The organism is Acinetobacter higginsii (assembly GCF_000369525.1).
GTDB lineage: Bacteria > Pseudomonadota > Gammaproteobacteria > Pseudomonadales > Moraxellaceae > Acinetobacter > Acinetobacter higginsii.
Genome location: NZ_KB850072.1, coordinates 556,760 through 614,430, shown reverse-complemented (window position 1 = coordinate 614,430; position 57,671 = coordinate 556,760). Strand labels below are relative to the sequence as shown.

The window sequence follows — 57,671 nt, the reverse complement described above, 5'->3', positions numbered from 1 at the left end:
CCAATTATGCAACGACAGCAGAGGCGGCAAAATTACACCAACTGCTCGATTGCTCAGCCACAGCCAGTGACCGTGAAGGCATCGCCTTTCTGATCTTAACAGGTAAGTTTCTCGGTTTTTTACCCGATCATTATGCGAGGAAATGGGTGGAGGATGGTTTTATGCAACCGATTTTACAGGAGGTGATGCATTACAGTACCCCGATCTGTCTGATCACCCATAAAGGCAAAAACTACCATATGATTTTAAAAACCTTTATGGAGATCCTAAAAACTAGAATCATGCCGTTGAGTTAACTCAGAGTAGAATACAAAAGTCGATGCGTTGAGCGCATCGACTTTGTTTTATAAGTAATATTATATTGCTATGCTTCGCCTGTTTCAGCGATGTTTGTCGTAGGGCTCACTGCACTTTTACTCCCACTGTCTGACTCATGCCGTTTCAGCACCAACACCGCAAAGATCGCAATAATCGCAGGGATGGCAATCATCACAAAGTTCATCTTATGCGGTAGACCTAAGGTCAGCAGCATCCCTGTTAAAATTGGCCCAACAATAGCACCAATTCGGCCAACTGCAGATGCACAGCCAATCCCTGTCGAGCGCACACTCAATGGATAAAATTGCGCCACATAACTATATAAAAGGATTGAAGTACCAATAGTTGCAGCACCCGCAATCGTCACCAAACCATATAGTATATAGGCTGGCGAGTTATAACCGAGTCCGACCAAGGCAAAGACTCCTGCCACAAACATGGTTAAAATCACAGGCTTTAAGTGGAATTTATCTGACAGTATCCCACCAAAAATTGCCCCAAGCATGGCCCCAACGTTTAGCGCTAGCAGGAATAGGATACTTTTACCCAATGAATAACCTGCTGCCAGCATCAGTTTTGGTAACCAGCTACTCAATGCATAAACCATCAGCAAACACATAAAGAATAACAGCCAGAACATCAGCGTACTTAAAGCACGACCATGTTGAAATAAAGCTTTTGCCGAACTGCCTGTATCCAGATGATCGTCATTCAAGCATAAGCGTGTCTCACGGCTTAATGCCTGCTCTGGTGCAATTTTTTGAATGATGGCATGGGCTTGCTCAGTCTTGCCGCTTTTCACTAAAAAGGTCAGTGACTCAGGTAAGAACTTCCATAAAATCGGTAACAACAACAATGGAATACCTGCGATCAAGAACATGATTTGCCAACCTTGGCTTTCGACTAAATAACTGCCCAACAATGCCGAAATAATTCCACCGATGGCATAGCCACTAAACATGCTCCCAACCAAGGTACTGCGTATCCGTTTCGGTGCGTATTCAGAGGTTAACGCCACCAAATTCGGCATCACGCCGCCAATGCCTAAACCGGCTAAAAATCTTAAAATACCAAACTCAAAAGGTGTCGATGCAAATGCACCCCAAAAGGTAAAACCACTAAAAAACGTCACACAGATCAAGATCACATTTTTGCGACCGATTTTATCTGCCAAAGCCCCGAACAGCATGGCACCAAACATCATGCCGCATAAGGCGGTACTGGCCAACATACCCGCCTGTACCGCGGTGAGTGACCATTCCTGCATCAAGACAGGCAAAACCACACCATAAATAACCAGGTCATAACCGTCAAAAATAATAATCAGTAAGCACCAAAGCAAAATGCTCCAGTGAAAAGGGGTAAATTTTGCTTGGTCAATAATTGCATTGACATTCAACGTCGATGTTGCCATTTAATCATCTCCTCTATGAGATAAATTCTTGTTCATTTTTAAAAAGACATACTGCACCCTAAAGAAAAAACAGATTATTCAAGGTCTTGATTAAAAATCGTAACTCGCCATCATATTGAAGCGGTTATCAATCCCGTTACGGCCGTCAAAGGTTTCACGCTCGCCATAGACATATTCCACCCCCAAGGTGATGGGTTTATACGGGTTGTACATGGCATTGATCCAGCCCTGCCAAAGCTGCTTGTTTTGAGTTGCATTATTTTTTTGAATTTCGGCGAAAGTATTGTCATCCTTGGCTTTCATATAGCCATAACCCAAGGTTGAGCGAAGCTTCGAATTAAATTGATGGGTCAAGCCTGCTGAAATGGTGTCGAATTCATTGCTCTGAATATGATTTTTATCATCAATTACATAGCTGTTATTGGTCCAAAGCAGAAAACGGCCGTCACCTTTAACATGGTAATAATCGGCTTTTAAGAAAGTTTGTGGTGTCAGCTGATATTTACCGCCGAGCCCTACACCCCATGCCCATTCCTCATCATTACTGGTCTTTTTCTCCGCCATAAAAGTACGACCTGACAACAGTGAACCATTGGCAAATTTATGGTTCAACCGCCCAACTAAAGCAGGCAATCGCATTTCATTATCAGGGTCAGAGGTTGCAGTATATTTAGGGTCTTCAATCGCGACAGCAAAACTGGTATTGGCTGATAAATTATCGCTATAACGTACCAACGGAGAGCGTTGTAATGCGCCACCGACATAGGTTCCCGCATCAATGGTCTCTGGATAATATTCAGGTGCAATAAAGGTTGACCAGGTCTGACCAATCAACCATTTATCAAAGGTTAAATAGGCATGCCGAATACGGAATTGATCACGTGTACTGCCGCCAAAAAAATCCATTTCCAGCTTGCCACCAACATCACCTACTGTTGTAGGCGTTTTAAAATTTAAACCTAAACGGGTGACATTGACGGTTGAATGCAAGCGGTCTTTTTGTTGAGCTTCCTCAACAGTATGTTCCAGTGGCACACCACTGATATTGTTATACATAGTCGATGCGCCTTTGACCTGATAAGAAGCATCGGCACGGAGATAACCATATAAATTGACTTCAGCCCCACCTTTGCTGATATTCAGTTTTGGAGCTTGTGTTTCGGTCAGCTGTGGCGCAGCAGCTACGGCAACTGGAGCTGTCGATTGTGTCTGAACAGGTTGCTTCACATATTGTTGCAGCATGGCGCGCAACTCTTGAACTTCTTGTCTGAGTTGTGCAATTTCAGCACTTTCAGTTCCCGAATAAGCAGAGGACATAGCCGTTAAAACTGCCGTTGCCAATATGCTTTTTTGTACCGTTAAAATAAACTTTTTCATTAAAATCAATTTCCTTTTCGGCTGATCTTAAAACCCGTTTTAAGATCATTCTTTGTTTGTGTTTTTCCTTTGTCGCACAGATGTACCACATCACATTTTTTATTCTAAAAATTCAAACCATTGATTTATTTAGTTTTCACCTCCTATTTAAATAAATAGCCACTTTTTTCAAGACAGCAGAACCGAGCAGCGGCTATTGCAGCCACTGTTAAAAACTTCAGTTAAAAGCTAAAAATTAAGTTGCTGTTCTAATGTTGAATTCCTTGTTGAGTGAAAACAGCCTTGCCAGAAAGTTCCGAGGTCAAGATATCCTCCTGTTTTTTCTGGGCAATCAGTCCTTGATAAGTTAAAACTTGGCTAAAGCAATGCACCTGTTCAAAACCTGTGTGCTGAAGCAGTTGCCGATAAGCACCAAAAGAGATCCTAAAAAAGTCCTGCCCTAAACGTTCCATCATGGCTTGACTCTGCTCGACACTCAGACCATTGCTCTGACATAACAGTGGTAACGCTTGAAATTGTTGAGAATCTTCACAAGCCATTAAATCGTAGGTGATGAGCAATCCATCCGCTTTTAATCGCTTTGATATTTCAGTAAAGAAACTCGGTTTAAGTTCATGCGGCACAAAATGCGCAACTAAAATAGACAGGGCTGCATCAAATTTTGGCTGCGTAGGCAATGCTGCTGTTTCACCATGAACAAATTGCACACGCTCTGACTGACCAAGCCGCTGAATGAGTGCTTGTGCTTTATGCAACATACTTAAAGAAGGATCAACCGCTGTAAAACGCCAAGTCGGATGCCTATTCAATAAATACTCAAGCTCATAACCTGTACCACAACCAACAATTAAAATCTGCGCGTCTGAACTCAAAGATGACTGTAAAATCGCATCCACTTGTTGATGCATCAGCTCATAACCTGGAATCAGACGACGGATATGATCGTCATAGCGTTCCACTACTTGCTGATTGTTAAAATCTTTCGCCATTTGATCCTCTACTTTTAAATGCTTTAAACGGTCAGCATCGCATCAACAGATAACTGCTTTATAGAAGGTTTAGTCGCTTCGGTACTTAAGCCCAATTTTTGAAATAAGGCTTGGTCACGATTTTCACCTGCATTGGCGGTGGTCAACAGTTTTTCACCCGAAAAGATCGAATTAGCACCTGCCATAAATGCCAGAGCTTGATCTGAATCGGTTAATGCTTCACGGCCTGCCGAGAGTCGAATGTAACTTTGCGGCATGATTAATCGCGCCACCGCAATGGTCCGAATCCATTCAACCACATCCAGTTTTTCTACTTGAGCCAAAGGAGTCCCTTCTATCGGTACCAGCATATTGATCGGTACAGACTCAGGATGTAGCGGCAAAGTTGCAAGTTCATACAATAGACCAATTCGATCCTCTCGACTTTCACCTAAACCGACAATCCCACCACTACAGACTTTCAAGCCTGCCTGTCGAACATGGTCTAGTGTATCCAGTCGATCATCAAAAGTTCGGGTGCTGATAATGTGGGAATAATATTCACGCGAGGTATCCAGATTATGGTTGTAATAATCCAGACCTGCATCTTTTAAACGCTCCGCCTGAGAGGCATTCAACATGCCCAAAGTCATACAGGTTTCCAGTCCTAAAGCTTTGACCTCGCGCACCATGTCCAGTACATAAGGCATATCGCGCTCGTGAGGATTGCGCCATGCAGCACCCATACAAAAACGAGATGCACCTGAGGCTTTGGATTTTTGTGCCTCTTGAATGACTTTCTCGACGGCAATGCGTTTTTCTGCTTCCAGTTTTGAATCATAACGCGCCGATTGCGAACAGTACTTACAATCTTCAGGGCATTTCCCTGTCTTAATAGACAGCAAAGTACTGACCTGAATCGTATTCGCAGCAAAATATTGTCGGTGTAACTGTTGTGCCTGAAACAGCAAATCTAATAAAGGCTGCTCATACACAGCCTGTATTTCTGCACGTGACCAATCATTTCTAATCTTCATTTCTTGATCCTGATACCCTATGTTTAGAGAACAACCACGACATCAAAGCTCCTCCTCAGTCGCAATACACAGAGGAGGAATACGGTTTTAATCAAAAATTTCAGCAGTCAAATTCAGCTCTACCCGCATGATTTCCTGCAATTTAAATTTCTGTGCTTTGCCTGAAGCCGTCATTGGGAACTCATCAAAAAACTTAACGTAACGTGGCACTTTATTATGTGAAATATGCTCTTTGCAGAAACTACGGATACTGTCTTCATTGCTTTGATGGTGCTCGTGTAAAATGATGCAGGCACAGAGCTCTTCACCATAACGCATGTCGGGCAAACCGATCACTTGCACATCACAGACATCGGGATGGGTATATAAAAAGTCTTCGATTTCTTTGGGAAACAGGTTTTCTCCCCCGCGAATGACCACATCTTTAATCCGGCCTTTGATTTTGACAAAGCCCTCACTGTCCATTTCAGCGATATCACCCGTATGCATCCAGCCCGCTGTGTCGATCACTTCTTTGGTTTTTTCAGGCTCATCCCAATATCCCGCCATTACGGAATAACCACGTACGCAAAGTTCACCCAGTGTGCCTTGCGGCACAATTTCGCCTTCTAAATCGACAATTTTGACTTCCAAATGTGGATGAACATGCCCAACCGTACTGACTCGTTTATCAATTGAATCATCGATATAACTCTGCACACTGACTGGAGAGGTTTCGGTCATGCCATAACAGATGGTGATTTCTGACATATGCATACGGTCAATCACACGCTGCATGATTTCTCTCGGACATGGACTGCCTGCCATAATGCCCGTTCTTAAACTGCTCAAATCAAATTCGGCAAATTGCTCATGTTCCAAAATGGCAATAAACATGGTCGGCACACCATAAGCTGCCGTACATTTTTCCTGCTCAATGGTTTTTAAGCTTTCCAGTGGATTAAAGACTGAAGCAGGATAAACCATGGTTGCACCATGCGTAATGCAGGCCAGATTGCCCATCACCATGCCAAAACAATGGAATAAAGGCACCGAGATACAGACTCGATCTTGGGGGGTTAAGCCAATCCCTTCACCAACAAAATAACCATTATTCAGGATGTTATGATGCGTCAACATGGTTCCTTTTGGATTGCCTGTTGTACCAGAGGTAAATTGGATATTAATGGTTTCATCAAACTGCAATTGCTTAGCTAAGCGCTGTAACTCATCGAGCTGAGATTGATTTGGGGTTTCGAGCAAATCGCTAAAACGATGGATACCTATATGCTGTTGCTCATCAATTTTAATCACATATTTTAAATGCGGTAACCGAGCTGCATTCAATACCTTATCAGTACTGGATGCCAATTCTGGGGCAATCTTACTCAGCAATTCTTGATAATCTGCGGTCTTGAATTGTGAGGCAATAATCAAGCCTTTGCAGGAGACTTTATTGAGTACATATTCCAGTTCATGACTCTTATAGGCAGTATTCAGATTCACCAAAATAATGCCTGCTTTAAATGCGGCAAATTGGGTCACGGTCCATTCCACACAGTTGGGTGACCAGATTGCCAGTCGATCGCCTTTTTTCAAACCCAGCTTGAGCAGACTACAGGCAAATGCATTCACTTCATGCTGTAGTTCTTTGTAGCTTAAGCGTCGGTTCTGATGTGAACTGACAATCGCCTCTTGCTCAGCATATTGCTGGCAGGCTTGATCAAATTTATCTCCAATCGTCATCCCCAACAAGGGCTGCGAGCTGGTTCCAGAGGCATAGCTTAACCGTACATGTTGCATTGAATCATTCTCCTTGATTCTTTTTTAATTCTGTTCTTACCTGATCTAATTGTTGTAACTGCAACTACTCTTCAAACTGCCTATTGTTGTGATGTTAAACCGTTTTGTCTGCCCTACTTTTTCTGTACTGCATCCACACAAAAGTCAGCAATCTGTTTGGAAAAATAGTCTTTGTGCGCATGATCAAACTTGGTATTTTGTGCTGGATCCAACGGTTCAACCACCACATAGGTCATTGCCCCGACCACACACATGGCTGTTGTGTTTAAGTCATCCAGAACAAACTCACCACTTGCATTTCCATCTGCAAGGATTTTTTTAATACTTTGTTTAATCAACTGCTTTACCCGAAAACGCTCATGTTCAACGCTTGAATCCACAGGTTCAAACATGAGTGAATATGCCAGCTGCGGACTGTTCAAGGCCCGTTTTACAAAGGTCGCGACTGCCTTGTGCAATTTTTGTTGTGCGGTCAGATCACTTTCTGTGATGGCATCAATCACCAACAGTTCGGTATTGATGGCTTCTGACAAGACCTCAATTAGCACCTGACTTTTATTGTCAAAGTAGCGATACACCAGACCACTTGAGACCCCTGCTTGCTCAGCAATGGTTTGTATCTGTGCGTCTTTGAACCCTCCTTCTGAAATTAATTTTCTGGCTGAACTCAAAATCGATTTACGATTTTGCTCCATCCGCTCCTGCATTAAAGTTGATCGTTTATAGCTCATAAATTTTATTCTCTAACAAATAAAGTGAATTGTAAATCATTTTATGAATCACTATTCACTTTTTTAAAAATTCATTGTAAGGTAGTTCCTAAGCACACACAACAACGCTTAATGGAACAACAAATATAATCACTGGGATGACAACACAATGAACCTACGTAGCTTGAACTTTGGTCTGGATGAAACATTAATTGCTCTACAAGATTCGGTTGCTGCATTTTGTGCAAAGGAAATTGCACCTATTGCACAACAAGTCGATCAGGACAATGTATTCCCTGCCCATCTCTGGAAAAAATTTGGAGATATGGGATTGATGGGCTTAACCGTTTCTGAAGAATATGGCGGCACCAATCTAGGCTATCTGGCACATATCATCGTGTTGCAAGAAATTTCGCGTGCATCCGCCTCTATTGGTCTTTCTTATGGTGCGCATTCTAACTTGTGTATTAACCAGATCAACCGTAACGGCAGTGAGCAACAAAAGCAGAAATATTTACCCAAGCTGATTTCAGGTGACTTTGTCGGTGCTTTGGCGATGTCTGAACCCAACGCAGGTTCGGATGTGGTCAGTATGAAACTCCGTGCCGAACAAAAAGGCGATCACTTTGTTCTCAATGGTTCAAAAATGTGGATCACCAATGGCGGGGATGCTGATGTATTGGTGGTGTATGCCAAAACCGATCCACATGCAGGTGCCAAAGGCATGACCGCCTTCCTGATTGAAAAAGATATGCCCGGCTTTAGCCATGGTAAGCACCTAGATAAGTTGGGTATGCGTGGCTCTAATACCTATCCACTATTTTTTGACAATGTTGAAGTGCCTACCGAAAACGTACTTGGTGGCGTTGGCAATGGTGCCAAAGTACTGATGAGTGGTTTGGACTATGAACGAGCGGTTTTAAGTGCTGGGCCTTTAGGCATTATGGATGCCTGTCTGGATGTGGTGATTCCCTACCTGCATGAACGTGAACAATTCGGTCAGGCCTTGGGTGAATTTCAATTGATGCAAGGCAAACTGGCGGATATGTATTCCACTTGGCTGGCTTGTAAAGCCTTGGTCTATGCGGTTGGTGCGGCCTGTGACAAAGCCGACCATGACCGTAGCTTACGCAAAGATGCAGCCAGTGCAATTTTATATGCAGCAGAAAAAGCCACGTGGATGGCAGGCGAAACCATTCAAACGCTCGGTGGTAATGGTTATATCAATGAATTTTCAGCTGGTCGTTTATGGCGTGATGCCAAACTTTATGAAATCGGTGCAGGCACCTCTGAAATTCGCCGTATGCTGATTGGCCGCGAATTGTTCAATGAAACCAAATAATAATAAATAATAAGGACGCAGCATATGAACCAATTACACAGCAAAATTAATGTTCGAAGTGAAGACTTCAAAACCAATCAACATGCCATGCAAACATTGGTCAGCGATCTGAAACAAGTGGCTCAAAAAGTGGCACTTGGTGGTGGCGAAAATGCCCGCCAAAAACATTTGGCCAGAGGCAAACTATTACCACGCGATCGTATTGATCAACTGATTGACGTCGGTACTGCTTTTTTAGAAATTGGTCAATTGGCTGCTTACAAGGTATATGAAGATGACATCCCTGCTGCGGGTGTGATTGCAGGTATTGGTCAAGTTAATGGTGTGACCTGCATGATCGTCGCCAATGATGCAACCGTCAAAGGTGGCACCTATTATCCATTGACGGTGAAAAAGCATTTACGTGCGCAGGAAATTGCAGAGCAAAATCACTTGACATGTATTTATCTCGTCGATTCAGGCGGTGCATTCTTACCGATGCAAGATGAGGTCTTCCCTGATCGAGATCATTTCGGGCGTATTTTCTATAATCAAGCGCGTATGTCGAGCCAAGGTATCGCCCAAATTGCGGTAGTGATGGGCAGCTGTACCGCTGGTGGTGCTTATGTCCCTGCCATGTCGGATGAAACGATTATTGTCCGTAATCAAGGTACGATTTTTCTTGGCGGCCCACCATTAGTCAAAGCCGCAACGGGTGAAGTGGTCAGCAGTGAAGATTTGGGTGGTGGTGATGTACATACCCGCCTATCAGGGGTTGCCGATCATTTGGCTGAAAATGATGAACACGCACTTGCGATTGCCCGTAACATTGTTGCCAATTTGAATAAAAAGCCAAATGAATTAAACAAGCAGATTGATGAACCGCTATTTGATGCCAACGAACTTTATGGCGTTGTACCAAGTGATGCACGTAAACCTTTCGATGTACGTGAAGTCATTGCCCGCATCGTAGACGGCTCGCGCTTTGATGAATTTAAAGCACGTTTTGGCTCAACTCTGATCACAGGTTTTGCCTCTTTGTATGGGATGCCTGTTGGCATCATTGCCAATAACGGGATTCTATTTTCTGAATCTGCACAGAAAGGCGCACACTTTATCGAGCTATGTACTCAACGTAATATCCCATTGCTATTTATCCAAAACATCACTGGCTTTATGGTCGGTCGCCAATATGAAAATGAAGGCATTGCCAAAAATGGTGCCAAACTGGTGATGGCGGTAGCGACAGCCAATGTACCAAAACTCACCCTGATTATTGGCGGTTCTTTCGGTGCGGGTAACTATGGCATGTGCGGACGTGCTTACTCACCACGCTTTTTATGGACTTGGCCAAACTCGCGCATTTCAGTGATGGGTGGTGAACAAGCTGCCAGCGTACTGTCGACCTTGAAACGTGATCAGATTGAGCAAAAAGGCGCGCAATGGTCAGCACAGGAAGAAGATCAATTTAAACAACCGATTCGTGAACAATATGAGCATCAAGGGCACCCGTATTATGCCTCTGCCCGCCTCTGGGATGACGGCGTGATTGACCCTGCTCAAACCCGTCATGTGCTGGGTCTGAGCCTTGCTGCTGCGCTGAATGCGCCGATTCAACCGACCAAGTTCGGCGTGTTCCGCATGTAAGAGGTGTCTATGAGCTATCAATTTTTACAATTGGAACAACACGGTCAAGTGGCCTATGTGTGGCTAAACCGACCAGAACTGCACAATGCCTTTAATACTACGGTGATTGAAGAATTACATGCCTGCTTTACCAGCCTCAACACACGAGATGATGTGCGTGTGGTGGTCTTAGCAGGACGTGGCAAAAGCTTTTCAGCAGGTGCCGATCTGAATTGGATGAAACAGGCAGGTCAAGCCTCTTCCGCAGAAAATGAAGCCGATGCACTCAAACTTGCACAGATGCTAAATGCTCTCGCGACCTTAAAGCAACCGACACTTGCGCGTGTGCATGGCATTGCCTTTGGCGGTGGTATGGGCTTGGCATCGGCCTGTGATATTTGTATTGCCAGTACTGACGCCAAATTTGCGACTTCTGAAGTTCGGCTCGGTCTTGCGCCATCTACCATCAGTCCCTATGTGATTCGTGCCATTGGTGCTCGGCAGGCTTCTCGTTACTTCTTAACAGCTGAACGTATTTCAGCACGCGAGGCCAAGCAGATTGGCTTGGCCCATGAAGTCGCCGATGCAGAAGACTTGGACCAAAAAGTTCAAGAAATTATTAATGCATTGCTGCTCGGTGGACCTCAGGCGCAGGCTGCATCGAAACAGTTAATTCAGATGGTCAGCCACCAAACGATGAGTGATGATTTGCTTAAGCAAACTGCACAGCATATTGCTCAAGTTCGTCAAGGCAGTGAAGCCAAAGAAGGTTTGAATGCCTTTTTAAATAAACAACAACCTGCGTGGACTTCCACTCCCCAATAACAACAATTCAGGACGATCACAATGTTTGAAAAGATTTTAATTGCGAACCGTGGCGAGATTGCCTGCCGTGTGATTCGTACTGCAAAAAAACTCGGTATTGCAACGGTTGCAGTGTATTCAGATGCAGATGCCCATGCACAGCATGTTAAATTGGCGGATGAAGCGATTTATATTGGGCAATCCCCTGCCACACAAAGTTATTTACAAGTAGATCGTATTATTCAGGCGGCGATTGATACGGGCAGCCAAGCAATTCACCCGGGTTACGGCTTCTTGTCCGAAAATGACCAATTTGCCCTCGCTTGTCAGCAACACAATATTTGCTTCATTGGCCCACCTGTCGATGCGATTTTAGCTATGGGTCTCAAAGCGACCTCTAAAGCCTTGATGGAAAAAGCAGGTGTGCCTTTAACACCGGGTTATCACGGCACCAATCAAGAGGCTGAGTTTTTAAAACAGCAAGCCGATGCAATTGGTTATCCAGTACTGATCAAAGCCAGTGCTGGCGGTGGTGGTAAAGGCATGAGCTTGGTCGAGCGTAGTGAAGATTTCTTGCAATCCTTAGCCTCATGTAAACGTGAAGCTAAATCAAGCTTTGGTAATGATGATGTCCTAATTGAACGCTATGTGATTCAACCGCGTCATATTGAAGTACAAGTCTTTGGCGATACGCATGGCAATTATGTACATCTATTTGAACGTGATTGTTCGGTACAACGTCGTCATCAAAAAGTACTTGAAGAAGCCCCTGCACCACAAATGCCTACTGAAAAATTGGATGCCATGCGTCAAGCTGCGATTGATGCTGCCCGTGCAGTGGATTACGTCGGTGCGGGTACAGTTGAGTTTATTGTGGAACAGGACGGCACCGCCTATTTCATGGAAATGAACACCCGTCTACAAGTTGAACATCCTGTCACCGAAATGATTACTGGTGAAGATCTGGTCGAATGGCAATTGCGTGTCGCCGATGGTGAACCACTACCAAAACTGCAACATCAATTACAGATTCATGGCCATGCCCTTGAAGCCCGTATCTATGCAGAAGAACCCGAAAAAGGCTTCTTACCTGCCATCGGCAAAATTGACTATCTACACTACCCAACGCAAAACCAATCTGTCCGTGTTGACAGCGGTATCGTAGAAGGTGATGAAATCACCACCTATTACGACCCAATGATTGCCAAATTGATTGTATGGGGCAAAAACCGTGAAGCGGCTTTGATCCAAATGCAGCATGCACTCAGTCAATTCCATGTCGATGGTTTGGGAAATAACATTGCCTTTTTGGAAAAAATTGTACGCTGTGATTCATTTAAACAGGCCAAACTGGATACCAATCTGATTCAGCGTGAACATGATTTCTTGTTCCAGCCTGAACAGATTAAACCTGAATTGGTGGTTGCGACGGCCTTTATCGAATTTTTAAGTAAACTCAATCACAACCACTCTAGCCAAAAACAGTTATGGCAAGCACAACCGCTATGGCGTTTAAATATTGCCTTTAAGCAAACCATCAAACTGAACTATCTAGATCAGAATATTCAAATCAAGCTAAGTGCGGCAGAACACGGTTTTAATACAGAATATAACGGCGAAAGTTATCAGATTTCTGGACAATTATTGGATGCACACACAGCGGTGATTCATCTCAATGGTACCCAACAGAAACTGTCATTTAACCAGAGTTTGCAAGGCATTACCCTGTTCCATACGGGACAAAGCTATAAGTTTGGCTATATTCGTCAAGATTATCATCAGGACGATAGCCAAGCAGATCAAGGCCATCTCAAAGCACCCATGCCGGGTGTGGTGACTCAGGTTCTGGTCGGCGCTAATCATAATGTCAAAAAAGACGATATTTTAATGACGCTTGAAGCAATGAAAATGGAATACACCATTCGCGCACCGCAAGATGGCGTGATTGTTGATGCCTATTTTCAGGTGGGTGATCAGGTCAAAGCTGGCGATGAACTGGTGGAATTTCAGCCTTTACAGGAGGAAGTTGCATGAGTGAGTTTGTCAAAATCGTGGAAGTTGGACCCCGAGATGGTCTGCAAAATGAAAAACAGGCGTTGACCGTCGAACAACGCCTAGACTTTATTCATGATCTGATAAGTGCTGGACTAAAATCAATTGAGGTCGGTTCCTGTGTATCTGCCAAATGGGTGCCGCAAATGGCGCAAAGCGATGAGCTGTTTAAGCAGCTCCCACAAGGTACCGATCTGAATTTAAGCCTACTTACCCCCAATATCAAAGGTTTTGAGGCTGCTCAGGCTGTGAGATGCAAAGAGGTTGCGGTATTTACCGCAGCTTCTGAAAGCTTTACCCGTAAAAATATCAACTGCTCAATCGACGAGAGCTTTGAAAAATTCGCTGATGTGCTACGTGCAGCCAAAGCACAGCATATTCGTGTCCGTGGTTATGTCTCTTGTATCGTCGATTGTCCTTATGAAGGTGCGATTGCACCTAAGCAAGTGGTCAACGTGGTTAAACGACTGTATGACATGGGTTGTTATGAAGTGTCTTTAGGTGAGACCATCGGTACCGCCACACCAGATCGAGTCAAAAAAGTTTGGCAAGCTTGTCTAGCTGAACTCGACAGCAAAGTTTTGGCAGGACATTTTCACAATACTTACGGCATGGCGATTGCCAATATCTATCAGTCCTTACAACAAGGCATTCGTGTGTTTGATTCATCCCTTGCTGGACTGGGTGGTTGCCCCTATGCCAAAGGCGCTTCTGGCAATGTCGCCACTGAAGACCTATTCTATTTACTCTCCCATATGGGCTTTGAAACGGGGATTGATTTAGAAAAACTGATGCAAGCCAGCCAAAATATTAGCCATGTCTTAAACCGAAAAAGCTTATCTAACTATGCGACAGCATATTGGCAAAGCCGTTGTGTTTAAGCAACTCAAATATTACTCTTAACTGTAATCTGGTGAATCAAAGTTCATTTTTAAACTCACAAAACTGATCACCAGACATTTTACTCTTGTTTCATAATTTCTTTAAACAACACAGGTTTGCTGTAGTTATATGATACTCGGAGACGTCATCTACAACCTGCGTGATATCTGTAAGATTCTGTTTTTGCAATCCATCTATTTAATTGAAAGAAGTGAACAGGTTTTGTAGATGACAATGCTTTTGCTTACTTTGGGCGAAACCAAAGTAAGGCGAACCGCAGGTTATTGCTAAAAACAGGATGAGAGCACTATATGACTCTGGCATGATTATTTATTTTCAATAGTTTAAAAATAAATTTCATTAAACTCAGATAAATAATATATTCAATAACCAATTTATAAAAAATAATCCGTATCCATTTGGATTTTCGGAGAAATATGCTGCTCGACCCATTCCAGCCATGCCCGTGTTTTTGCATCCACAAAATGACGCGATGGCAATAAGGTATACACCCCGATATCAGGTGATCGCCAAGCAGGTAAAATACGGCGCAGTCGCCCTGCTCGAATCGCATCAATCGATGAGAAGGTCGGTAATAATGCAATGCCCATATCCTGTTGTACAACATCCAGCAACAACTCAGGTGTATCAGCAATCAAGGGTCCATTGATATCAATCTGATAAGAACAGCTATTTTCACTGACTAGATGCCATTGCGGGGTAATCGAAGGGTTAACCAAGCGCAAGCAGGCATGCTTTTGCAAATCATCCAAGGATTGAGGTTCGCCATACTTTTCTAAATATGCAGGTGATGCACATAACACCGAGAAGATGGTACCAATTCGACGTGCCACAAACCGTGAATCTGCCAATGACTCAGTGAGATATAGGCTAACATCAATGCCCTTACCTAATAAATCAGGCACATTTTGTGAAGTCCGATATTCAACCGTCAGGTCGGGATAGGTTTGACAGAAATCCGCCATCATCGGCGCCAGATAATGATGACCAAAACTGGCCATACTCAACACGCGCAATCGCCCTTGTGGTCTGGCTGCCATGCCCATGGCTTGTGCTTCGGACTCCTCCACCATCGCCAGTACTTGGCGACACTGCTCGGCATAGTTTGCACCAATTTCGGTCAAGGCATGCTGGCGGGTTGATCGTTGTAGTAGTTTTGTACCTAAACGCCCTTCTAACTCGCTAATTAATCGCGAAACTTGCGCAGTTGTCAGTTCCATCTGTTCAGCGGCAGCCGTGAAACTCCCGCTATCAATCACTTTCAGGAAGGCATGCATTGCATGTAAAAGTCCACCATCAAGATTTTTGCGCATAACGTAAATATCTTTTTCTAAATTACGCATTGTTGCACCAGTCTGGATCAACCACAATGACAAATATGTACATTGATTGAGCAGTTTTTTTTAGCAAACGCCGCTGATCAGTCTTTTTCAAACATGTACTTACTCCAAATATTCAACTGGATGTTGAAAAAAGAAAGTAGCCAAAACTACACACAATTCTAAGGAGACATAAATGAATATAGCGACAAAAGTTACTCCAAAAATGATCGCTACTAAAGATGTATCACTGGACGATAAATATATCAGTGATCACGGTTCGGCCTATATGACAGGCATTCAGGCACTGGTTCGGTTACCTCTAGCACAGACTCGCCGTGATGAATTGAACGGGTTGCATACTGCCGGCTTCATTTCAGGTTATCGCGGTTCCCCTGTCGGGAATTATGATAATTTCCTTTGGCAAATTGGAGGCCTGCTTAAAGATCACCATGTCGTCTTTCAACCTGGTATCAATGAAGACCTTGCAGCGACTGCCATTTGGGGCACGCAACAAGCCAACCTTGCAGGTCAGGGTAAATATGATGGTGTGAGCGCATGGTGGTATGGTAAAGGCCCAGGTGTAGACCGCTCAGGCGATGTGCTCCGCCATGCCAACCTTGCAGGAACGGCCAAACACAGTGGCGTGGTTGCCCTGTTTGGTGATGACCATTCCTGTAAATCATCCACCGTTCCACACCAATCTGAACATGTGATGATGGGTTGTGGCATTCCAATTTTCTATCCAACTTCGGTGCAACATATTCTCGATTTGGGCGTCCATGCGATTGCCATGTCACGTTTTGCTGGGGTTTGGACCTCAATGAAACTGGTCAGTGAAATTGTTGAAACCTCGGCTTCGGTCATTGTCGATCTGGATCGTGTCACACCTGTTTTACCTGAAATCGAGCTGCCTGCCGACGGCATCCATATTCGCTGGCCAGATCATGGCATCCAACAAGAACAACGACTCTATCAATATCGCTTACCCGCAGTATTGGCCTATGCACGTGCCAATCAACTGAATCAAATCACATGGCCGTGTGAGCATGCCCGTATTGGTATTGCCGCCAGTGGTAAAGGTTATCTCGATACCATCGAAGCCTTGCGCATTCTCGGCATTGAAAATGAAACAGCGCAACAACTTGGGCTACGGGTCTATCAAGTCGGTTTAATCTGGCCTTTGGAACCACAGGGTCTGCGTGAATTTGCTGTGGGTTTACAAGAACTGATTGTGGTCGAAGAAAAACGACCGATTCTGGAAGCACAAATTAAAGATGAATTATATTCCCTGCCTGATGAGCAACGTCCACATGTAATCGGCAAAGCGATCCATGGTAAAGGTGAATGGAGTACCTCATTTGAAGAAGCGCCGCTGATTGGGTATTACGAGTTCCAACCTGAACCGATTGCCAAAATGTTGGCAGCACGGTTTTTACAGTTAGATTTGCCTGAAAGTTTAAGACAGCAAATCCAGAGTCGTGTCGATTTACTGCATAAAGCTGAGCAAGAATCACGCCGTGTACTGGATTTGGCCGAGCGTAAACCGTATTTCTGTAGCGGCTGCCCGCATAACACCTCAACCGTCGTGCCAGAAGGCAGTCGTGCACTGGGTGGCATCGGTTGCCACTATATCGCAGTATCACTGGATCGCGGCACCGAAACCTTCTCGCAAATGGGAGGTGAAGGTGTGAGTTGGGCGGGTGCATCACATTTCACCAATGAAAAGCATATTTTTGCCAATCTCGGTGATGGCACCTACTTCCATTCAGGCTATCTGGCGATTCGACAAGCCATCGCAGCCAATATCAATATCACCTATAAAATCCTCTATAACGATGCGGTTGCCATGACCGGTGGTCAGCATGTTGATGGGCATTTGAGTGTCGCGCAACTGACTCGCCAGCTAGATGCAGAAGGCATTAAAAAACAGGTTATCGTGACCGATGAACCTGAGCTGATCCATGCTGAAGAACACCTTGCACCGCATGTCGAAATCCGCCATCGCAATGATCTTGATGCAGTACAACGTGAGTTACGTGATATTTCGGGTGTCACTGCTTTAATCTATGTGCAAACTTGTGCTAGTGAAAAACGCCGTCGCCGTAAACGTGATGCTTACCCTGACCCTGCTGAACGTCTTTATATCAATAGCGATATCTGTGAAGGTTGTGGCGATTGCTCCAAAAAATCAAATTGTCTTTCAATTGAACCCGTAGAAACCGCTTTGGGCACCAAACGTCAAATTAACCAAAGCAGCTGTAATAAAGACTTCACCTGTGTGGAAGGCTTCTGCCCAAGCTTTGTCACCGTGCATACCCGTGATATGAAACGCCCCGCCAAGTTTGAAGGTTTTGCGACAGGTTGGCCTGAACGCCCCGTCATTCCTCAACTGACTGATACACCAAATCGTATTATGGTCGGTGGTGTCGGCGGTACAGGTGTGGTCACCGTTGGGGCTTTACTGGGTATGGCAGCACACTTGGAAGGTAAAGCCACCCGTGTCATGGACATGGCTGGGCTGGCGCAAAAAGGTGGTACGGTGTATTCCTATATTCAAATTGCCGCAGATGATGCACAAATTTCATCGACCAAAATTCCTGAACATCAATGTGACTTATTAATTGGTGCTGATGCCATTGTGGCGGGCAGTAATGCCGCATTATCCCGTCTAAAACAAGATGCGATGGTGATCGTCAATGAAGATGGCTCACCTACCTCTGACTTTATTAACAAACGTGACTGGTATGCACCGATTCATGATTTGATTGATCGTCTGCGTGGTCGTGTCCACAAAGAAAATCTGCTCTCCTTACCTGCCGCACGAATCGCAACACAGGTTTTAGGTGATGCGATCTATGCTAATCAACTGCTCTTAGGAATGGCATGGCAATCAGGGCAAATTCCACTGTTACGTGAAAGTATTGAAAAAGCCATTCAACTGAATGGCACGGCGATTGATAAAAACCTTGAAGCCTTCCGTATTGGATGCCACCTTGCCAGTGACCCAAGCCTAATCATCCGTTTAATCGACAGCCTACCAAAAAGTAATGCACCACAAACACTGGCTGAACTGATCCATGATCGCACGATACGTTTGCAAGACTATTGGAATGAAGCCTATGCCAATCAATATCGTATGTTATTGGAACAGGTTGCTAAATTACTGCCTGAAGCACTGGCAATTACCATCGCAACTCAACTGTATCGTGTCATGGCCTATAAAGATGAATATGAAGTGGCACGTTTACTGACAGGTGCAAACTTTAAGAAATCCATTGAGTCACAATTTGGTCGTGGGGTACGTTTATCCTATCATCTTGCTCCACCGACACTAGGAACCAATGTGCGTAAACGTATCTTTGGTTACTGGATGCGCTTTCCAATGATGTTACTGGCGCGTTTACAATGGCTGCGCGAAAGTTTCTTTGATCCATTTGCACGTCAACAAGAACGTCAATATGAACATGCATGGCGTGATCGCTACATCGCCTTTGTTGAAACCCTGATCTCATCACCAAACAGCTATAATCTGGCTGTTGCAGAACAGATTGCCGAACTACCGGCTGAAGTCCGTGGTTTTGGACATATCAAAATGCAGGCGATGCAAAGCGCAAATCAACGCTGGGATGAGTTATCAGCCGATCTCACCAACAAAGTCTAAGCCCTATAGGTCACTGACTAAGCAGATCCAATTTCTGAGGAGATGCTTGGTCAGTTGATTAAAATTTAATTGCAGCACATCCCAAATAAGTTAAAGTATTTCGACTTAAGCTGAGCTCACCAAACAGCTCAGCCGAGAAAAATGATAAGAACTTGCTAGAACAATGATGAAGGAATAAAGAATGAGCCGTGTTGAATTTCGCTGGGATGATCCATTTTTAATTGAGCAACAACTAAGCGAAGAAGAGCGCATGATTCGTGATACAGCCCATGCATTCTGCCAAGACCAGTTAATGCCACGGGTGCTTGATCAATTCCGCCATGAAACAACCGATCCGCATATCTTTAGAGAAATGGGTGAATTAGGGCTGCTCGGACCCACCATCCCAGAACAATATGGTGGTGCAGGATTAAATTATGTGAGTTATGGACTGATAGCCCGTGAAATTGAACGCGTGGACTCTGGCTATCGCTCAATGGCCAGTGTGCAAAGTTCTTTGGTGATGGTTCCCATTCATGAATTCGGGACTGAACAGCAAAAGCAAAAATATTTACCCAAACTTGCGTCAGGTGAATGGATTGGCTGTTTTGGTCTAACCGAACCCGATCACGGTTCAGATCCAGGCAGTATGGCCTGTCGCGCCAAAAAAGTAGCAGGTGGCTACCGTTTAACAGGCGCCAAGATGTGGATTACCAACAGTCCGATTGCGGATGTATTTGTGGTGTGGGCTAAAGAGCTTTCACCTGAAGGAAATGTCGGCCCGATTCGTGGCTTTATTTTAGAAAAAGGTTGGCAAGGGCTTTCTGCACCTGCAATTCACGGTAAAGTCGGCTTAAGAGCGTCTATTACGGGTGAAATTGTGATGGATCAAGTCTTTGTGCCTGAAGAAAATGCATTTCCAGAGGTTCGTGGCTTAAAAGGCCCTTTCACCTGTTTAAACAGTGCCCGTTATGGTATTGCTTGGGGCGCCATGGGAGCAGCTGAATTTTGTTGGCACACCGCCCGTCAATACACACTGGATCGAAAGCAGTTTGGCAAGCCACTGGCTGCCAACCAACTGATTCAAAAAAAGTTGGCAGATATGCAAACCGAAATTGCGCTCGGTTTACAACTCGCACTTCGTTTTGGTCGAATGAAAGATGATGGCATTGCCTCAGTGGAAGCAACCTCTCTAATTAAACGCAATAATTGTGGTAAGGCCTTGGAGATTGCCCGTTTGGCGCGAGATATGTTGGGTGGAAATGGAATTAGTGATGAATTTGGTGTCGCCCGCCATCTGGTCAATCTTGAAGTTGTGAATACCTATGAAGGCACCCATGATGTGCATGCTTTGATCTTAGGTCGTGCCCAAACAGGAATAGCAGCGTTCTAAGGATAAGTCACTACTGAGAAAACGGCGGGCATCAAAGTTTGATGACTCGCCCTATCCTAACTTAATCTTATCTAGGTCAATACTCGTACATTGATTAAACTGGGCGAAACGTTGTAACTCTCGTTTGAGTGCAAGCAAAAATGAATCTCGATCCTGTAGTTTAGCCTCTTGCACATGCAAACTAATTACTTCTAATCGCTTTTCACGACGATGCACTTTACAATCAATTTGCCCTACAAAATCATCCACATAAAGCAGCGGTAAGCAGAAATAACCATATTGTCTTTTGGCTGCAGGCACATAACATTCAATGCGATAATCAAATCCAAACAAGCTGCTTAAACGTTCACGATGAATCACCAGATTATCGAAAGGAGACAATATTTTGACCTCCGCTTGGATGTTCGGTTCATGGGCTAACACGGCGCTGGCCACATAAATCGTTTGTCCATTTTCAAGCCTAATCAGCTTGATCACGCCTGCATCAATCTGTTCATCAAGTAATTTACGCATGATTTCACGTAAATCCTTATTGGTTTTCAAATGCAGTAATTGCTTCCATGTAAATACGCCATGAGCACGTATGGCTGTATCCAATAAATAATGTGCATATTCCTGTAAAGTCGGTGTGCTTAGATCAATGCCCTGTGGTATGCAACGTTCAGTCAGATCATAGACTTTTTCCATGCCATTGCGTTCGCAGATCATTAAATCGCCTTGCATGAATAACTGCTCAATCGCCTTGCGGCTCGGCCCTGCATTCCACCAACCTGCAGCACCTTCCCGTTTGCCTTTTTCCATATTTCTAAGTCGGATTCTGCCTTCAGCTTTCACCTGCGCCAGAATCTCCTGCATCAGTTGCTGATCGCCTCTTGAGAAGTAACGACTTTCCCCATTACGCACTGAATTCATCAACGGCATGGCATAGCGATAATCTCGCATCGGTAAATAGGACGCTGCATGCGCCCAATGCTCAAAAACAAGCTGATCTTGTACCAGTTGATTTAAATGACCCAATTGATAATTCGGCACCCGACTCCACAGCACATGATGATGGGCACGTTCCACCACGGAAATGGTATCTATTTGCACATAACCCAGATGTTCAATCGCTTGTTGTGTTCCAGATAAGCCCTCACCAAATTTATTATTTTGTTCTAAACCTTGATGAGATAAAGCTAAGCGTTTTAATAATGAAATCATAATATTATCGTATAAATAGTGTTCATCAACCATGATAAGCGAAAGCGAAATAATGGCCGTTATTCAAACTAAATTAACACAATTCTGCCAATTCCTTGCTTATTTTCCTTGTAAATAAAAACGTGGCGCCACGCCCAAAGAACGTTTGAAGGCTGCGGTAAAAGCACTACTGCTGCTATAACCCAACTCCATTGCCACACTGGTAATGGATTGGCCCAATTCCATTCGGGTCAACGCATTGAGTAAACAGGCTTGCTGCCGCCAATTACTAAAACTCATCCCGGTTTGTTGCCGAAAAATTCGGGTGAAATTACGGCGACTCATCCCCACCTGCGCTGCAATATGATCAAGATCATCTTCCAGACTCGGTGTCTTCAACAATTGCAGACACAAGGCAGCTAAACGCGGCTCTTGTGGTAAGGGCGCATTTAAAGGCAGTTCAGGCATCAGCGCAATTTCTTCAATAATTAAACGCATCAAATAATCATCCCTCCCCCCAAAGTCATATTCCGCAGGGAGATCAACTGCGGTAGACAGTAGCTCATGCAATAACGGCGATACGTTGATCACTGCACAATGGCTGGGTAAATCTGCCTGTATTGCAGCTTGTGGAAGAATATAGGCACTGCGTGTTTTGGTGATCCCGCCCATATGCACTTCATGGTCAATCCCTGCAGGAATCCAAAGCGCGCGTTTCGGTGGCACTACCCAACTGCCTGTATGGGTGATCACCGTAAGTACCCCTGTAATGGCATATAGACATTGACCTCTGCGATGTCGATGGCTCGGCAGAAGATGACCATCTGGATAGTCATTGCCCGTTGCCATCACATTCCGCGGCACATCCTGAAAATCATTGACCTGAATATTGCGCATTGCCCTCATCCCTGAAAATGGCCTGAACTCGATACTATCTGTCCCAAATATGATTGTGGGCCGATTTCTGTTCAGTTTAGGATAAATGCACTGAAAAACAAACCTCTTTCAGCATCACCACTTAAGCTGATACAACGTGTTGGAGCAATCATGGCAAGCAATACAGGCACTCTTGAGAATGCATTTCCACAAGCGCAATTTCCACCGAATGATCAACCCCAGAAGTTCGTAATACGCGTTGTCGGCGCAGTGGCGTTTGCCCATCTGCTAAATGATTCGATTCAAGCCGTGGTCACTGCAAGTTATCCGATGTTAAAGGCCGAATTTTCTTTAAGTTTTGCTGAAATTGGCTGGATTGCCTTGGTTTATCAAATCACCGCCTCTTTATTACAACCTTGGATTGGCCTATATACCGATAAGCATCCAAAACCCTATTTATTACCTTTAGGCATGGCAGCCACACTGCTTGGTATTGGTTTGATGGCAATTGCAGCAAGCTTTCAAGGCTTATTGTTTGCTGCTGCACTCATTGGGGTGGGCTCATCGACCTTCCACCCAGAAGCCTCTCGCATCGCCCGTACCGCATCGGGTGGGCGTTTTGGTACCGCCCAATCCATGTTTCAGGTTGGCGGCAATACTGGTTCTGCGATTGGGCCATTAATGGCTGCGGCTGTGATTATCCCGAATGGACAAGGGGCGATTGGTTTATTTGTTTTGGTTGCTGCTTTGGCCATATTTGTTTTATTACGCGTCACCAAATGGGTCATCAAGCAGGCACCTGTGCAGCGTGTTGCCAGTCAACCTGCCATTTCGACCTTGACCCGTAAACAAGTGATTCAGGCCATGGCCGTGATTTGTGTGTTGATGTTTGCCAAGTTTATCTATATCGCGGCCATTACCAATTATTTCACTTTCTACCTGATTGAACGCTTTAATGTTTCGATTCAGACCTCTCAGCTGTATCTATTTATATTTTTAGGCGCAGTAGCACTCGGTACTTTTGCGGGTGGACCTGTGGGCGATCGGATTGGCCGTAACGTTGTGATTTGGGTGTCATTCTTAGGCATTGCTCCATTTGCGCTGATGTTGCCTTATGTCGGCTTAACTGGCACGGCAATTCTGGTCATTATTATTGGTTTAGTCATGTCCTCGGCTTTCTCTGCCTTAGTGGTCTATGCACAAGAAGCGGTACCTGGTCGTGTCGGTATGGTTGCTGGTTTGATGTTTGGTCTTATGTTCGGTATTGGTGGAATTGGCGCAGCAGGTCTTGGTCATTTAGCCGATACCCATGGCATTGTATGGGTGTATAAGCTCTGCTCGTTCCTACCACTGTTAGGTTTTATCACAGCGTTATTGCCGAATACCAAAAAATAATTATTTCCTCAGCAAATGCAGCATGCCAACAAGCCTGCTGCATTTGCTCCCATAAATAAGCATGATCTTGTTTCTCTTCACCGTTAGGTGCTAAAATTTTCAACAGGTGTGTGGATCGTTATATTCATTCATCTTCATTGTTACGATAAAAAACCGCGAAAAATTGATACAGATAGTTTTTCATTAAAAAATATCTTATCGACACATATCCCAATCTTTAAGATTCGGTCAGCGTTCATCAGGGCTTGAGTTGTTATCAGGCATCGTTAACAGGTTTTCGCAGCATTGCTGTACCTGCTTTTTCGATAGGACGCTTTATGAATCGCTCTCTATTTATTATTTTTTCGACCATTGCTTTAGATGCTGTTGGTATCGGGCTTATTTTTCCAATTTTACCCACATTACTTCAAAATATTAGCCATACTCACCAAACTGCGCTGCACATCGGTCTGCTCGGTAGTCTCTATGCCGCCATGCAATTTATCTTTTCGCCCATGCTCGGTACATTAAGTGACAAGTTTGGACGGCGCCCAATTTTGCTGCTGTCACTGGCAGGATCGGCCATCAACTATATATTGCTCACCTTTTCTCATAGCCTCGTACTGTTATTCATGGGGCGAATCATTGCAGGCATGAGCAGTGCCAATATGTCTGTTGCATCTGCTTATCTGGTGGATATCTCAAAACCAGAACAGCGTGCCAAATACTTTGGTCTTATGAGCGCGATGTTTGGCGCAGGTTTTATTATTGGGCCAATTCTTGGGGGGTTGCTCGGTGAATATTGGCTCAGGCTTCCCTTTTTGATTGCAGCCATACTGACAGGTCTCAACTTTTTATTGGCCTATTGGGCGCTACCTGAATCAAAAACAGCAGATCTTTCAAAAAAATCTGTAGCAACACTTAATCCATTTAAAGCTTTTGCATCACTTCGGTCGATCCCGAATGTAGTTCCCTTAATTGCCACTTTTTTTATCTTTAGTGCCACAGGTGAAGCCTATGCAGTTTGCTGGACTTTATGGGGGCATGCCGCCTTTCAATGGAATACTTTCTGGATCGGTCTTTCTTTAGGCATGTTTGGTTTATGCCAAATGCTGGTTCAGGCTTTTATTCCTCAGCATGCCTCAAGATACTTCGGTAATCGAAATACAATCTTCATCGGGATGAGCTGTAGCTGTATCGCATTAGTAGTGATGGCCTTTGCTCAGCAAGGCTGGATGATTTTTGCCATCATGCCAATTTTCGCCCTAGGCAGTATTGGTACCCCCTCTTTACAAGCCCTAGCTTCACAAAAAGTCTCACTTGAACAACAAGGACAGTTTCAAGGCATTATTGCATCGACAATCAGTTTGGCCTCAATGTTTGCCCCCCTATTGTTCTCTACACTGTATTTTCAATTGCAAGCTAAATGGCCAGGTGCAATCTGGTTAAGCGTGGCCGTGATTTATCTGCTTGTGCTGCCGATTGTGATTCGTAGCCTTAAGCCAAGCATGCAACCATCAAAATGACAAAAAGGTAATTTTCCTGTCGCGTAGAAGTACTGATGCTGCTTGGATAATCAAACATGAAAGCAAATGGCGCTGATTGTGCCATTTCCCATACATCATGCTTTAAAGAGGATAAGAAATGAGTCTTGTACAAAACAGTAAAACCATGTTGCGCAACCTGATCATCGGTACAACCCTAACCATCGCCACATCCACGGCCTTTGCTCATGTCAGCTTGATCAGTGCTAGCCCTGCTGCAAATACCGTTGTTTCAACCCAACCTAAAAACCTAAGCCTTAATTTTGGTGATGAGGTGATGTTAATGAAGATCCAAGTGTTAGATGAACAACGCCGAGAATTGCCGCTGAATTATAAAGTCAGCCATGACTTGAAAAAAACCTTTGATATTGCCATCCCTACACTGAAAAAAGGCAAATATACCGTGCTTTGGAGCACCATGGGCAAAGACGGCCATAACATGAATGGTGAATATAGTTTCAGCTTTAAATAAGACATCGCTAATAACGAGATATGAACAATTTACCAACTCGATCAATGAGTAAGTTGTTCATCCCAAGGAATAAAAATAATGTCTGAATATTGGATATTTGCCGCTTGGTTTAACAAAATAAGCCTTTATCTCGGCATGATTATGGTCATTGGCGGTTCATTCTGCTACTTCCTATTAGGCCGTTATAGTGCAATAAAAAGTACCATTGTCCAATATATGACATTGGGTGCAGTGTTAGGATTGATCTCTAGCGCGTTAGCTTTCTTGCTTTTGATCGGTAGCTTTGCAAACAGCGGCCTCTTCGGCATGTTTGATTTGACCTATATCAATATTGTGCTGAATACCTCCACGGGGCATATTCATCTGATTCGTATTGTCAGCTTTGCACTAATCCTTGTACTGCTTTTAGTTAGACTTCATCAAAAAAGTACCCGTATCAGAAGCTTTGAGAGAATCTTCTTCGCTATACCCTTAGTGCTTATTGTATATAGTTTTTCTCAACTGGGTCATGTGACCAATTTATCCATTTTTGCCCAGCTGCTATTGACCATCCATGTACTTTTAATGGCTGTCTGGATGGGATCACTGTATCCTTTATGGAAAATCAGCCACAGCATCAGTGGACTGCCATTAAAACAGGCTATGCATTTATTTGGGCGGATTGCGGCATTTATTGTGGTGATTTTAATTGCATGTGGCGCCAGCATTGCCCTGCTGTTGTTTAAGGATGCTGATACCCTCCTCACAACGCCTTATGGACAAGGTTTTATCATTAAACTGTTATTTGTTTTTAGCATTTTATTATTAGCTGCATTTAATAAATGGTATTTCACCCCACGTTTGCAACAACCCCAATTTGCCAAACAATTGGGTTATGCCATTTTGTTTGAAATGTCTCTAGGCTTTGTGATTCTCATGGTAACAGCGTATATTACGACTGTGGTCGGGATTGAGTGATTTACGATAATGTTGATGCTGATTTTAATATCTCTCAATTCACCTGATGTTTCTACATAGTGTCTAATGACTATTTAGCATGCCGCGTTAAGTACCAAAATAATAATGGCATTAGACTTCCGCAGGCACCCAGTAGACAAACGCCATACCATCCCGCTTTTGCATAGGTGATGGTTGTAGTGATTGCTCCTAATCCACTGCCTGCGGCATAGAACAACATATACAGTCCAATTAAGCGGCTTTGATTGTCCTGTCCAGTTTGCAAGATCATACTTTGATTGGTGACATGTAAAGCTTGCCCGCCCAGATCCAGTAATAAAATACCGATGATTAATGCCACAATTGAATATTCCATTTGAGCGAATGCCAACCAAGACAATAAGATGATGAGCAAGGCAAATGCACTGGTTCTTTGTGCAAAGCCTTGATCTGCCCATTGTCCAGCTTTTGTAGCCATTAATGCCCCCAGTGCCCCAACCAAACCAAATGCACCAATAGCGGTATGGGAATACTGATAAGGAGGGGAACTCAACAATAAAGCCAGTGCACTCCAAAAAATATTAAACACTGCAAACATCAGCAATGCCAATATGCCTCGTATTTGTAATAGTTTATTGTGATAAAGCAAACTTAACATCGACAAAATCAAACGAGGATAAGCCAACATATTCTGTGTATTGGATCGTACTGGCAAGGATTTCCAAAGCGGGAATGCAATCATCAACATCAGTGTGGCTGCACAAAAATATACGCTCCTCCATCCAGCTAAATCGCTCACACCTCCAGCAAAAACACGTGCTAATAACAATCCGATAAACACGCCACTTTGTGCTGTACCTACGACATATCCACGCTCATTGGATTCGGCAACACTTGCAGCATAGGCAATCAGTCCCTGCGTCATGGCAGTCCCTAACATGCCAACAGCAAACATACTTGCAAATATGCCTACAGCCGTTTTAGTGATACTTACAGCAGTCAATGCAAGCACCAATCCGAATAGCTGTAATAGCATTAATCGTCTACGATCGACTCGATCTCCCAATGGAACTAACAACAATAAAGCGATCGCACAACCCAGTTGAGTCACGAGAATGACACTGCCAACAGCGGCATAACTGATTGCCAAATCCGTTGCAATTGCATCAAGCAATGGTTGCGCATAATAAACATTGGCAACACTCAGACCACTTGCAATGGCAAATAGCCACACCAAACGGGTCGGCAATTTTTTGGACTGGATTAAACAATGCTTTTCATTTTGTGATAAAGCCGATGTACAGGGACTATTCATCGCAGCACCAAACCAGTTTCAAATTAAAACTACTTGAACCATAAGCGATCTAGTTTTAAAATGCAACTAGTCTGATTCAACTGTTCCGAGAATGCGATGTCACTCGATAAAACTTCCGTAGATGAACCTTGCCCTGTTGCACGTTGTGTTGATGTGATTGGAGATCGTTGGTCATTGCTGATTATTCGAGATGTGATGGATGGGATACATCGCTTTGGTGACCTACAACGTAGTCTGAGTGTTGCGCGTAATATTTTGTCCAACAGACTGCATAAATTAATTGATGCTGAAATTCTAGAAATGCGAGCCGCGTCTGATGGCACAGCCTATCAAGAATATATTTTGACGGATAAAGGAAAACAACTGTTCCCGATCGTGGTTGCATTACGTCAATGGGGTGAACAATATCTATTTGGGAAAAATGAAGCGCATTCTGTCCTGATTGAAAAATCCACCCAAAAACCTGTGCCTTTAATGACACTCAGCTCAAGTAAAGGACATATCTTAGACGCGGATACAACAGAAGTATTAAAAGTGAATCTATAGCCTATAAAATATACGTTAAAAATTTATGCTTTCTTTACGCAGAATTTACGATCATTTTATTATTTATCAATCAATTAAAACCTAATATACATCACATCAAATTTAACTCATATGCTGAGGATGTTATGAAAGGTTTTCATTGTGTGCTGGTTTTAACAACTGTTTTAGCTTCAAACGATGCGTTAGCATCAGATCAGCCCGCAACATCGAATTTCGTGCTGAGTGGGAATGTCGCTTTAGCCAGTGAATATCGCTGGCGTGGTCAAACTCAAACCCAAAATGATGCAGCCTTGCAAGGTAATTTTCTTTTAAGCCATTCCTCTGGATTCTATGCCGCGGCTTTTGCTTCAAATGTCGATTTTGGTAATGAAGCACACTTAGAACTCGATCCTTTTATTGGCTATACCACTCCAATCAGCTTAGGGAAATTCCAACCTACTCTTGATCTCGGTATGCTGCGTTATCATTATGTCGGTAAAAGTGATTTAAATTATAATGAGTATTATCTCAAACTAATCATCAATAATGCTTTGAAAGATAATGATAGCTTTAGCCCAAGTGTGAGCTATACCCCGCAATATGGAGGCAAAGCCACTCGCCAAAGCGTCGGTGAAAATGTCGAAAATTGGTATTTTAATCTTTTATATACCACTCCCATTGCCGAAACCAGCTTTGGTGCAGTTGCAAGCTTAGGCTATTCCAAAGCCAACCAAGCCATTTATGGTGGAGAAGCAAAAGATCATTTCTTCGATTGGAAAATTGGCGCAAATTATAACTATAAACCGATGAACTTAAGTGCGGAACTGGCTGCGATTGGAACCGACCTAGATCACACAGGTTATCTCGATAGCAATAAAAAAGGTGTTAAAACCGCCGCCGTGTTTAGCCTGACCAAGTCCTTTTAGAATAAAATTAAGCGAAGTACAGCAAGCATCAACCAATATGCAGACTTGCTGTATGACATCGCATTTTTATCGACTGATTTATTAACTAGATTTACGCTGAAAACCTTGTTGCTCCAATAATTGAGCCCGAGTTTCATAATCTACCACTTCAAGTATCTGATGTAATAACCACATATAGCCAAAAGGATCTTTAAACATCGCATTTTTGATGCCCATTTTAGGCATATCTTGTACCGCCTGAATCACCGCGGCACCCGCATCAACTGCTTGCTGCAATGTTTTCTCGATATCAGTGACGGTAATATTAAACCAAATCGGGATATAGCTTTCTTGGGTAGGTGCCAGCAATTGGAAATCTGGGTTTTCATCCAGCAAATGAAAATGAACCCCATGAATACTCATAATCATACTATTTTGTCCAACGACAAAATCACCAACTTCAATTCTTTCAACCTCAAAAACCTGCTCATAAAATGCCAATGCAGTTATGCTATCTTTCACGATAAAATCTATTTCTGTTCTTTGCATTTGATGTGTTCCCTATGTTTTATTCATTCTAAGGTGCGGATTTTCTGAGCACTGTCTATACTTTGTAATACACATCAATTTGTAGTCATAAAAAAACCAAGCGAAACTCAACCTCGCTTGGCTTTCAGATTCATTGAAAATGATTATTCAATAATTAAATCTTTGGCAGGAATACCATCGCCATAGACAGGTTTTAAAGTCTTTTCATAAGCTTGATGGATCACGCCTTGTTTGGCTAATTTCTCTAGATCTTGATTTAACCAATCCAATAACTCTTTATTGCCCTTCTGTACCGCTGGTGCAATCAAATCCTGCTCCCCTAGATTGGTGATACCCACGGTATAATTTGGATTTTCTTTTGCCCAAGCTAAGACTAAAAGATTGTCATGCGCCAACGCTGCACCACGACCATCTTTTAAGGCATCAAACGTTTCAGTATTTTGCTCATATTTTTGCAACTTAATTTCTGGATGTTGCTTGCTAAAGAATGAATCCGCTGTCGTACCCTTATTCACCAATAAGGTTTGGTCCTTTAATTGGGCAATATCAGTAATTGGTTTATTTTTTGGAGACACCACACCTAAGGCGACTTTTAAATAGGGTTTCGCAAAATCCACCACTTGTTCACGTTCAGGCGTCACTGTGAAATTAGCAAAAATAATATCGACTTTATTGGCTTTCAGATATTCCACTCGATTGGCCGCTTCTGTCAGTACAAACTGGACTTTATTTTCATCACCCAATAAATCTTTGGCCACATGTTTGGCAATTTCCACATCAAAGCCCTGATTTTTACCTTGCGCATCCAGATAACCAAACGGCGGCTTATCACTAAACACACCAATACGTACCACCCCATTTTTCTTGATCTGCTCGATACTGGAGACTTGCGTTGAGGACTCCGCCGATTTCTCTGCTGACTGTGGATTTTTATTACACGCCGTCAGTCCTAAACTGAATATAGAAGCCAGCAGTAATTTTTGAATATTTGACAATGTTATTGTTTGCATACGTTCACCTTTTTTAGTGTTTTAAAAATCTGTTATTGCTTGGTGCTATCAACATCTAAAAAGATATTGGGGTTCACTTTTTCGCCATAAATCGGCTTCAAGGTTTGGTCATAAATCTTTTGAATTTCACCTGTCGCCCTGAGCTGTTTGATTTCATCATTGAGCCAGTGCAGTAATTGGGTATTGCCCTTCTTCACGCCTGCTGCAATAAAATCCTCATTACCAATTTGTGGAATACCCGCCACATAATTCGGATTCTTGGCTGCCCATGCCAGTGCATAAGTACTGTCTTGGGAAATGGCATCACCCCGACCATCAATCAGTGCATTAAACGCATCGGTATTTTGTCCAAATTTCAATAAATTAATTTTGGGATAGTTTTTACTGAAATAGATCTCCGAGCTTGAACCCTTATTCACAATTAAAGTTTTGCCTTCGAGACTTTTAACATCGGTAATGGCTTTGGCTTTGGGTGAAACAATCCCTAAGGAGGCTTTTAAATAAGGCTCGGAAAAATCAACCACCTGTTGCCGTTCTGGCGTCACTGAAAAGCTGGCAAAAACCACATCGACTTTTCCTGATTTTAAAAACTCAACCCGATTGGCAGCTTCTGCCACAACAAACTGAATTTTGTTTTCATCACCCAGTAAATCTTGGGTGACACGCTTTGCTAAGGCGACATCAAAGCCTTGATTTTTTCCTGCACTATCGACATATCCAAAAGGTGGATTGTCGACAAATGCACCAACTCGCAAGACACCATTTTTCCGAACCTGTTCCAGTGAAGTATCTTGTGCCGTAGCTTTGGGCTCTGAGGAAGCGGGTTGATTACAGCCCGTCAACACAGCTGTCATCAATACGCAAGTGATGCCCAGACCAAACATTTTTGTTTTTGAAGAATGGGTATATTGCCCAATTGCTAAATTCAATCTCATAAAGTCCTCATTTTAATAATTCAAAATATTTAAAAAGGTTCTCGCACGTTCCGTCTGCGGATGCTGAAAAAATGCTTCTGGCGAGCTTTGCTCAATGATCTTGCCCTGATCCATGAAAATAATGCGATCCGCTACTTTACGCGCAAAACCCATTTCATGAGTCACAATCAACATGGTCATGCCTTCCTGTGCCAGTTTCAGCACCACATCTAGGACTTCCCGCACCATTTCAGGATCTAAAGCTGCTGTAATTTCATCCAGTAAAATCACTTTCGGTTTCATCACCAAAGCTCGGACGATGGCAATCCGCTGCTTCTGACCACCCGATAAATTGGAGGGGTAATCATATTTACGATCCAGTAAACCTACCCGCTGCAACAATTGATCTGCCAGTTGTTCTACTTCTGCACGTTGGCGTTTTTGTGCTTTTAGCGGACCCAGCAGAATATTGTCGATCACATTCATATGCTTGAATAATTCATAGTTCTGGAACACCATCCCGACCTGTTGGCGTACGTTATCCCACGGCAAGTCCTGCCCCAATACACCCACATCTTTCAGGTGAATTTCACCTTCTTGAATGGGTTCCAATCCGTTGATACAGCGCAACAAGGTACTTTTTCCACAGCCCGATGGTCCCAAAATCACCACCACTTCGCCTTGTTGTACGTCTAAATCAATGCCATGCAAAATATGACTTTGTTTATAAAACTTATGTAAATGCTGTATTGATAACAAAGTCATGCGTTCTCCCACACTTTTTCTAAATGCGCTGCTAAAAGCGATAATGGATAACAAATCAGGAAATAAAGAATAAAGATGAAACCGTAAATCCACAGCGATGCACTGGGTACCGTCAATAATGAGTTCTCAATAATCTGCTGCCCCACTTTCAGAACTTCCACCATCCCGATCAGTACAGCTAATGAACTGGTTTTAATCATGCGGGTAAACAGATTTAATGCACCAGGTGTTACCCGTTTTAAACTTTGTGGGAAAATCACATAAGTTAAAGCTTGGATATGATTCAAGCCCATGGCATAGGCAGAATCCCGTTGATGCTGATCAATCGAGGTGATCGAGGCGCGAACCAGATCACCCATTTCCGCAGTTCCCCATAAGGTAAATACAAAAATACAAACCCAAAACGATGACAACTGCCAGTTAAACCATGTCGCAAAACCAAAATAGAAAACAAACAATAAGACGAGGATTGGCACAATTCGTATAGTCTCGAGATAGAAACGGCACAGGATTTTGACCAACACATTTTTTGAGGTCATGATCACCCCAAAAATTGTCCCGAAAATGGCAGATAAAAATACGGACAGAAATGCAATTTCGATGGTTTGCAATAAGCCATACAGTAAACGTTCGATATGGCTCGGTTGAAATAAATACTCAAGTCCCATGGCTCACCTTCCGACTACGGTATTCCAAGTAACTCGTTAAAGCTGATACAGGTAACAAGATAATCAGATAGGCCATGATTAATAGGAATAAAGCCTCTGTGGTTTTGTAATCCATCCCAATCAAGTCTTTAGTCACAAACAGGAGTTCCACCACTGCAATTGCACTCAAGATGGAACTTTCTTTAATCAGAAATAAGCAGTTCGCACCAATCGCTGGAATAGACAGCGACAATGCCTGTGGAAACACCACATATTGAAAGACTTGAACGGCGTTTAAACCCACACTTCGAGCAGAATCAATTTGTCCTTGTGCAACTGACTGTAAGCCTGCACGAAAGGCTTCTGCCATGTAGCTGCCCCCGAGAAAAGTCAGACCAATCACACCACATGTAAAACCATCCAGTTTGATGCCAATCTTGGGTAAACCGTAGTAAAGGAAAAATAGCTGAATGAGCAAGGGTGTATTGCGGGAAACCTCGATATAGACTTTGACAATTTTATTCAGTACTCGAACTTGATAAGTGCTAATCACACTACAGATCAGCCCTAATAAAATGGATAACACGATACCGATAGAGGAGATTTTTAAGGTCATGAATGTGGCCGCATAGAACTGCGGCAGCACACTCTGTATATACTGCCAATCCAAAGAAAACATCCGAATGTAAAATTGATTCTTTTGATAAATACATTGTTGTTATTTATCTTTGGATGAGTCTATGCTGATTGAAATTTCACATGAAATATTATTATTTGCTAAGCTTTGCTGAAATTTGGATGATAAATGTCTACTTTATTTTATCGAAACAGAAACTCAAGTAATTAAGCTCTTATTTTATCAAGAGCTTAATACTTAAAATCATATAAAATATAAGTAATTATTTAACCTGAAACGAACTAAAAATTGGATCAGAGATTTGTCTAGATCCACTCAAATCGTTACACCAATAATCCATAAAAGTTAGTTTAACAAAGTAACTATCGAAGATAATTAATTTAATTGCTATACGAAATAAATTGGAATCCTGTTGGTCTGTTTGATCTAAATAGATCTCTGAATACTCATCAAAATGTACAATCTTACTTTCTACTGTCACCCATTTTGATACCGCTTGCGGATAGCTTTCAATCAACTCTTGAATACTAGATTCAGCATACTCTTGACGAGTTTCTTTACCTTGGTCAGGCCTATCCCATGCACCAATAAACAACTCTTTTTCAATAGGTGAGTCATAATACTCTGGCTGATAAAAAAATCTAATTTCTTCAACTGTTCCAGTTGATAAGTCGGCTTTTTCTTCAGGATAAGCTTGTACAAACCATTCCGGTGATAAAGCAACCTTCCACATATCTGTGTCAATGAGTCTAGATTGATTTAATTTTTTAGGTTCATTTTGAATATCATCACTTTCAACATGTTGCACTGAATTTTCAAGTGTAAAATGCGGTATATTAAAGACTTTAGTTCTGTATTCTACTTTTGGAATACGAATTAGATCATTTTCAGATCTCCCTGAAAAAAACCATAACGTATTACCAGATCTGTATCCTTTATCTGGCGTATAAAATACATAGTTATTTAAAAAACTCTTAACTTCTTCACGCTTAATTCTAACTTCTTCAGTTTTTTCTACAACATCACTAATACTTTCTGTTAATTGTATGAAAATTAATTCATCTGATAATTTTTCAACTTTAAAGGCAGGTACATCTAATAATAGATTCTCCCCCCACAAATCAATATATGGCTTGCCAAAGACAACTCCCCAGTACATATCAGGTAACCAATTACATAATTGATCCGTCGTTGGCTCTACTCCACCAATATGTGGATTAGCAAGATTCCAACTATCATTAACCTCTATATCAATAATAGCTAAGTCAGCATTAAACTCTAGGCAAACTTTTTTTACATATTCAATTAGCTTGTTTTGATCAGTTTGCTGTAACTCACTGTGAATTACTTCATTAGCATGCATATTACTATGCATAGGAACACTAAAAGCCCCCCAAGCTTTGGTTCTCTTAGTTCTAGACCAATACAGGCTACCAGCCTGCCCACCACGATCATCAGGAATTAATGTCTCAATGATGTCTGGAGAGAATTTAATTTTAAACGGTTCCCAAAAACCACATTTTTCAGGAATTAATTCGGGATAATTTTCACATCTAAACTTTATACGCCGAAAGAAATTCTGAGGATCGGCTAAGTTCTGATGAGCATAAATATTTGTACGTATTGGAGCGCTAATTTTCATATCAGTAGAGTTCCTAAATTTAGCTAAAATCTTTTAATATTTTCAGAGCTTTCGTATTCTGATCAAATGTATAAATAGTTCCTTTAGACTCTCTAATCGTTTGCTCAATAGTACTAGAATATTTTGTATCTGGATTAATCACTAATTTCACAGGCTTTTTAGTCGCAGCATAGCCTCTAAATTGTTTTGTATCAGTAATATACTTTAAATTTTTGAACTCAACTAATGTACCGCCATCCCCAAAAGCATCTGGAATAATATTGATCTGTCCATCTCTTTCTGTTTTAACAGTAATCATTTGTCGATCAGTATTACGTTGTATTCCTAACTTACTAGCAGCGCTCGTTTCAAACTCCTTACCATTCAATCTATTGCGTGTAATAACATCAACTTTATTTTGGTAAACTGTTTGAACAAAGGAACGATCTGTTTTTAATTTATCTAGTTCAGTCTTTGCAAGTTTCAGTGAATCTCCCTTACCAGGTTTTAAGTCGGTTCCAACGATTAAGTCTATTGCCGCTAAAGCACGATCAAATGATGAGGTACCTCTACCAAATACTGCTAATAAATCATCTGCAATGCCTATAAGCTCATCTGCACTCTGTTTCTTTAGAGATGCCACAATATCATCTTTTGTAACTTGTTTTCCTGCTTTTCTTAATGCATTAAACTCATCCAAAGTCTTAACTAAAACTTTACCAGTCGTGGTCGCTAATTTAACTAAAGAGTTATTCTGAATTGCAGTATCAGCACTATTAGCAGCAGTATTTACATCATAACCAGCATATGCTGCCACAGTGCCTGAAACCAATTTACCTATATTTCGGATTTTTAGTTTTTCTGCATCTGTATATTCTATGCCATTAGCTGGATCAGGCATTAATCCTGCAACGATTTCTCCTACACCAGCCCCAATAGCCCCTGCTTCACAGCTCGCTTTCGTTGCAGCTGCGGCTGCACAGCCAGCAGCAGCATGAGCAACTTTATGAAGAACATATTCAAATGTATTAGGATCAACTTTATCTAAACTATTACCAATTTGACTCGCTAATTCACCTTGTAATGCACCTGCCAATCCAGCTAATAAAGCTTTTTCGAGATTATCCTGTAGATTTCCACCATTAATCGCGGTCTGTACTAAAGTTGAACCGACTGAATTCGCAAAGTTGTTCATTAAACGATCAGGAAAATAAGTACTATCAGGCTTGAGATTTAAAGCTGTACTTACTTGGCTCAGCAAACCTGCTGTTACAATGCTTGTCGCTAAACCTCTTACTGATTCTTTACTACCAAGCTCATTTAAAGTCTTAGTAATATCCCCACCATTATTAATCAGGCTTACACTCGCTTGTGTCGCTAAAGTCGTAATTGCTGCCTGACTCATTGCAACTGCAGATCCACCCAAGGTTGATGCTGTACCGCCTAAAGCACCTACTGCTGTAGCACCAGCACCAGCGGTTACTGCTACCACAATAATAGCAATAATAGCAGCCCCAGCACCTGTTAAACCTTGCTGTTTATAATTCCAACTCTCTTGTGCGAGTTTTACTGCTTCCCAATTCACATCTTTTCGGGCAATGAGATCTTTCAGATATTCATTACCAGGCTGGTTAGAAAGTTTGATCACTTCTGCATGAACATCATTATTCTGACCAGAAACCATTGGCACTTGTACAGTTAATCCACCATTTGCGATAAATGTAGGTGCAACTGGACCATTAAAACTTGGTAATTTTGCTGTTTCAGTGATTGATCCCTTGTCTTGCATTGATTGCCAAACAACTGAGTTACTCTCATTTTTAGTTAACTCAGAGATTGTTTTTTTTGCTACCAACAAAGAAAGAGTTCCACCAGCTTCAATCTTTGCCCAGCGTAAATATTCAAACTCTGTACCTTCTAACCGAGTATCAAAGCCTGATTTTGTACCAATATAATCTGCCTTTAGTACGGCAGGAATTTCACTTATTTGAGTTCGGGATGTATTTGTCTTAGAACTATTATATTTGATACCTGCAAAAGAGGATTTTTTTGTCACATCAGTATTACTTTTGGATAATTCCTCTGTTGTATAAAAGTTTAAATTTCCTCCAGATCGTATAGAAACGAAACCACCTTCAGCAATAAACTTACCTGAATAAATATCAATATTATTCAGAGGATTTTTCTCTTTACTCTCGATAGAAATATTTTTTGCTTGTATCTCTACGGAAGCTACATTAGTAGATTCATTTTCTCGTTTTGTTGTAATATATTTTTTCTTAAGGCCTCCCCATGACTTTCTCTTTTCAGTCTGCGTGGAGCGATCATAACTTTGCTCTATAGCTGCATCAAATAAAATATTTTTATTTGATTCTATTTTCACATCACCTTGTGCTGAAATCACTCCTACTGCTTGCAATACTAAATTATCCTTTACAGTATTACCTAGTGTTCGAATATTAATGCCCTTTGTTCCATTAACAATAGTAGGATTTAAAATTGTCCGCATACTATAATTTGTATCGTTCACTCCACCTTTGTCATAAAAATCAACTGTCCCATCCATGATGATACTGGCATTCATGGTTTGAGGCTGGCCTCCTTTTTTAACAGTATTTGACGTATATGATTCAGCTAAACTCTCTCTAGCTTCAACATCAATCATTCCATTCGAAGCTAAAATATTTGATCCGCTAACAGAAATACCTTTAGATGAAATCAAACCAATATTGCCATTTACACTTGATATTTTTGAACCAACATGTTCATAACCATTGATATTCGTTTTATAAAAATTTATATCTGATTGTAAGGTCTCTAAATATTCTTGATCATATTTAGGAAAAAAAACATATGAAGCAGCAAACCTTGTACTTGGTTTTGCTTCATATAAAATATTATGAAAAATTGGTTGGGTTAATCCAAATATAAGTAGGCTAGGATTAGGTTTGACTGGGTATTTATTAATAAAACCATCATATGCCTTATTATATGCAGTATAAAGATTTGTATCATAACCACCCTTCACATAATCCTCATAAAGTTTAACCATATTACTATAGTCATCTAAGAACTGTTGACCTTTTAAAAGTTCCAATTCTGTTAGTACCCTTTTTTGTGTATTTGTGAGATCTATATTTTTCTCTGTTTTAGTTTTATTTACGAGATTATTTTTTATTCCATCAACAATCAAATCTCCATTAGTCGCCAAAATAGATATATCTTTATACGCAGTTAATTGAGAGCCTTGTAGCTCTACTTTCTTCCCTTCAAGACTTATCCCACCAGTAGCTGTATTGAGCTTAACAACCTGTTCTGAACCATTACCTTGTGTGCCACCTATCCCAACTAAGGTTAGATCTCCACCTTTAGCACGAAGATCAATATCACCATAAGCATTTAAGGTAATATTGGTTGGCGTAATGGTAAGATTTCCAGTTCCTGTCTGTATCCCAATATCACCATTAAACTGCGCTAGATCTGCATTGTTCTTTAATATCGCACTATCAACCGCCGTCAGCGTATATTTATCTCTCCAATCCAAACTTGTGCCCGCTTCAATGTTGACGGCACCACCCTTTAAATTGGTCCGTTGATGCGCTTGTAAACCTTTACTCTTTAAAGACAGTAAACCACCAGCAGTCATATTGACTGTGCTTGCTGCTGCCCAACTGGTTTGACCATTGGCATCAATATCACTATTTAAATAAATATTCTTATCTGAACTCACCGCAGTATGCGCGCCTGAATTGCTATTCACAGCCCAGAGTCTGACGTTGTCTCCACCATGCAACTCAATATTCCGACCACTTTTTAATTCACCGCCATAGATACGACTCAGGCCTTTTGCATCAACCACAAGATCATTAGTGGCATTGGCATTCAACCATTGTAGTTCTACATTGCCAGTCGCTGACTTAAACGAAATATCTTTTGCCTTTAAGTCCGACCATAAATAGGTAGTTTTAGGGATAAAAGTCCCATCAGCATTCTTAACCTGCTTCACATCTCCAGCACGGTATAAGTTAAGATTCTTATCGGCAATCAAATTAATATTTCCGGCCGTAGACTGAATATCTCCTGCATAGAGATAAAGTGCCCCTTGGTTGGTTGAGCCAATATTAATATCTTGGCCTGCTGTGATTTTTGATTTCTGATTGGTCTGATCCAGTGCAGTGGTTCCCTCTACCGCACTATTAATTTTAGTGATATTTAAACGTACATCTTTATCTGCAAGTAATGACACTTTGCCTTTATTTGCCAATGCAGTCAGGCTGGTTGTGGTGAGGTTGCCCCCTAAAGAAGATACATTAATATTGCCTGATGATGCCCATAGACTGGTATTGTCTTGTAAATTAACGTCCTTTTGCGCTGTAATATTTAAGTTTCCAGCCGTAGATAGCTTAATATTCTTGGTTTTAACATTGGTCCCCTCAATATCAATCCCACGTAAACCTTTTACCTCAACATTGGCACCCGTCAATCCCGTTGCCAAAGAAATATCTCCACCTGCTGCAATGCCCAATTTGCCTTTAATCGGCTGTAACATTTGCTTGTTCTGGTTAAGGTTTAGATTCTGTTGTGCAGTGAACACCACATCTTGCACACGGGTACTGCTTTGTCCTGATGCAATTGGCAAGCTTAAATCTGTGAGGTTTAATAAACCTGACGATTGAATCGCTAATTTTGTTTTTGCATCAAGTACGGCATTAGTGACATTGATTGCAGCATTGGCAATATCGGTTCCAACACTATTGATATAAATCCCAGTATCTCTACTGTATAAATTTGAATCTTTCAGATCTAATTGATTTGTTGAACTGATTGCAAGATCATTACGACTAGTAATCAATCCATCAGTTACTTTAATCTTTCGACCAGCACTCAGATAGACACCACCATTACTGCCAATATTGTTCTGAATCCCACTTGCTTGTTTACCCGTTAGACTAATATCGCCGCCTGCATTGATGTAAACATCTTGACCATCACCATGTTGTTTGATGACAGCACCTGTTCCTACGACCGTACCTTTGGCATTTAAAGACACAATGTTCTTTGAAGTCGTATTAGTGACACCTGTATAACTATCTTGTTGTAAATATAAGTGACGTCCAGCATCCACAAATAAGGCATTTGAACTTTGGATTTTACCCTGATTGACAATGTCACCATGTCCATCCGCTCGATTGCTCTGAACAGACATCAAGCCGTTAGTGGCATCTGTGGTTTGAATTAATCCTGTTGCAGTATTGGTGATTTTACCATTGCTGTTAAGAACTAAATTATTTTTGGCTTTAATCATGCCTGCATTATTGACCCCTATACCAGCTTCATTGGCATACAAATAAATACTATTGGCATAAAGCCCGCCTAACTGCGCAACATCAATCGCAACGGTTGGTACAGTTCCTGTGCCTGTAGTCGCAGCAAATTCTCCTGTATCAGCCGCAATGGTATTTGCCCCAGTAACAGCAGTAATGGTCGTAGCATTCACTGGTGCATTAATCGCAATTGAACGGCCTAACAGTTCTAATGCAACGGGATTATTGGCATTGCCACCGAGTCCACGATTATTGGCATCAGGATTAATCGTGATTGCACCTTGTTTTACCGTATGCTGTTTGATCGAACCATCACTGTTATACCCAAGCACACCGGTTGATAGCGTGACTTGATTGGCATTGATAAATCCACCACCATTTACAGTAATGCCTGTTGGGTTAGCAATCACTACATTTGCTCGTGATCCTAAGACTTCAAGATTACCCTGCAATAAACTTGGGTTGCTTGAAACCACTTCATTGACAATCGTGGTCGCAGCCCCTTTGGCTAAATTCGGGTTCGCTGCAATTGATGTTTTGGTAATTTGGCTGGTTGCTGCGCCGCGTGAGTTATTTAGGATCACACCATTTTGATTCACATCAAACTGGGTATAGCTATTACGTGATACCCCTGATGCAGAGGGTGCTGTAATCCAGACATTGGCTGCATTACCTTCCTTGAGCACGGTCACTTTATGCGCAGCAGCTGCATTATTATTGACGACGACATTGGCATAAATCGGACTAATCGCCATCAAGGCTGAAAGCGCCAGTACCAATTGTTTTAAGGTTCGTTGTCCAACTGCCGCAATGCCTGAGTCTGTCACATTATTATTGTGGATTGAAGCTTTAATGCGTGGAGAGGTATCGCCCTGATGGGATTTTGCCAATTCAGATACTGCGACATACGTCCCAAGTTTGGCATTAAATTTAGTGCGGTAAAATTGCTTATTCATCTTTATACCTATATTTCTATGAATAGATTTGCTTAATAGTTAAATGAGAGATTAAAACCAGTGATGAGGTCTTTCTGGATATGTTGTGGTGCAACCAGTCCCCGACCCACGAAAAGCTCACCATTGATATGTTTGAATTGAGTTCTTAAACCCACCACACTGCCTAATAAATAACGATCGGAGTAATATTGAGTGCCTTCTCCTGTCACCAGCCCTTGATCCAGCCCTGCGTAGAGTGAGAAATTAGAAATGGGATTGAGCCAATGCACGGTCTGTTGTAAATAATGCCCATTACTGCCCACGATGCTTTGCTCAGGCCGATAGCCGCGAATGCTGTAGCGTCCACCAATATTGAAAGTTTCCTGACTGACCACTTTCTGCGGACTCCACTGTCCTTGCCAGTTCAGCTGATACATAAAGTTATTGTTAGCGGTCTGCCATGGCACTGCATATTGAAAAGCAGCATTCCAAATTCCAGCGCGAGAATCACCCTCACCCGTAATATCTTCAGCAGTTTGGCTGCCCCCCAAGATGCCTGTACCCTTGCGGTAGCTGAATTGAGCATTGATGGTTTGCTGCCCGAGCCGTAACTGGTATTTGCTGCCAAGCTCCCAACCTGCTGTGCGTTTACGCTGCACTTCAATTTCGACATCTTCAATAAAACTAGATGCCGATTTTCGGTACAGTTGCGCATAGCCTGAAAGGCGGTAGGATTTACTGCGGCTAAGTTCGCGCTGTGCTTGTAGGTTAAAATCTTTGTTAATGGTTTTATAATCGAACCACTGATCAAAGCCTTCCAACTCTTGGGTATTGGTATATTGACTGGCATTGATATTAAACAGCCAGTTTTGATACGGGACTTCATAGGAAATAAAGACGTTATTAAAATCAGTATGGTCTGCGTTCCAGTCATTGAGTGACTGGGTATAGTAAACAAATAGGCTATCCGCAAAATTAAGCGGGTTTTCTAGAGCATAGCTGGCATAGCCTTGGTATTTTCCAGAGCTTTTACTGCCTGCATCATTCAATCCAGCAGTGATAAAGTTTTGTTCCCGAATCTCCCATACAATCTCGACATCGCTATAACCTGCATTTTCAGCACTTTTTTGGCTGGGTAAGATATCGAAACTGGTCTGCATCCCTTGTAAACGGGCAAAGGTTTCTAGAATTTGTTCCAGTTGACGAATATTGAGGATATCGCCTGCGTGCATAGGCAAACGGTAATTCAAAGTTTGGTTTTTACTATTTTTAAGTCGGATTTCCCCAATCAATCCAGGGATTAAAGTTAAACGTAAATGTCCTGTCGCAAGATCCTGTTCAGGTACAATCACTTGAGTAGACACATAACCCAATTGAACCAGTCGCTCATTGATGTAATTCACGAGGCCCGAAAGCCCTTTTTCACCAATACAGCGGCCTAAAACCTTATTGTCTGAATACTTGAGCTCTTTAAAGATGCGATTAAAGTCTGCGGTTTTTATACTGGGATGTGTGCTTGGAACATCAACCTCTAAAGATGTAATGCCAAAACAAATCGGTTCTTTTTGTAACCAAGGATAGCTTGAATCAACCTTTGTTTGCTGTAACTGAATAAATGGCGCAACAGATTGAGTGAGTTGGTCAATCTGTTGTTTCTGAGAAAGATAATCTCGGGTCTGTTGTTGACTCACCTGATCTTCGGCATAGCTAAAGCCTGAATATATGATCAGCGGAATCATGAAATATTTTCTATACATTTCCTACATTTTTCATACACAATACAGACAAGACTGTATTGTACGAAATTCAACTTAGTTTTCAATAGAAATAACAAATGATTTAAGTTTTTTTTATTAATAGATAACCAAGTCACTATATTTATTAGTGAAATAATTAACCTTGCCTATGATTTTCAATACGAGAAGATAAGTATTCTAATAAAACTGATCAAAATTTAATGTTGAAATATCCACATCTAAATAGGGATATAAAATTACAGCTGCATTCTCCTATCTAAACTAGTCGATCTCCTTGCGATCCATTACAATCACTTCTTTTTTGTTCAGCGCAGCGTATTTTGAGTAATTCCTCTCCCCAATTAAAACGTGGACTAAAAAACCGCCATATCCAATTGATTGCGATGGGTGGTGCTGTGGGTACAGGTCTGTTTTTAGGCTCAGCTCAGGCAATCCAGTCCGCAGGTCCTTCGATTATCTTAGGCTATGCCATTGTCGGTTTGATCGCATTTCTAATCATGCGACAAATGGGTGAAATGATTGTAGAAGAACCTGTAGCGGGTTCTTTTAGTTATTTCTCACAAAAATATTGGGGAAATTTTGCTGGATTCTTATCAGGTTGGAATTACTGGGTGGTTTATATTTTAGTGGCAATGACTGAGCTGACAGCGATTGCCAAATATATCCATTATTGGTGGCCACATATCCCTGCGTGGATCTCGACTTTGTTCTTCTTCATTGTCGTCACCTGCTTAAATCTGGGCAATGTGAAATTTTATGGCGAATCCGAATTCTGGTTGGCCATTATCAAGGTTGTTGCCGTCATTTCAATGATCTTGTTTGGTTTGTACCTATTACTGACTGCGGGAGCTGATTCGACTGCAAGCTTTACTAATTTATGGCAACACGGCGGATTTTTTCCGCATGGCTTCTCAGGCTTGTTTTACATGTTGGCCTTTTTAATGTTTGCCTTTGGCGGCATTGAATTGATCGGTATGACTGCAGCTGAAGCAGAAAATCCAGAAAAAAGTATTCCTCAAGCCATTAATCAGGTGATTTTCCGAATCTTGATTTTTTATGTAGCGTCGCTGGCGATCATTATGTCATTGATTCCTTGGAATCAACTTGATCTGGGTGGTTTGGATAAAAGCCCTTTCGTGATGATTTTCAGTCAACTGGGCATTGATTGGGCCGCACATTTACTCAATTTTATTATTCTGACCGCAGCACTCTCGGTTTATAACAGCGGCATGTATGCCAATAGTCGTATGCTGTTCGGGCTTGCAGTACAAGGTAATGCCCCTAAGATTTTTGCCAAAGTCAGCAAGCAAGGCGTACCAATGCCAGCGGTGATCTTTTCTTCTATCTTGATTTTTGGCTGTGTCTTACTGAACTATTTTGTGCCAGAACAAGCGCTAAGCCACCTGATGTATATGGCTGTCGCTGCCTTGGTTCTAAACTGGGCGATTATTAGCTTTACCCATTTAAAATTTAAACAGGCTATTCGATTAGAAGGCAAGACTGTAAAATTTCCAGCCTTGTTCTCGCCACTTAGCAACTATCTGGTTCTCGCCTTTATTGTCATGATTCTGTACATCATGTGGACCCAAGGCTTTAAAGAGTCTGTGATTCTAATTCCGGTCTGGATCATGTTTATGTTCGGATTATTTAAAGTCTTGAAATGGAATAAATCACTTTAAAACATGGCCACTCATTCGCATCTACAGGGTTCAACACGAATACGTTGTAGATGCGTTATCTGCCGATCTAAAGCATAAGTTTCGACATCTTAGGCCTGATTTGTTATCAGCTGACTCAATTTGCTACTATAGTGCTGTCCCCTTTATCACTCAATCCAATGTCCGAACCTCAATTCTCTCTTAGCGATTATCTCACAGCGGTACAGGAAGTCATTCGCCTGTCTTTTGATGAGCCTGTCTGGGTCAAAGCCGAGATTCGGAATTTAAATATTAAAGGTGGGCATTACTATCTTGAACTGGCAGAAAAAGAACAAGATACCGATAAAGTCATCGCAAGCTGTAAAGCCACGATTTGGAAATTCACTGCGGCTAAAATGGTGCTCAAGTTTGAGCGCGAAAGTGGTATTGAACTATCAAAAGATTTAAATGTGCTAATTAAAATCAAGGCTCGTTTTGATCCTCAATATGGCTTTTCGGTCAATATTGAAGATATCGACTCAAGCTTTACCTTGGGCGATATTGCAAAGCGTTATCAACAGATTCTTGCGCGATTAAGCAGTGAAGGATTGGTTCATCTTAATAAGGAACTACCCGCCCCATTTGATATTGAAAATGTTCTGGTGATTGCTCCGGAAAATGCAGCAGGTTTAGGTGACTTCAAGAAAGATGCCGATGCATTACATCAAGCCGGTGTCTGTCAATTTGTTTATCACACCGCGACTTTTCAAGGTAATACCGCCGCACACAGTATTATGGAGTCTTTAGGCTCAGGGCTACGCCAGTGGGCAAAAGATTATACCCTACCGCCAGATCTGATCGTGATCATTCGTGGTGGTGGTGCAGTCAACGATTTAGCTTATTTAAATGACTATGATCTGGCTGCCCTGCTGTGTAAACGTAAAGTCCCGATCTGGGTGGGTATTGGACATGAAAAAGACCGAACCATTTTAGATGAGATTGCACATCGTTCCTTTGATACACCCAGTAAAGTCATTGCAGGAATTCGGAATCTGATTGCAGAACGCTCACAAGATGTCGTCAATCATCTACAAACCATCAAACTACTGTCTCAACATCAGATTACCGCCTATCAAAGCCAAAATGATCGATTGATGAGTGTCATCAAATCACAGGCTGAGAATCAAATCAGCGCCAGTAATTTACACCTTCAAGTTGCTAAATCAACCCTACAATATTTTGCGAAACAGCAACTTAAAACAGCCTCGACCCAAATCGAAGCCTTGATGCGGGAAACATTACTGCAAAATCCCAAACATGTTTTAGCCAAAGGCTATGCCATTGTGCGTAGTGAAAACAAAGCAATTCGCTCTGTGCAACAAGTCGGCTCAAGCATCGCGGTTGAAATGCATGATGGTTACATCCATGCCAATGTAAGTCATATCAAAGAGGTCATTGATCATGAGTAAAAAAGAATTAAGCTTTAAAGACGGTTATAGCCTGCTCAAAAAAAATGCGGCGCTGCTCGAAGCTCAGGAAGAGCCTGATATTGATAACTTAATGAAGATTGTTGAGGAGTCAATGAATGCATACAAAGCCTGTAAATCACGTGTAGATGCAGTGCAACAAGCATTGAATGAAACCTTTAAAGAGAGTTAATTTTTAGTATAAAGAAGTCAGTTTGATCATCAATTGTATAAAACCATGACAAGGCCGAAAAACGATGCAGCGCTGGCTCGGCCTCTTTATTTTAAATCGTGAACAATTTTATAAACAAAGAAGTGTTGTAGCAATCTTACTGACAACACCTTCATAAGCGCTTGATTTACGACACAGACTTTAAAGGTCTGCCATCGGTTCAAACAGCAAAATTACTGAGTCTTACGCTCTTTATTCACAAGATATTCAACCACTTGAACTACTTTATTATCCCCGCCTTGGACGATATATTTACCATTGACCACAACAGCTGGAACGCCCGTAAGTTGATATTTTTGCGCCAATTGGTTTGATTCTGCAATTTTTGCTGTAATCGGGAAAGAATCATAGCTGCTATTAAATTTAGCCTCAGAAATGCCATATTGAGTAAAAAACTTAGCAAAAGCCTCTTTTTGTAAAACCTTTTCCTTACCTGAAAAATTGGTATGGAATAACGGTAGATGGGTACGTTTACGTACACCTAAAGCCTCACTCACATAATATGCACGCGCACCTTGTTCCCACATCGGGTTCATTGCTGCTGGCGTACGCAGAAAGTAAACATCCTTCGGAATGGTCTTTAACCAAGATTGCATATGTGGTTCTAATTTAAAGCAATAAGAACATCCATACCAAAAAAACTCTCGCACTTCGATTGTATTAGCAGGCGCTGATGTTTTTACTGGATTTTGAACCACGGTATAATCTTTACCGGCAATAAAATCTGCGGCCATGCTCTGTGTTGAACATACTGCAACAATTGCAGCCGCGCTGGTTAAAATAAAATGTTTCATTAAATTTATAGCTCTTACAGTCACTTCTAAACGAGGTAATATCTGCATTAAAATAAATATTTTAATCAGACATCAACCTCGATTTAATGATTACTCATTTAAAAAATCCCAAACATTTCGAAAAATGAATGGGATAACGATATAAATATTTCACTGGAGGAATGTATATCGTGAAGCTGTCATTTTTACCACACACTTACGATTAAAATAAATATCACATCACAAAAATAAACAAATTCGTCTACTTAATTAACCTTACTCGATATGGATGAACAAGTCGCTAGCATATCCGTTTCAGCATCAATAACTTTCGTTTTTATATCCAATAAACTTAACATTGTTGGAAATAAATTATCCTGACTCAATACTTCATTTTTTTGATTCGACAAACATTTTATCTGCTCAGGATTAGACTGTTTCCAAAGTGCAGAAAACCACATGATCATCGGAATATGTGTTTGCTGTTGAGGTGCAATCATATAAGGGGCTCCGTGTAAATACATACCACTTTCACCTGTAGATTCCCCATGATCAGACAAATACCATAAGCCTGTTTCATATTGTGTATTCTGTTTTAAAGTTTCAACTAGTTGGCTCAAGATATAATCGGTATATAACAAAGTATTGTCATAGGTATTTTGCAAAGCTTCACGACTACACCCCTGAATGGCATTGGTATCACATGTAGGCCTAAAAACTTTAAATTGGGGCGGGACGCGCTTGTAATACGCTGGACCATGACTGCCTAATTGATGCAATACAAGCAAACGAGGTTGTGTATCCCCTTGAGGAATCGATTTTAGATAGGATTGCAAACTATCAATTAAAATCTCATCAAAACATTCTCCCCCCTTGCACCATTTTTTCTGAATCGGTTCTGCAATCTTATACATCTCAACCCGGTCACAAACGCCCTTACAACCAGAATTATTTTCAATCCAAGTGACCTGATAACCAGCACGTTGCGCGATATCAAGCAAGCCCTCTCTACGAATGGCTAAGCGCTCATCATAGGATTTACGTGGCATCCCCGAAAACATACAGGGAACAGAAACAGCCGTTGCTGTACCACACGAACTCACTTTAGAAAAATTCAAGATGTCCTGTTGAGCCATTTCAGGATTGGTGAGTTTGCTGTACCCATTTAAAGAGAAATTTTCAGCTCTGGCTGTTTCACCCACTACAAGCACCATCAGTTTGGGTAATGCATTTTCACGTTGTAAAAGCTTGGCATCTTCACCATAACTGATGAAGGGTTGATTCTTTTTTGGTGCCTTCTTTTTGTAATATGAAACAAAAGAGCTAATCATATTTTGTGGCGAAATCATTCCTTTTAAACTGCGATTTTCACGGAAAATAGCTGCAAAATCGACATAGAAAATAAACAGCATAACGATGACAATAGATAAAGAAACAACAGCAGTTATAATTTTTTGAGTAAATTGAAACATAAAGGGTTTAGCTTCATGTCTAATTTTAACCCTAGCAAAAACAAAAATAGGCAGAATGATCAGTCCCAAGACCCAAGCCAAAAGATACCAAGACCAAAGATCTCGTGCTTCTGTAAAGTTGGTTTGCATCATATTCTGGATTTGATCAGAAGTAATCCATACACCAAGTGAAGTTACGGTATAGGATGCAAATCCGCCAATTAAGATCAGAAAAATCGCAATGGGTTTTGCAGTCCAACGCCAGTTAAAAATCTGAAATATAAAATTATATGTAAAGATCACGACCAATATAGAAGCAATCAAAAATAGAAAACTTTGGATACCTGAATAAGGGGTTAGATCTTGAATTTTCACAAAGAATGAAAAGTTCAAAAATAGACCCAGCCAGATTGCCAATATAAAATTAAACCATAATAATGAAATATCTCTTCCAAATATATTTTTAAGCCAAAGCATTTTAAAATCCCGAAAACCAGACACCCCAGCTTTTTTAGAAATAAATAAAAATTAAAAACAAAACCCGAAAAAGTAAACAACTTTACTTTAAAAAGTATATCTCAAATTTAATCTATTTTTTTAATATGACAAAAATGTAATTTACGTGTCATCCTAAATTAAATTCACCATTAAGTTTAAGAGTAAAGAAAATATTTTATATTACTATCAATTTAACCATAATTATTTAATGTACTACGAGCTGTATAAACAAAGTCAAAACAGAAAAAACTGGCATAAAAAAACCACATCTGAGGATATGGCAAAAGGTGTAACAATGCTTGTTCGGCTTTACTAGGGTTTTAGAATAGAACGGTTTGCTTAAATGAAGCTGAAATGAAAGCATCATGCTTGAACATTCTCATATTGAATATCATACTGTTCCCTCAGGTCTGTGTTAACGCTCATGATGATCGGAAAGTACAAGCAACAAAAAGCCCTTGTTATCACAAAGGCTTTTTGAGCTTGGTTAAAGCAATCACAGCTAAATTAAGATGCTTAGCACACATTCTTAAATTTCGATCTGGCTACCCAGTTCTACTACACGGTTGGTCGGGATTTGATAAAAATCACTGACTGGACTGGTATTACGTTGCATTGAAATAAATAAATGCTCCCGCCAAGGTGCCATGCCATCCCCGACACTATGCATGATACGTTCACGTGAGATAAAGAAGCTAATCTGCATCAAATCGTATTCAAACTCTAGCTGCTCATAGGCTTGAGCCAATGCACGTGGTACATTCGGCTCGTCTTTAAATCCATAGAAAATTTTAATCCGATAGAAATGATTATCTAAAGTTTCAACATGAATACGCTCTTCTTGCGGGACATAAGGGACATCTTCAATTACCACAGTCGCCAGAATATTCCGTTCATGTAACACTTTATTGTGCTTAATATTATGCAACATGGCATGTGGAACCACATTCGGCGTACCTGTCAGGAATACCGCATCTCCTGGCACACGATGTACATTATCGCCAATACTTCTTATGAATAAGTCGAGTGACAATGTGTCATGTTCAAGCTTTGCAAAAGTGAGCTCTCGACCTCGCTTCCAAGTCATTAGAATGATCATTGCTACAGCACCAATTAATAATGGCACCCAACCACCTGAGAATATTTTTAAAGATGCTGCGGCAACCAAAACTGACTCTAGAATGAAAAATGGAATAATAAGTAAAAATACCTTTGGTAGACTCCATTTCCAAGCATAATAAATAAAGACTGCAACCAAAATCGTATCGCAGAGCATGGTTAATGTAACCGCTAGACCATAGGCACTGGCAAGGTTTGAACTGGTCTGGAAGATTAAAATTAGAATTAAAATTGCAATCAGTAATAGCCAGTTTAGAAAAGGCACATAAATCTGCCCTTCTTCTGAATCAGAAGTATGTTTAATCCCTAATCTTGGTAAATAACCCAATTGAATTGCTTGGCGTGCCAAGGAAAACACCCCAGAAATAACCGCTTGTGAGGCAATCACTGCCGCCATAGTCGCCAAGATAATCATCGGGTATAACGCCCAACTTGGCACCAATAAATAGAATGGGTTTTCAATCGCTGCGGGATGTCGCAGTAATAGTGCACCTTGGCCTGCATAGTTTAAAACCAAGCAAGGCAACACGACACTGAACCAGCCAAAACGAATCGGACGGGGGCCAAAGTGCCCCATATCGGCATATAACGCTTCTCCTCCAGTGACGGTTAACACCACGGCCCCCATAATAAAGAAAGACTGAACTGGATGAGTGAAAATGAACTGTATTGCCCAGTGTGGACTCACCATCCCCAGTACAACTGGTGTCTGTATCACACTGGCAATACCTAAAATGCCAAGTGACAAAAACCAGACTAAGGTGATTGGTCCAAAAAACTTACCGACAAAGGCTGTGCCATGTTTCTGCATCAAAAACAGCGTGGTCACAATCACAATCGCAATGGGCACAATGAAAGGATCAAGCACATTGGTGGCAATGGATAAACCTTCAACTGCAGAAAGAACGGAGATGGCTGGGGTAATAATCCCATCTCCAAAGAATAAAGATGCTCCGATAAAACCAATCGCAATCAGATAGATTTTTTTTGTTTCTGATAATTTCGCTTTACGTAGGTTCAAGGCCAATAAAGCCATGATCCCACCTTCACCATTATTGTCTGCACGCATGACAATCGCGATGTATTTAATACTGATGATCAGCATTAAGCACCAGAAGATAATCGACAAAATACCTAATACATTTTCAGGTTGAATCCCCAAACCATGAGCCGCATGGAAGGATTCCTTTAATGCATAGAGAGGACTTGTTCCGATATCTCCAAAGACCACCCCGAGCGCTGCCAACGCTGTGGCAGGTAATGCTGCTTTTTTTGTAGTATTTTGCATAATGAGCTTTCTTTAACTGTTATAGGGCACGACTTTGGTCATTTATTTTCTTTAAGCATATGCTCTATTTCTCGTGAAGAATACCCTCTCTCTTTAAGAATCTGAACAATAATCTGCTGTATTTCTTTCGATGCACCGATATATTTTTCGACCAGCACATCTACGCGATACTCCATCAGTATCTCTTTTTTATTAAGAAGCAAGTTATGAACATGATTGTCTTGATCAGATGTATTAAAGAAACCCATTAACCTATCCATAAGAATGATTGCAAAGTGTATTTTAATAAACTTAAAAAAATGGCCGCGTAAAATTTGCGTAAATTTTTAGGTGACGTCATCTAAGCACAACATGTCCAAGCTCTCCTAAAACCACATTCGAAGATCTAACTTTAAGAAATAAATTTAAGTTTGGGTTACTTTGGCCAGATAGTACTGAAGCCAGCATTCTAGGTGCTTGCTTTTTAATAGTTGAACTTGTTCGATATCACACAGAGTAAAGGGGGATGGCCTTGGTTCATATTCCCAATTTAAATGGCATTAGCACAGATAAGAAAAAAGCCCTTGCAATAACAAGGGCTTTTTGAATTTGGCGGAAGCGGTGTCCGTCTAACACCAATCCTAAGAAGTCCAATCCAATATTATAAATTAATATTTTTCAATTAATTACAATTACACCCATCCAACTCAGTCTTGTCTAATCCGACTATTTCCAGTATTTTATGAGGGGTAATTTGAGGGGTAGACAATAACATGCCAAAGAAAGCTAAAGAGCTATCTGCGCTTAGTGTAGCAAAAATTAAAGAGACTGGTCGATATCACGTAGGTGGTGTTGATGGTCTTTGTTTAAACGTCGAAGGAACTTCCCGTGTCTGGATTTTACGTGCGGTGGTGGGAAAACATCTGGATAAAGATGGAAAATTAAAACCTCATCGACGTGATATTGGTATTGGTCCATACCCTGAAGTTTCTTTAGCTGAAGCTCGTGCTAAAGCCACTGAATTAAAATTACAAATACGAAGTGGTATTGATCCAATTGTCCATCAACAGGAACAGCTTGCAAAGCTTCATGTTCAGCAACTACGGAACAAAACATTCATGGAATGTGCAAAAGTTGTTATTGCCAATAAAACCCGTGAACTCAAAAATGAAAAACATATTGGACAATGGTCATCAACACTAGAAACTTATATTTACCCAACTTTGGGCAATCTTACTATTAGTAACATTACCAAAGCCGATATTGCTGAAGTTTTAAGACCTATTTGGGTTGAGAAAAACGAAACAGCCAAACGTATCCGTGGTCGTATAGAAACCATTTTTGATTATGCCAAAGCAATGGGATATTTTGAGGGTGACAACCCTGCCGAATGGAAAGGCAATCTTGAACCTATATTAGGTAATTTAAAGCAGGAATCACGCCCTCACCCATCCCTGCCCTATGAACAGGTTGCTGAGTTTATCCAACACTTAAGACAGAAAAAAGGAATTTCACCAAAAGCTCTGGAATTTGCAATTTTAACCGCCTGTCGCTCTGGTGAGATTTTTGGGGCGAAATGGCAGGAAATTGATTTTAAGAATAAAGTCTGGATTATTCCTAAAGAACGTATGAAAGCAGAAAAGGAACATCATGTGCCTTTGTCGAAAGAAGCGATAAGTTTGCTTGAATCAATTCAAAATCATACTCTAATTCAAGATTTCATCTTCCCTGCGCCACGGAGTGGTGAGATGCTTTCTGATATGTCTTTGACGACCCTAATCAAACGACTGCATGAGCAAAAGCTTAAAGAAAATGGCTTAGGCTATATTGATCCCAAACAAAACCGAGTCATTACAACGCATGGCTTTCGGTCTACTTTCCGTGATTGGTCGGCAGACAAAACAGATTACCGTAGAGAAGTGTGTGAACATGTTCTCGCACACAAACTTCCAGATAAGGTTGAAGCTTCTTATTTACGTGGAGGCTATTTAGAAAAACGTAAAGGCTTAATGGCTGATTGGGCAACATATATCATGCACAAATAGCCTGAAGCCATGTGGTACAGCTCAAAAAAGTACAATCCCAATTACAAAAACACTTAATATAAAAATAAGAGATAAAGGAATTTTATCTCTTATAAATCTGAATTTTAATTGCTCATCCATCCAACTAATTTGATGTTCCCAAAAGAATTTGTAATGAGCATACCAATTACTAAAAAGGATCTGCTTACTTATCCCACACTCGCTTTAAGTAAGCGAATCCGAAATAGAGAAACGCTGGCGTAACACTATAAGTAGCTAAATAAAAAAACAATATAGAAAATCTAACTCCACCCATGAGAGGTGGAGTTAGCTTGATTTATTTCAGTGAATGTATTGATTATTCTTGATTGTCTAAATACTTTTCAGCATCCAATGCTGCCATACAACCCGAACCAGCCGAGGTAATCGCTTGACGATAAATACTGTCTGCCACATCACCCGCAGCAAATACACCCTCGATAGATGTAGCTGTTGCATTACCCGTAGTTCCACTTTGGACTTGGATATAGCCATCACGTAGGTTCAATTGACTTTCAAACATTCCTGTATTGGGTTTATGTCCAATCGCAACAAACAAGCCTTGCACTTGAACATCTTGGATACTTGCATCTTGAGTGGATTTAATACGTACCGCCGTTACACCTGTGTTGTCACCTAAAACCTCATCAACTTGATGGTTCCAAATAATGCTGATTTTGCCCTCTTTTTCTTTGGCAAAAAGATGGTCTTGCAAAATCTTTTCAGAACGCAGACTGTCACGACGGTGTACCAGTGTCACATGTGCAGCGATATTTGACAGATATAAAGCTTCCTCAACCGCAGTGTTACCACCACCAACCACCATGACATTTTGGTTTTTATAGAAGAAACCATCACAGGTTGCACAGGCACTCACACCCTGCCCCATGAAAGCTGCCTCTGACTCAAGACCTAGATATTGAGCCGTTGCACCTGTTGCAATAATCAGTGCATCACAAGTATATTCACCCATGTCACCTTTGAGTACGAATGGGCGAGTTTTGAGATCCACCTCATTGATGTGATCATAGACCATTTCTGTACCAAAGCGTTCTGCATGCGCCTGCATACGCTCCATGAGTACAGGACCAGTTAAGCCCTCAGCATCGCCAACCCAATTATCAACTTCAGTCGTTGTTGTTAATTGCCCGCCTAATTGTAGTCCAGCAATCAATGTTGGTTTGAGGTTGGCACGAGCTGCATATACGGCTGCACTATAACCCGCAGGTCCCGAACCTAAAATAATTAAACGAGAATGTTGATTTTGCATTTAATTTTCTCCAGCATTCTACAAACTTCGCTGATTAACACGTTTTGATAATTCTTCAGCAGATTCTTTACGCTCAGAATAACGATCAGTTAAATACTGACTTTGCCCCCGTGTCAGCAAGGTGAATTTATACAGCTCTTCCATCACATCCACGATACGGTCGTAATACGATGATGCTTTCATTCGCCCATCTTCTTCAAACTCTAAAAATGCTTTTGGAATTGAAGACTGATTCGGAATCGTGATCATCCGCATCCAACGCCCTAAAATACGCATTTGATTGACACTATTGAAAGATTGCGAACCACCACTGACTTGCATTAGTGCCAGTGTTTTTCCTTGAGTGGCACGAATCGCACCACCTGCCAATGGAATCCAATCTATCTGTGACTTAAAGATCGAACTCATTGAACCGTGACGTTCAGGCGAACACCACACCATGCCCTCTGACCATGCCAAAAGCTCATGTAGTTCTTTTGCTTTTGGGTGTTCCATATCCGCATCTTCTGGCAAAGGTAGCCCTTTCGGATGAAAAATTTTAACCTCAGCACCAAACTGTTCCAAGATTCGACCTGCTTCCATCACGGCTAAACGACTATACGAACGCTCACGGTTAGAACCATATAACAACAAAATACGTGGCGCATGATCTAACGATTTAGCTTGAACTTTTTCCAAAGTTGGCTGTTCAAGTAGCTCCATATCAACATTAGGAAGATTCATTACAATTACACCGATTTAAAATACTTTTTTCTGAGCCATAGAGACACACTCACTAAAGCGATCAATACAGGTACTTCAACTAAAGGACCAATCACGGTGGTAAATGCCACAGGTGAAGCCAAACCAAAGGTTGCAATCGCTACAGCCAAAGCCAACTCAAAGTTATTACCAGCAGCCGTGAAAGAAATTGCTGTGGTTTTAGGATAGTCATTGCCCATCCATTTACTCATAAAGAAGCTGATGAAAAACATCACAATAAAATAAATCGTGAGTGGGATTGCGATACGCAGAACATCCAATGGTAAGCTCACTACATCACCACCTTTTAGGCTAAACATTGCCACGATGGTAAAAAGAAGTGCCAATAAACTGAGTGGGCTGATCTTGGGTAAAAAGACATTTTGATACCAATCTAAGCCTTTGGCTTTGACCAAAACCAAACGAGTCAAGAAACCAAGAAGAAATGGAATCCCCAAGTAAACCAACACCGCATGGGTAATCGTCCAGAAATCAACATTGATCACTTGCCCTGCAATACAGAAATAGGGTGGCAAGAATGTGAGGAACAGCCAAGCATAGGTACTAAAAAACAGAATCTGGAAAATACTATTGAATGCCACCAACGCTGCTACATATTGGTTATCACCACAGGCTAAACCATTCCACACCAAGACCATTGCAATACAGCGAGCCAAACCGATCAGGATCAAGCCTGTCATGTACTCTGGATAGCTATGTAAAAAAATAATTGCTAATGCAAACATTAATACAGGCGCAATCACCCAGTTCTGCACCAAAGACAAAGTTAAGGTTTTCTTGTCTTTAAACACTTGTGGCAAAGTAGCATAGTCCACTTTGGCTAAAGGTGGATACATCATCAGAATCAAACCAATCGCAATTGGAATATTGACGGAATCCACACTCATTTTGTCTAAAGTAACGGAAGCTTGCGGAAAGAACACACCTATCGCAATCCCCAATGCCATGGCGATAAAAATCCATAGAGTGAGGTTACGATCTAGAAAAGATAATCTTTGTTGAGCCATGATGTTCTCATTCAATATGCGAAATTTGATTGATTGCTGCAATCAAATCTGGGCGAGACATATGAGTTGTATCTAGTGCCAATAAAGCGTCTAAGCGGCGGTTGATATGATCAACAGTAACTTGGAATGCTTTTAATTTTTCTTCTTTCGGCAAATCTAAATGTGAAGGAT

44 protein-coding genes and 2 pseudogenes (1 of these 46 cut by a window edge) are annotated in these 57,671 nt (G+C 41.6%); 18 read left to right on the top strand and 28 right to left on the bottom strand.

Annotated features, from left to right (window positions below):
* Window positions 1–296, top strand: the final stretch of a protein-coding gene (locus F902_RS08845) for a LysR family transcriptional regulator (RefSeq protein ID WP_005202742.1). The gene continues 625 nt to the left of window position 1, outside the view; the window shows 296 of its 921 coding nt (coding positions 626–921); its start codon lies off the left edge, out of view; it ends in the stop codon at window positions 294–296.
* A 68-nt stretch (window positions 297–364) separates the two neighbouring features.
* Here the strand turns inward: F902_RS08845 and F902_RS08840 are convergent, their stop codons facing one another.
* The 6 genes from F902_RS08840 to F902_RS08815 all read right to left on the bottom strand — a co-directional run bounded on the left by F902_RS08840 (window position 365) and on the right by F902_RS08815 (window position 7,627).
* Window positions 365–1,732, bottom strand: coding sequence for an MFS transporter (locus tag F902_RS08840; protein WP_005202740.1), 1,368 nt, complete (start codon window positions 1,730–1,732; stop codon window positions 365–367).
* A gap of 90 nt (window positions 1,733–1,822) precedes the next feature.
* Complete coding sequence (locus F902_RS08835) at window positions 1,823–3,109, bottom strand: DcaP family trimeric outer membrane transporter (protein WP_005202738.1); 1,287 nt, start codon at window positions 3,107–3,109, stop codon at window positions 1,823–1,825.
* Between the two features lie 248 nt (window positions 3,110–3,357).
* Window positions 3,358–4,098 carry a class I SAM-dependent methyltransferase gene (locus F902_RS08830; protein WP_005202737.1) on the bottom strand — a complete coding sequence of 247 codons (741 nt, stop codon included), beginning with the start codon at window positions 4,096–4,098 and terminating at the stop codon, window positions 3,358–3,360.
* Between the two features lie 23 nt (window positions 4,099–4,121).
* The gene (gene bioB / locus F902_RS08825) at window positions 4,122–5,114 is read right to left on the bottom strand and encodes a biotin synthase BioB (RefSeq protein WP_005202734.1); all 993 of its coding nucleotides are present in this window, start codon (window positions 5,112–5,114) and stop codon (window positions 4,122–4,124) included.
* An 87-nt stretch (window positions 5,115–5,201) separates the two neighbouring features.
* Entirely contained in the window at window positions 5,202–6,896 is a 1,695-nt protein-coding gene (locus tag F902_RS08820; RefSeq protein ID WP_005202733.1) for an AMP-binding protein, read from the bottom strand.
* 113 nt (window positions 6,897–7,009) lie between these two features.
* Window positions 7,010–7,627 (bottom strand): TetR/AcrR family transcriptional regulator, encoded by a 618-nt coding sequence (locus F902_RS08815; protein WP_005187203.1) that lies wholly within the window; start codon window positions 7,625–7,627, stop codon window positions 7,010–7,012.
* A 148-nt stretch (window positions 7,628–7,775) separates the two neighbouring features.
* Here F902_RS08815 and F902_RS08810 point away from each other — a divergent pair, with 148 nt between their 5' ends.
* The 5 genes and pseudogenes from F902_RS08810 (at window position 7,776) to F902_RS08790 (ending at window position 14,290) form a co-directional block, all read left to right on the top strand.
* Window positions 7,776–8,948, top strand: coding sequence for an isovaleryl-CoA dehydrogenase (locus F902_RS08810; RefSeq protein WP_005202727.1), 1,173 nt, complete (start codon window positions 7,776–7,778; stop codon window positions 8,946–8,948).
* 24 nt (window positions 8,949–8,972) lie between these two features.
* The gene (locus F902_RS08805) at window positions 8,973–10,574 is read left to right on the top strand and encodes a carboxyl transferase domain-containing protein (protein WP_005202725.1); all 1,602 of its coding nucleotides are present in this window, start codon (window positions 8,973–8,975) and stop codon (window positions 10,572–10,574) included.
* A 9-nt stretch (window positions 10,575–10,583) separates the two neighbouring features.
* Window positions 10,584–11,418, top strand: a pseudogene (locus tag F902_RS08800) (enoyl-CoA hydratase/isomerase family protein).
* Entirely contained in the window at window positions 11,400–13,391 is a 1,992-nt protein-coding gene (locus F902_RS08795) for an acetyl/propionyl/methylcrotonyl-CoA carboxylase subunit alpha (RefSeq protein ID WP_005202722.1), read from the top strand. The pseudogene F902_RS08800 and the gene F902_RS08795 overlap by 19 nt, the downstream one beginning before the upstream one ends.
* Entirely contained in the window at window positions 13,388–14,290 is a 903-nt protein-coding gene (locus F902_RS08790; RefSeq protein ID WP_005202720.1) for a hydroxymethylglutaryl-CoA lyase, read from the top strand. Before F902_RS08795 ends, F902_RS08790 begins: the two co-directional genes overlap by 4 nt.
* A gap of 396 nt (window positions 14,291–14,686) precedes the next feature.
* Here F902_RS08790 and F902_RS08785 read toward each other — a convergent pair whose 3' ends face one another.
* Window positions 14,687–15,625 carry a LysR family transcriptional regulator gene (locus F902_RS08785; RefSeq protein ID WP_032812072.1) on the bottom strand — a complete coding sequence of 313 codons (939 nt, stop codon included), beginning with the start codon at window positions 15,623–15,625 and terminating at the stop codon, window positions 14,687–14,689.
* Window positions 15,626–15,827: 202 nt separating this feature from the next.
* Between F902_RS08785 and F902_RS08780 the strand changes: the two genes are divergently transcribed.
* Window positions 15,828–19,295, top strand: a complete 3,468-nt coding sequence (locus F902_RS08780; RefSeq protein WP_005202715.1) for an indolepyruvate ferredoxin oxidoreductase family protein — start codon at window positions 15,828–15,830, stop codon at window positions 19,293–19,295.
* A gap of 181 nt (window positions 19,296–19,476) precedes the next feature.
* Window positions 19,477–20,667 carry an acyl-CoA dehydrogenase gene (locus F902_RS08775; RefSeq protein ID WP_005202713.1) on the top strand — a complete coding sequence of 397 codons (1,191 nt, stop codon included), beginning with the start codon at window positions 19,477–19,479 and terminating at the stop codon, window positions 20,665–20,667.
* A gap of 51 nt (window positions 20,668–20,718) precedes the next feature.
* Here F902_RS08775 and F902_RS08770 read toward each other — a convergent pair whose 3' ends face one another.
* Window positions 20,719–21,870 carry a winged helix-turn-helix domain-containing protein gene (locus tag F902_RS08770; RefSeq protein ID WP_026057533.1) on the bottom strand — a complete coding sequence of 384 codons (1,152 nt, stop codon included), beginning with the start codon at window positions 21,868–21,870 and terminating at the stop codon, window positions 20,719–20,721.
* Window positions 21,871–21,969: 99 nt separating this feature from the next.
* Window positions 21,970–22,746, bottom strand: a complete 777-nt coding sequence (locus tag F902_RS08765) for an AraC family transcriptional regulator (protein WP_005202710.1) — start codon at window positions 22,744–22,746, stop codon at window positions 21,970–21,972.
* A gap of 150 nt (window positions 22,747–22,896) precedes the next feature.
* Between F902_RS08765 and F902_RS08760 the strand changes: the two genes are divergently transcribed.
* The 4 genes from F902_RS08760 to F902_RS08745 all read left to right on the top strand — a co-directional run bounded on the left by F902_RS08760 (window position 22,897) and on the right by F902_RS08745 (window position 27,072).
* Entirely contained in the window at window positions 22,897–24,120 is a 1,224-nt protein-coding gene (locus F902_RS08760; protein ID WP_005202709.1) for an MFS transporter, read from the top strand.
* Between the two features lie 317 nt (window positions 24,121–24,437).
* The gene (locus tag F902_RS08755; RefSeq protein ID WP_005202708.1) at window positions 24,438–25,625 is read left to right on the top strand and encodes a TCR/Tet family MFS transporter; all 1,188 of its coding nucleotides are present in this window, start codon (window positions 24,438–24,440) and stop codon (window positions 25,623–25,625) included.
* A gap of 118 nt (window positions 25,626–25,743) precedes the next feature.
* A complete protein-coding gene (locus tag F902_RS08750; protein WP_005202707.1) occupies window positions 25,744–26,115 on the top strand; it encodes a copper resistance CopC family protein in 372 nt (123 codons plus the stop codon).
* Window positions 26,116–26,193: 78 nt separating this feature from the next.
* Entirely contained in the window at window positions 26,194–27,072 is an 879-nt protein-coding gene (locus F902_RS08745) for a copper resistance D family protein (protein ID WP_005202706.1), read from the top strand.
* Between the two features lie 70 nt (window positions 27,073–27,142).
* Here F902_RS08745 and F902_RS08740 read toward each other — a convergent pair whose 3' ends face one another.
* Complete coding sequence (locus tag F902_RS08740; protein ID WP_005202702.1) at window positions 27,143–28,366, bottom strand: MFS transporter; 1,224 nt, start codon at window positions 28,364–28,366, stop codon at window positions 27,143–27,145.
* Window positions 28,367–28,462: 96 nt separating this feature from the next.
* Here F902_RS08740 and F902_RS08735 point away from each other — a divergent pair, with 96 nt between their 5' ends.
* Both F902_RS08735 and F902_RS08730 read left to right on the top strand, forming a co-directional pair.
* Entirely contained in the window at window positions 28,463–28,912 is a 450-nt protein-coding gene (locus F902_RS08735) for a winged helix-turn-helix transcriptional regulator (RefSeq protein WP_005202700.1), read from the top strand.
* Window positions 28,913–29,037: 125 nt separating this feature from the next.
* Window positions 29,038–29,817 carry a TorF family putative porin gene (locus F902_RS08730; protein WP_005202698.1) on the top strand — a complete coding sequence of 260 codons (780 nt, stop codon included), beginning with the start codon at window positions 29,038–29,040 and terminating at the stop codon, window positions 29,815–29,817.
* 81 nt (window positions 29,818–29,898) lie between these two features.
* Here F902_RS08730 and F902_RS08725 read toward each other — a convergent pair whose 3' ends face one another.
* The 9 genes from F902_RS08725 to F902_RS08685 all read right to left on the bottom strand — a co-directional run bounded on the left by F902_RS08725 (window position 29,899) and on the right by F902_RS08685 (window position 43,955).
* The gene (locus F902_RS08725) at window positions 29,899–30,345 is read right to left on the bottom strand and encodes a VOC family protein (protein WP_005202696.1); all 447 of its coding nucleotides are present in this window, start codon (window positions 30,343–30,345) and stop codon (window positions 29,899–29,901) included.
* A 143-nt stretch (window positions 30,346–30,488) separates the two neighbouring features.
* Window positions 30,489–31,355, bottom strand: a complete 867-nt coding sequence (locus F902_RS08720) for a cysteine ABC transporter substrate-binding protein (protein WP_005202694.1) — start codon at window positions 31,353–31,355, stop codon at window positions 30,489–30,491.
* A 32-nt stretch (window positions 31,356–31,387) separates the two neighbouring features.
* Window positions 31,388–32,209 carry a transporter substrate-binding domain-containing protein gene (locus F902_RS08715; protein WP_422385892.1) on the bottom strand — a complete coding sequence of 274 codons (822 nt, stop codon included), beginning with the start codon at window positions 32,207–32,209 and terminating at the stop codon, window positions 31,388–31,390.
* A gap of 93 nt (window positions 32,210–32,302) precedes the next feature.
* Complete coding sequence (locus tag F902_RS08710) at window positions 32,303–33,034, bottom strand: amino acid ABC transporter ATP-binding protein (protein ID WP_005202686.1); 732 nt, start codon at window positions 33,032–33,034, stop codon at window positions 32,303–32,305.
* Window positions 33,031–33,702: an amino acid ABC transporter permease gene (locus F902_RS08705; RefSeq protein ID WP_005202685.1), complete on the bottom strand. Its 672-nt coding sequence runs from the start codon at window positions 33,700–33,702 to the stop codon at window positions 33,031–33,033. The genes F902_RS08710 and F902_RS08705 overlap by 4 nt, the downstream gene beginning before the upstream one ends.
* Entirely contained in the window at window positions 33,692–34,351 is a 660-nt protein-coding gene (locus tag F902_RS08700; RefSeq protein WP_026057536.1) for an amino acid ABC transporter permease, read from the bottom strand. The genes F902_RS08705 and F902_RS08700 overlap by 11 nt, the downstream gene beginning before the upstream one ends.
* A gap of 229 nt (window positions 34,352–34,580) precedes the next feature.
* The gene (locus tag F902_RS08695) at window positions 34,581–35,960 is read right to left on the bottom strand and encodes a hypothetical protein (RefSeq protein WP_005202683.1); all 1,380 of its coding nucleotides are present in this window, start codon (window positions 35,958–35,960) and stop codon (window positions 34,581–34,583) included.
* A 19-nt stretch (window positions 35,961–35,979) separates the two neighbouring features.
* Complete coding sequence (locus F902_RS08690) at window positions 35,980–42,219, bottom strand: DUF637 domain-containing protein (RefSeq protein WP_005202681.1); 6,240 nt, start codon at window positions 42,217–42,219, stop codon at window positions 35,980–35,982.
* 32 nt (window positions 42,220–42,251) lie between these two features.
* A complete protein-coding gene (locus tag F902_RS08685) occupies window positions 42,252–43,955 on the bottom strand; it encodes a ShlB/FhaC/HecB family hemolysin secretion/activation protein (protein ID WP_026057537.1) in 1,704 nt (567 codons plus the stop codon).
* 320 nt (window positions 43,956–44,275) lie between these two features.
* Here F902_RS08685 and F902_RS08680 point away from each other — a divergent pair, with 320 nt between their 5' ends.
* The 3 genes from F902_RS08680 (at window position 44,276) to xseB (ending at window position 47,251) form a co-directional block, all read left to right on the top strand.
* Window positions 44,276–45,634 carry an amino acid permease gene (locus tag F902_RS08680; protein WP_081400820.1) on the top strand — a complete coding sequence of 453 codons (1,359 nt, stop codon included), beginning with the start codon at window positions 44,276–44,278 and terminating at the stop codon, window positions 45,632–45,634.
* 158 nt (window positions 45,635–45,792) lie between these two features.
* Window positions 45,793–47,061: an exodeoxyribonuclease VII large subunit gene (gene xseA / locus F902_RS08675; RefSeq protein ID WP_005202674.1), complete on the top strand. Its 1,269-nt coding sequence runs from the start codon at window positions 45,793–45,795 to the stop codon at window positions 47,059–47,061.
* A complete protein-coding gene (gene xseB / locus F902_RS08670) occupies window positions 47,054–47,251 on the top strand; it encodes an exodeoxyribonuclease VII small subunit (protein ID WP_004652856.1) in 198 nt (65 codons plus the stop codon). Before xseA ends, xseB begins: the two co-directional genes overlap by 8 nt.
* Before the next feature lie 212 nt (window positions 47,252–47,463).
* Here the strand turns inward: xseB and F902_RS08665 are convergent, their stop codons facing one another.
* From F902_RS08665 to F902_RS08650, 4 genes are all read right to left on the bottom strand, one after another.
* A complete protein-coding gene (locus F902_RS08665; protein WP_017402236.1) occupies window positions 47,464–48,084 on the bottom strand; it encodes a thiol:disulfide interchange protein DsbA/DsbL in 621 nt (206 codons plus the stop codon).
* A gap of 245 nt (window positions 48,085–48,329) precedes the next feature.
* On the bottom strand, window positions 48,330–49,991 hold the full coding sequence (locus F902_RS08660; protein ID WP_005202662.1) for a phosphoethanolamine transferase: 1,662 nt from the start codon (window positions 49,989–49,991) through the stop codon (window positions 48,330–48,332).
* Window positions 49,992–50,541: 550 nt separating this feature from the next.
* Window positions 50,542–52,419, bottom strand: coding sequence for a potassium transporter Kup (locus F902_RS08655; RefSeq protein WP_005202661.1), 1,878 nt, complete (start codon window positions 52,417–52,419; stop codon window positions 50,542–50,544).
* A gap of 38 nt (window positions 52,420–52,457) precedes the next feature.
* Window positions 52,458–52,667, bottom strand: coding sequence for a hypothetical protein (locus F902_RS08650; protein ID WP_005202660.1), 210 nt, complete (start codon window positions 52,665–52,667; stop codon window positions 52,458–52,460).
* A gap of 504 nt (window positions 52,668–53,171) precedes the next feature.
* Between F902_RS08650 and F902_RS08645 the strand changes: the two genes are divergently transcribed.
* Entirely contained in the window at window positions 53,172–54,443 is a 1,272-nt protein-coding gene (locus F902_RS08645) for a tyrosine-type recombinase/integrase (RefSeq protein ID WP_004699746.1), read from the top strand.
* A gap of 21 nt (window positions 54,444–54,464) precedes the next feature.
* Here F902_RS08645 and F902_RS23055 read toward each other — a convergent pair whose 3' ends face one another.
* The 5 genes and pseudogenes from F902_RS23055 to F902_RS08625 form a co-directional block, all read right to left on the bottom strand.
* The gene (locus F902_RS23055; protein WP_324097330.1) at window positions 54,465–54,623 is read right to left on the bottom strand and encodes a hypothetical protein; all 159 of its coding nucleotides are present in this window, start codon (window positions 54,621–54,623) and stop codon (window positions 54,465–54,467) included.
* Window positions 54,624–54,780: 157 nt separating this feature from the next.
* Window positions 54,781–55,731 carry a thioredoxin-disulfide reductase gene (trxB, locus tag F902_RS08640; RefSeq protein ID WP_004699744.1) on the bottom strand — a complete coding sequence of 317 codons (951 nt, stop codon included), beginning with the start codon at window positions 55,729–55,731 and terminating at the stop codon, window positions 54,781–54,783.
* 18 nt (window positions 55,732–55,749) lie between these two features.
* Window positions 55,750–56,454 carry an arsenical resistance protein ArsH gene (gene arsH, locus F902_RS08635; RefSeq protein WP_004699742.1) on the bottom strand — a complete coding sequence of 235 codons (705 nt, stop codon included), beginning with the start codon at window positions 56,452–56,454 and terminating at the stop codon, window positions 55,750–55,752.
* Window positions 56,455–56,459: 5 nt separating this feature from the next.
* Window positions 56,460–57,500: an ACR3 family arsenite efflux transporter gene (arsB, locus tag F902_RS08630; protein ID WP_005144801.1), complete on the bottom strand. Its 1,041-nt coding sequence runs from the start codon at window positions 57,498–57,500 to the stop codon at window positions 56,460–56,462.
* Between the two features lie 7 nt (window positions 57,501–57,507).
* Window positions 57,508–57,671 (bottom strand): annotated as a pseudogene (locus F902_RS08625) (arsenate reductase ArsC); the annotation flags it as partial.

Bases quoted from the DNA above. Each gene is read 5' to 3' on its own strand.
- F902_RS08840 (WP_005202740.1), bottom strand. From the start codon at position 1,732: ATGGCAACATCGACGTTGAATGTCAATGCAATTATTGACCAAGCAAAA.
- F902_RS08835 (WP_005202738.1), bottom strand. From the start codon at position 3,109: ATGAAAAAGTTTATTTTAACGGTACAAAAAAGCATATTGGCAACGGCA.
- F902_RS08830 (WP_005202737.1), bottom strand. From the start codon at position 4,098: ATGGCGAAAGATTTTAACAATCAGCAAGTAGTGGAACGCTATGACGAT.
- bioB (WP_005202734.1), bottom strand. From the start codon at position 5,114: ATGAAGATTAGAAATGATTGGTCACGTGCAGAAATACAGGCTGTGTAT.
- F902_RS08820 (WP_005202733.1), bottom strand. From the start codon at position 6,896: ATGCAACATGTACGGTTAAGCTATGCCTCTGGAACCAGCTCGCAGCCC.
- F902_RS08815 (WP_005187203.1), bottom strand. From the start codon at position 7,627: ATGAGCTATAAACGATCAACTTTAATGCAGGAGCGGATGGAGCAAAAT.
- F902_RS08810 (WP_005202727.1), top strand. From the start codon at position 7,776: ATGAACCTACGTAGCTTGAACTTTGGTCTGGATGAAACATTAATTGCT.
- F902_RS08805 (WP_005202725.1), top strand. From the start codon at position 8,973: ATGAACCAATTACACAGCAAAATTAATGTTCGAAGTGAAGACTTCAAA.
- F902_RS08795 (WP_005202722.1), top strand. From the start codon at position 11,400: ATGTTTGAAAAGATTTTAATTGCGAACCGTGGCGAGATTGCCTGCCGT.
- F902_RS08790 (WP_005202720.1), top strand. From the start codon at position 13,388: ATGAGTGAGTTTGTCAAAATCGTGGAAGTTGGACCCCGAGATGGTCTG.
- F902_RS08785 (WP_032812072.1), bottom strand. From the start codon at position 15,625: ATGCGCAAAAATCTTGATGGTGGACTTTTACATGCAATGCATGCCTTC.
- F902_RS08780 (WP_005202715.1), top strand. From the start codon at position 15,828: ATGAATATAGCGACAAAAGTTACTCCAAAAATGATCGCTACTAAAGAT.
- F902_RS08775 (WP_005202713.1), top strand. From the start codon at position 19,477: ATGAGCCGTGTTGAATTTCGCTGGGATGATCCATTTTTAATTGAGCAA.
- F902_RS08770 (WP_026057533.1), bottom strand. From the start codon at position 21,870: ATGATTTCATTATTAAAACGCTTAGCTTTATCTCATCAAGGTTTAGAA.
- F902_RS08765 (WP_005202710.1), bottom strand. From the start codon at position 22,746: ATGCGCAATATTCAGGTCAATGATTTTCAGGATGTGCCGCGGAATGTG.
- F902_RS08760 (WP_005202709.1), top strand. From the start codon at position 22,897: ATGGCAAGCAATACAGGCACTCTTGAGAATGCATTTCCACAAGCGCAA.
- F902_RS08755 (WP_005202708.1), top strand. From the start codon at position 24,438: ATGAATCGCTCTCTATTTATTATTTTTTCGACCATTGCTTTAGATGCT.
- F902_RS08750 (WP_005202707.1), top strand. From the start codon at position 25,744: ATGAGTCTTGTACAAAACAGTAAAACCATGTTGCGCAACCTGATCATC.
- F902_RS08745 (WP_005202706.1), top strand. From the start codon at position 26,194: ATGTCTGAATATTGGATATTTGCCGCTTGGTTTAACAAAATAAGCCTT.
- F902_RS08740 (WP_005202702.1), bottom strand. From the start codon at position 28,366: ATGAATAGTCCCTGTACATCGGCTTTATCACAAAATGAAAAGCATTGT.
- F902_RS08735 (WP_005202700.1), top strand. From the start codon at position 28,463: ATGTCACTCGATAAAACTTCCGTAGATGAACCTTGCCCTGTTGCACGT.
- F902_RS08730 (WP_005202698.1), top strand. From the start codon at position 29,038: ATGAAAGGTTTTCATTGTGTGCTGGTTTTAACAACTGTTTTAGCTTCA.
- F902_RS08725 (WP_005202696.1), bottom strand. From the start codon at position 30,345: ATGCAAAGAACAGAAATAGATTTTATCGTGAAAGATAGCATAACTGCA.
- F902_RS08720 (WP_005202694.1), bottom strand. From the start codon at position 31,355: ATGCAAACAATAACATTGTCAAATATTCAAAAATTACTGCTGGCTTCT.
- F902_RS08715 (WP_422385892.1), bottom strand. From the start codon at position 32,209: ATGACAGCTGTGTTGACGGGCTGTAATCAACCCGCTTCCTCAGAGCCC.
- F902_RS08710 (WP_005202686.1), bottom strand. From the start codon at position 33,034: ATGACTTTGTTATCAATACAGCATTTACATAAGTTTTATAAACAAAGT.
- F902_RS08705 (WP_005202685.1), bottom strand. From the start codon at position 33,702: ATGGGACTTGAGTATTTATTTCAACCGAGCCATATCGAACGTTTACTG.
- F902_RS08695 (WP_005202683.1), bottom strand. From the start codon at position 35,960: ATGAAAATTAGCGCTCCAATACGTACAAATATTTATGCTCATCAGAAC.
- F902_RS08690 (WP_005202681.1), bottom strand. From the start codon at position 42,219: ATGAATAAGCAATTTTACCGCACTAAATTTAATGCCAAACTTGGGACG.
- F902_RS08685 (WP_026057537.1), bottom strand. From the start codon at position 43,955: ATGTATAGAAAATATTTCATGATTCCGCTGATCATATATTCAGGCTTT.
- xseA (WP_005202674.1), top strand. From the start codon at position 45,793: ATGTCCGAACCTCAATTCTCTCTTAGCGATTATCTCACAGCGGTACAG.
- xseB (WP_004652856.1), top strand. From the start codon at position 47,054: ATGAGTAAAAAAGAATTAAGCTTTAAAGACGGTTATAGCCTGCTCAAA.
- F902_RS08665 (WP_017402236.1), bottom strand. From the start codon at position 48,084: ATGAAACATTTTATTTTAACCAGCGCGGCTGCAATTGTTGCAGTATGT.
- F902_RS08660 (WP_005202662.1), bottom strand. From the start codon at position 49,991: ATGCTTTGGCTTAAAAATATATTTGGAAGAGATATTTCATTATTATGG.
- F902_RS08655 (WP_005202661.1), bottom strand. From the start codon at position 52,419: ATGCAAAATACTACAAAAAAAGCAGCATTACCTGCCACAGCGTTGGCA.
- F902_RS08650 (WP_005202660.1), bottom strand. From the start codon at position 52,667: ATGGGTTTCTTTAATACATCTGATCAAGACAATCATGTTCATAACTTG.
- F902_RS08645 (WP_004699746.1), top strand. From the start codon at position 53,172: ATGCCAAAGAAAGCTAAAGAGCTATCTGCGCTTAGTGTAGCAAAAATT.
- trxB (WP_004699744.1), bottom strand. From the start codon at position 55,731: ATGCAAAATCAACATTCTCGTTTAATTATTTTAGGTTCGGGACCTGCG.
- arsH (WP_004699742.1), bottom strand. From the start codon at position 56,454: ATGAATCTTCCTAATGTTGATATGGAGCTACTTGAACAGCCAACTTTG.
- arsB (WP_005144801.1), bottom strand. From the start codon at position 57,500: ATGGCTCAACAAAGATTATCTTTTCTAGATCGTAACCTCACTCTATGG.